Origin of the sequence: Methylacidiphilum kamchatkense Kam1, from assembly GCF_007475525.1 — a bacterium.
Taxonomy (GTDB): Bacteria; Verrucomicrobiota; Verrucomicrobiia; order Methylacidiphilales; family Methylacidiphilaceae; genus Methylacidiphilum; species Methylacidiphilum kamchatkense.
The window spans coordinates 519,045-576,715 of the sequence record NZ_CP037899.1 but is presented as its reverse complement, the minus strand read 5'-3'; the positions used below and the strand labels follow the sequence as shown (position 1 = coordinate 576,715).

Below are 57,671 nucleotides of genomic sequence, written 5' to 3'. Positions count from 1 at the left end.
CAAGCAACTACTTTAAAAATCCCAAAGATGCTCGAAGAGCCGACCGCTTCGTCCAGTTTGCAATGGCTGCAGCAAAGGAAGCCATTGAAAGCAGTGGCATCGATTTCGATAGAGAAGACCCTACAAGAATAGGGGTGATTGTGAGTTCTGGCATTGGTGGGTTGAAAACATTAGAGGATCAACACACCATTTTGCTGACCAAAGGACCTTCCCGATGCAGTCCGCTCATGATTCCAATGATGATTTCTAATATGGCCTCAGGCATGATAGCTATAGAATACAATTTAAAAGGTCCTAATTTTTCTATCGTAACAGCCTGTGCCTCTGCTGCTCATTCAATTGGTGAAGCATTTCGCATGATCCAGGTTAGTGATGCCGATATCATCGTTGCAGGTGGATCAGAAGCCTCGATCGTGCCATTAGGAGTTGCAGGATTTTCCAATATGAAAGCCCTCAGCCTACGAAACAACGAACCGCAAAAAGCTTCACGACCCTTTGATAGACACCGCGATGGGTTCGTATTAAGCGAAGGGGCAGGAGTGGTTGTTTTGGAAGAATTAGAGCATGCTAAAAAAAGAAATGCTCCTATTTATGCAGAAATCATCGGCTATGGCCTATCTGCCGATGCACATCATATTACTGCACCTGATCCCTCCGGAGAAGGGGCGACTCGAGCTATGGAGATGGCTATGAAAAAAGCAAGCCTCAACCCACAAGACATCGATTATATTAATGCCCATGCTACAAGCACCATTCCCGGAGATATTTGTGAAACAATGGCAATAAAAAAAGCCTTCGGCAAACATGCTTATTCCATCCCAATAAGCTCTACGAAGTCGATGACAGGCCATCTTTTAGGAGCTGCTGGAGCTGTGGAATTGATCGCATGTATTAAAACGATTCAAGAAGGGGTAATACCTCCAACAATCAATCTAGAAGAACCTGATCCACTCTGCGATCTCGATTATGTACCTAATGTAGCACGGAGACAAAAAGTGAATATTGCCATGAACAATTCCTTTGGCTTTGGCGGGCATAATGCCAGTCTGATTATAAAAAGATTTGATTGACTAACAAAAAAAGAATATTTTAATGTAAATGAAAAAAGGAATTCACCCAAATTATCAAGAAACAACGATTAGTTGTGCGTGTGGAGCAGTCTATACAACTAAATCCACAAAGCCTTCTATTAGAATAGGAATATGTGCTTCCTGTCATCCCCTGTTTACTGGTCAGCAAAAATTTGTCGATACCGCCGGAAGAGTAGAGAAATTTGCAAGACGTTTTGGAAAGGTTTCTTTTCTAGGTGATGTAGCAAATAGAAAGAAAAAGACTAAGTAGTTTTAGCCAATGACTTCTCGTTGATAGCACATTAAGCTTTTTCTTTCTTATTCTTTTTCCTCGTTCTTTCCAATTATAAAAAATTCACATGTATCTAGAGCGATATATTGAAAAAATTCAAAAAAAGTTCGACAAACTCCAGGCAGAACTTTCTAAGGAAGACCTCTATAGTAGCAATCCAGCCAAAACTATTGAAATGGCTAGAGAACACACTCGCTTAAAAGAAATACTGGATCTTTATGGTCAGTTAAAAACGCTTCAAGAAGCAAAGGCTTCTGTTGTTAGTCTGACAAAAGAAACAACTGACGTAGAACTCCAAGAATTAGCACAACACGAAATAGAAAAGCTGGACCAAAAAATACATGAACTTACAGTGGCTGTGCTTTCTTCGCTTTTCCCTTCGGAAGAAGAAAAAAGTTCGAAAAATCTGATTATTGAAATTCGAGCGGGAACAGGAGGAGAAGAAGCGGCCCTTTTTGCTTCTGATCTTTATAGAATGTATAGTAAATATGCCGAAAAAAAGGGTTGGAAACAAGAGTTACTCGATTTTCATCCTAGCGAATTAGGGGGGCTAAAAGAAATTATATTTTCGATCCAAGGAAAAGAGGCTTTCAAAAAATTGAAATATGAAAGTGGAGTGCATAGAGTCCAAAGAGTTCCCGCCACAGAATCTCAAGGAAGAATCCACACTTCAACAGCAACAGTGGCTGTCCTGTTGGAACCAGAAGAAATCGAATTAAATATAAAACCTGAAGATTTGCGGATTGAAGTCTGCAGAGCCGGAGGCCCCGGAGGGCAAGGAGTCAACACAACAGATTCGGCTGTTCAGATTTTTCATATTCCTTCAGGCATTATGGTGAGATGTCAAGATGAGAGGTCTCAAATAAAAAACAGAGAAAAAGCGCTCAAAATCCTTAAAGCAAGACTTCTTTCCAAAAAAGAAGAAGAAGAAGCTCAAAAACGTGCTATGGAAAGAAAAAGTATGGTTGGCAGTGGAGAGCGGACAGAAAAAATACGGACTTACAATTTCCCTCAAGGAAGAGTCACCGATCATAGAATTCCTATCACTCTTTACAATTTACAATCTTTTCTTGACGGAGATATTGATCCGATAATCGATCAGTTAATTCAAAAAGAAGTCGCTAGTAGGATCGCCCAAGAGCTAGCCGAAGAAAACATCCCTTTCAAGGCTACGGAAGATGATCGAAAGCCGTCAATTGTTTAAAAAAGCTCTAGCGTATTTAGAAGGGAAAAATATAGACTCCCCTAGGCTTTCTTGCGAATTGATTTTTTCCGATACTCTCCAAATCGATAGACTTGCACTGTATACAACCCCATCTTTCTCATTGGAATCAAAAACCGCCGATCTTATCTGGGAACGAGTGGAAAGAAGGGCAAGGGGGGAACCGGTTGCCTATATCCTCGGGTACAGTCTGTTTTATGGGGAAAAATTTTGCATTTCTCCTGCCGTTCTAATTCCAAGACCAGAGACGGAATTCGTTGTGGAGTCTGCCATGGAATTACTCCCTAGGCTTACAGGGCCTATCCTTGATATTGGAACAGGTAGTGGAGTCATTGCAGTGACGCTTGCTCAGGCTTATCCAAACTTGTCCTTTTACGGTACAGATATCTGTAGCAAGGCCCTTCAAATAGCTGAAAAAAATAAAAAGAATTTAAAAAATCTTTTCTTTTATCAGGATGACTTGTTGAATAAAGCTCCTTGTGATTTTTTTGAGCTAATGATTGCTAATCTTCCCTACCTTCCCTCGGAAATCATTCCTCAGCTTTCTCCTGAAATACAATTTGAGCCTCGTATTGCTCTAGATGGAGGGAAAGACGGTTTGGAGTTGATCAGAAAATTCATTCCTCAAGCAAAAAACAGGTGCCGTTATCTTATCCTAGAGATAGGAGATGGGCAGTTTCTTCAAGTCAAGCAACTTTTAGTAGATCATAGTTTTTCTGTTCTCCAAGTAAAAAAAGATCTTTCCCAAATGGAGCGAGTTGTTATAGGAAAATATCGTGGATAAATTTGTTATTAAAGGTGAAAATCCTCTCATTGGAAAAGTTACTATCAGTGGATCAAAAAATTCTGCTCTTCCTATCCTTGCGGCAACGCTCCTGACACCAGAAGAATGTATCATTCATCGGGTTCCCGATCTTAGTGATATACGGTATATGTTAGAAATTCTAAAATTTCTGGGTGCTCAGGTTCATTACGAAAAGGGAACGGTAAGAGTCAAGAATAAGATCATTAATTGGATAGCCCCCTATGACTTAGTCCGAAAAATGCGGGCCTCCATTTGCATTCTTGGCCCTCTCATCGCTCGATGTGGAAAAGCTAGGGTCTCTTTACCAGGAGGATGTGTGATTGGAGACAGGCCAATTGATCTTCACATTTCTGGACTCCAAAAGCTAGGAGCCAATATAGACATCATCAAAGGTGATGTTGTGGCTCAGGGCGGGCAACTGCGAGGCACTACTATCAATTTAAGAGGTCCTTACGGCTCCACAGTACTCGGAACAGATAATGTGATGATGGCTGCTTGCCGATCAGAAGGAACAACAATCATAGAGGGAGCTGCCTGTGAACCAGAAGTAGAAGATTTAGCCAAATTCCTTGTGTCAATGGGTGCTAAAATCAGCGGGATCGGTTCCCAACGCTTGATCATCGAAGGGGTAAAAGAACTTCATGGAAGTGAATATACAATTATTACAGATAGAATAGAAGCAGGGACATTCGCCGTTGGCGCTGCAATGACTAAAGGCGATTTATTCCTTGAACAGGCTCCTGTCAACCACATGACCAGCGTACTGGAAAAATTACGAGACTGCGGGGTAACCATTCAAGTCGAAGAAAACGGCTTACGGGTCTCGAGATCTGGCCCACTCAAAGCCTTTGAAATCGTTACTTCTTCTTATCCAGGATTCCCAACAGATATGCAGGCTCAATTTTGTGCCATGGCAACTATTGCCTGCGGAACGAGTAAAGTCGTTGAAAATGTATTTCCAAACCGGTTCATGCATATCAGTGAACTGAAGCGACTAGGAGCCAACATCGAACTATCGAAAAACGAAGTTCACATTTATGGAACAGAACGGTTAAGTGGGGCCCCTGTCATGGCTTCAGACCTCAGGGCTTCAGCAGCTCTCGTGCTTGCTGGGCTCGTAGCCGACAATACTACCGAAGTCCATCGAGTCTATCACATAGATAGAGGATATGAGAGGATTGATGAGAAACTCTTATCGGTAGGAGCAATGATCAAAAGAGTGTATTCAAAAACATGAAGAAAGTCCTTTATCCAGGAACCTTCGATCCAATTACCCTTGGACATGTTGACGTCATACTCAAAGCGGTGCGTTTGTTTGATGAAGTGATTATTGGCGTTTCAGGTCAAACACCTAAAGAAACTCTTTTTCAATTAGAAGAACGCATCTCCCTTGTTCAGTTAACAATAAAAGAGTTGTCCTTCCAAAATCTAAGGGCATCGTCTTATACCGGTCTCACCGTAGACTTTGCCAAACAATTAGGCTGTTGTGCCATTATCCGCGGACTTCGAGCAGTATCTGATTTTGAAAGTGAGTTTCAACTTGCTCTAATGAATCGCAGATTAGAACCTAAAATCGAAACCATTTTTCTTATGCCCGAAGATAACCATATTTATTTAAGCTCTTCTTTAGTAAAAGAAATCAGCAGGCTTGGAGGGGATATCTCTCCTTTTGTTCCCGTTGCCGTTGTAGAAGCTCTGAAACAAAAAATGTCCAAAAGAAATTCCCATTCGATTATTTCTCATCTCTCAGCACAATAACTACTTATTAATTAAATCCTCAAGGGCATCATCCACTCTTATATCAATAAGCTTCCACACTTTATCAGGCTTGTAATAGACAAATCGCCAGCGAAGAGGTTGCAGTTCAAGATTTAACAAATAAGTAACTACATATAGGCGGTTCCCAAAAGCCTTAGAATCATATATATCAAAAGAATCAGCTTTCCCGTAATAAGACATTGCTTGGCTGGTTTTATCCATAAGCATATTGATATTCTCGTTGCGGGAGGCCAATCTACTATTCACTAACAATTCTTGAAAAGCCCTTTGTATATCCCCTTGAAGCAATTGATTAAAAAATTTTTCTATTGGCACTTTTAATTCAGGAATCGGTTGAATGGGATTGGGCTCCCTAGTCATCCTCAATGGGGGTAAATCTTTTACTTGAGGCACAGGAGCGGTTTGAGCTAAAAGAGAAACAACAGGAAAAAAGAATAAAAAGTATAGAAAATTTTTCTGCGTCTTTGCTAGAACATAAAACAAAAAGTAAAATGGCTTCCTTGCCTCTCCAATTCTCTTCATTACAAAGATGACCAACAATAATTTTTTCCCATGGGTTATCATAGCTGGCTCTTAAGATTTTATTTCTTTGCTGCAGTGGTTATTCTTACCATTTATGGAAGGGCTGCACCTTCAAAGGAACAGCTACATCATATCATCATTATTTATCAGGAAAACCACAGTTTTGACAACTTGTTTGGTAGCATGGAAAAAGTAGATGGTATTGCGAATGCAAAACATGCCTTCCCACAAGAGGATAAACAAGGCATTCCATACAAAACTTTACCCCCAATTTATGACCCTGTGAATAAAACTATAGATAAAAGATTCTCTCAATCCTTGCCCAACGGTCCTTTTCTTTTAAACAATTTCGTAACTCTAAACAGCCCCATTCCCGATCCCATCCATAGTTTTTACAGGACTCAACTTCAGATAAATGATGGCAAATGCAACCGATTCGTAGCATGGAGTAATACTGGAGGCTTACCCATGGGCTATTATCAGAGCCAATCTCTACCCCTTTATGCTTATGCAAAGCAGTACACCATTCTTGACCATTTTTTTCAGGCAGCCTTTGGAGGTTCTTTTTTGAATCACATATGGCTTGTAGCAGCAAAGACTCCCTATTGGGGAGACGCTCCTGAGGAACTAAAATCTCAACTAGAATTCGACAATCAAGGAAGATGGATCGGGATTAAAAAGAAGGGCCATTGACCCCAGATGGGTATGTTGTAGGAACTGTACAGAGTGTCTACCAACCCCATGCTTCGACAGTAAAAAAATCCTATTTACTCCCTCCATTGACCATGCCAACAATTGGGGATAGACTGTCGGAAGCTGGAATTTCTTGGGCATGGTATGCAGGTGGCTGGAACGATGCCCTCCAAGGAAAGGCTGATCCTTCTTTTCAGTTTCATCATCAGCCTTTCGTATACTTTAAAAATTTCGGGGATTCTACAGAAGCAAAGAAAAAACACCTTAAAGACGAAACAGATTTTTTCCTCGATATTAAAAAAGGATCATTACCCCAAGTATGCTTTGTTAAACCCATCGGTAAATACAACGAGCACCCTGGATATTCAACCGTTGAAGCGGGAGAAAAACATGCTATTGAACTGATAGAAGCTTTGAAAAATTCTCCTTATTGGAACAACCTTCTTATTATACTAACTTACGATGAATTTGGTGGTTTTTGGGACCATGTCCCCCCACCCAAAAAAGATCGCTGGGGACCTGGCCCAAGAATCCCCGCACTGCTTATTTCTCCTTTCTGCGAAGGAGGCAAAGTCAATTCCGAATATTATGACACGACTTCTATTTTAAAGCTAATCGAGTGGAGATTTAACTTACCTCCCTTATCCTCTCGAGACAAGTCTGCAAGAAATCTCTTCGAAGCTCTTATAGAATGAAGACTTTCAAAAAATTTTTGTGGAATCTTTTCTTAATAAATATTCTTAATTAAATAATCTTTTAATAAGAAGCCTTCTACTAAAAAAAAAAATTCATGTTACTCTCTTCGTTGGATGAGAAAAATAACTAGAGCTGCAGGCTTTGTAATTTATAAAGAAGAAAAGGGCAAACCGCTTTATCTGCTTCTCAGAGCTTATAGAAACTGGGATTTCCCCAAGGGAACCATCCAAAGTGGAGAGTCCGATTTTGAGGCTGCCCTCCGAGAAACCGAAGAAGAGACTGCTTTAAATTGTTTTGAATTTCCTTTTAACCAAGAATCAAAAGAAACAGACTTCTATTCAAAGGGAAAAATCAGTAAATTTTTTATTGCAAAACTAAAAGAAGGAGAACCCGTACTTAGGCCAAGCCCGGAGCTCGGAAGAGCTGAACACCACGAGTGGCGGTGGGTGAATTTCGAAGAAGCATTAAAACTTTTACCCACTCATCTTATCCCAATCTTACAATGGGCAAATGCTCGAATTTGTTCGATAGAAACACAGAAAGAAGAAGCTTAAGGTTATCTTTTTGTCATGGATCAGAGCATGCAATTAATCTTCCGGATCATCTCCAAGTCTTTCCCCTCCAGGGACTTCGTTCGTCCATTTATCTTCTACAGCCAATGTAAACTGCAATTTTTGCGAAAAGGACATCTTTTCATAAAACTCTTTCCATCTTTGGTCTTCTTCTTCAAATAATTTCAACGCTTTATTAAAATCTTCATTAGAAATCATAATCTATAAATTATTCATTCCTATGGTTCAGAAGCAACACGCGAGTACCGCTTTTTTCAATTGGAATAAGTTTTGAAGCGTCTAGTTTAAAACGTTCTGCCCAGTAAGTCATAGAGACTTCTTCAGTGATTAGAAACACTTTTCGTTTTCCTTTCCAATAATTTTCAACATCCTTTTCAGTTAGATAATATTCACTACCTAGATGAAGGCTTCTCTGAGCAAATTCTGCCTTTGGATTCGCATGGACCCAGAAAATCGGCGAATGATTTAAGTAAAAAAACAAACCCGAAGCAAAATTGGGCTCGCTATCAGAAATAACAATATCATCCTGAGTAATAATATGGTTGATTTTTTTAGCTAGCTTCATCGAAGAAAAATAATCACTGAGCAAGCCAAATCCTTGACCGGCTTGATGAAGCGGATAAATCATCGTGAAGGCAAGGAATATCCCGGCCAGGTATCTTTCTTTCTTCAAAAATAACCAATAGGCAATCATTCCACCAATTAAAAAACTCAAAGATGCCCTATACAAAAGAGGTACAAAATTTTTCCATGTGCTAAAGGAAAACCCGAATATAGCAGACAAAAAGGTATCTCTTTTTTCCAAAGGCTTCGCCCATATAGGATGAATATCTGTACTGTGATCTATAAAAAGGGCTATTAAGATCCCACCAAGCCCTATCAGTACAATAAGAAGGGAGGGCAAGCTAAAATAAATAGGATTCTTCATTTCTTTTTGCTCTCGACAAAAAGGTACTGCTAGAATCAAAATCAACGCTCCCCAACAGCTCATCGCATAATAATCTTGCAAAGAGGAAAAGGTCACAGACAAAAAGGTGGTCAGGATCCAACTAATTAACAGAGAGCTTTCCCACTTAAAGAAAGGCTTGTTTTTTAGTTCCCATAAAGAACCCAAATAGAGGGTCCAAGGAAGCAGAAAAATGAAATGTTCAAGATAAAACTGCAAAATTGGTACTGTTCCTGCATCCGGAGGATTCCGATGATTGAGGGCATGTCCGAATTGTTCATTTAAAAAATGCTCACGGAGAAAGCCGGGCACTTTATATTCAATAGCCACATACCATGGCACAAACATAAGAAAAAAAAGGACAATGCCAGGCCACCAAAACAAGTTAAGCCATCTTTTTCTTAGTTTTGGGAAAAATAAAACTGAGAGTCCGCTACTGAGTAGCGGATACAAAACTGCATGTAGTCCCTTGGCTAGCGAACCAAGAGCCATGATAAACCAAGCAGCTAAGAAATATCGTTTTCGACCATCCCTTATCCCTAGATAAATAAAGAGTATAGCATAGGTCACTGCTGCAGATAAAAAAGGCTCAGGCATTAAAATGTGGGTAAAAATGAAAAATCCAAATGAACTTCCAAGCATTAGACAGGCTAAAAGTCCGAGTTTTTCTCCACCCATTGCGCTGCCAAGAAGATAGATGCCAATAATCCATAAGACTGTTGCAATGCCTTCAGGAAGCCGTGCTGCAAACTCATTGATTCCAAAAAGTTTGTAAGATATTAGAATGCACCAGTAGACTAAAGGAGGTTTTTGTAATCTTGGAATTCCATTAACAGTTGGTAAAATCCAATCCTTTCGTTGGATCATTTCTTTTGCAGCCCCAGCATATAGGCCTTCATTGTCATCAAAGATGACTGGCCCACGGCTTTCTTCAATATAGAAAAAGGATAGGACCAATAGGAAGAAAACAGAGGCTAGAGGAAAAGAAGGAAAGGCTGATAATTTTAAAAAGGGAAGAGTTCGTTGTTCTATTTCTTCTTCGTTAACTTTATTGAACTGAAAAAACCACATTAGTCGTTCCACTCCATAGTAGTCATTGAGCTTGGCTGAAGGACTTTCTTTCCTTACAGATTGTAGCAGTTTGGGTCAATACCATGAAAAATTTCTTTAAGAAATACAATGTTAAATTAGTGACTAAAAGAGAAAAATATTTTAATTTGATCACTTTTCATTGTGAGAGTGTATGTGATGCCCTTGGTTATTGATCAACCTCCTTTTTTGTATGCCCCTTTTTTTCATCTTTCTATGATTATGGGAAAGAGAATGCAAGCGAAATAGAGGCAAATAAAGAAGAAGTGAGAGGAAAACTATTTTTGTTTCTTCGTATTTTTAAGAATAAAGGCTAGAACCACTCCAACTCCAAAGCCAGTAAGAATTAGAGCAACAGACCAAAAGAAGCTTACATAAAATTTTCCAACTTCTACCGTTGGAACAACTGAGAAACCAGGACCAACCGTTTCGTCGCTAGCTAAGGGTTCATCAAAGAGGATCTTAACCGGTACTCTCTGGACCACTTTGACATAATTCCCTGTTGCATTTTCTGGTGGCAGAAGGCTAAACTGCGCGCCACTGCCTCTTTGAATACTATCTACATGGCCCTTATAGCGATGGTGAGGATAGGCATCGATTCGGATTTTAGCAGCTTGACCAGGACGCATAAAAGTAATCTGTGTTTCTTTATAATTAGCTACCACCCAAAGATCCGGAGGAACAATATCAAAAAGAATTTGTCCCACATCGACATATTGTCCCTTTTCGACCGATCTCATGGTTATTCTGCCATCTGCCGGGGCATAAATTCTGGTATACCCAAGTTGCAGTTCGTAGAGCTTTAAAAAGGCTTCGGTGGAAAGTTTAACAGCCCAAGCGGCATCAACTTGAAGTTGGGAAACAGCCGAAGACCTAAGGATTTCTTTCATTCTTTTCCACTCCGTTTCAGCCCATTCTTTATTGGCTTGAGCAATGGCTACTCGGGATTGATAATCTCTGGGATCAATCTCGATTAACAGTTGTCCTTTTTTGACATCCATATTGTCATCGATATAATAGCCCACAACATGGCCAGCAACTTTAGGAGCGATGCGAATGATATGTCCTGCGATAAAGGCATCGTCAGTGGTTTCGTAAGATGAGAAATATTCGAAAAGCACATAGGCAAGGAAAAAAATCAGACCAAAAATGACCCCGTAGAGGATCGACTTTATAAAGAAGGCATGCAAACCCTTATGATCTTCTATCTTTGAATCCTGAGGGACTGTAGTCAAAGATGGTTCTTGCTCGCTGGTAGAGGAGGAACCAAAAGCTTCCTGCTTAACTCGACTTTCTTTGCGATTTAAGAGTTTAAAGCCCATAAATTTTCTTTTCGAGACGAAAATTTAGATAAATTATAATAAAGGTTTGACGGAAATCAGTATGTGATTACTTACTTACCTAAATAGACTTGTCAATGGAGAAAGCTCGAGAAACCCCCTCTGGAAAACAAAAAATTCTTGGTGCAGCTAAAAAACTGTTCGCACAAAAAGGTTTTGCAGGCACCACCACCCGAAATATCGCTCAATATGCTAATGTTAACGAGGCCTTAATTTATAGGTATTATCCAACCAAAAAAGATCTTTATCTAGCTATCATTCGATCGAAAATTGACCAGCTCAATGCGCTGATGGAAAACTTAGAAAATCCTGAGCAGAACCGAGAGGGTGTTCCTGGATTTTTAAAACAAATAGCCACCCAATTCTTTACCTCTGTCAAAGAAGATCCCGATTTTCTCCGACTTCTTTATTTCAGCGCTCTTGAGCATCATGAGCTATCAAAAATGTTTTGCGAATGTTTCGTTGTAGAATTACGGAAGAAACTTCAAAATTATGTTTCCATGCTAATGGAAAGAAACATTTTCAAAGCATTGAACCCTTATTTGGTCTCTAACGCTTTTATTGGTATTATCACTCATTATCTAGTGGCAAATACTCTCTTTGAGCTAGACACCCCACAGATTTCAGAAACAGAAGTTATCGACAACTTTATTGAAATCTTCCTCAATGGCGCTTGTAAAAAAGACTAGCAAAAGTTTTACTTAAGTTTTTTTTTCTTCCAAAGATCTATCTTGCTATTCTTTAAGCTACGCTTATTGCTATATACATGGGGAAATCGTCAGAAGGAGTCATCAAATCACAACCTAAAAAAAAGAATCTTCTTTCCTACGTCTCTAACCATTTCAAAAAAAGTCATACCATCCTTCGAAAATTACCTGTATCTGCTCATTCCATAGCCCTTGGTTTTGCTATTGGCGTCTTTTATGGATTTACTCCTTTTTGGGGATTTAAAACGATTTTAGCTATTGTAACAGCTTGGCTGCTTCGGGTTAGTAAAGTTGCAGCAGCTGTTGGTGTTGCTGCCCATGATATTGCTTTGCCTTTCGTTCCTGGATTAATGTGGCTTGAATACAAAATTGGGTTAATTGTGCTTGGTCAAAATAGCCATCAATTTAATAAGACACTATCCAAACTCCAACATCTAGAACTCAAACAATTAATAAGTTGGCAGGAGATTTATAATTTAGGATGGCCAATGTTCATAGGCTCTTTGATCATAGGATTGCCTTTGGCAGCAATATCCTATATTTTAGTTTTTAAAAGCATAAAGAAATATCAAGAACTCCAAAAAGCTGAAGAAGAATCAACGCCTCCTTCCTGAGCATCAACCAGTTGTGTTCCTCACCCTTTGATTTATGTGTCTTATCATGAATAATATAGCCTAAGCCTATTTTGCTGCTTGAGGCATAGCTTGCTGTACCGTAGTTTTTGTATGTAATGGTTCTACCAGCCTCTTATAAACTGAATCCTCTAATTCGAAGGCAATCGGATTGCCTTCCAAGAGAGCATACCTGCCACCAGTCGGCGAAGCAACTCCAATAAGTACAACGTAGTTCTTTTTGGCATGGATTGTAATTTTGGTTTGGGGCTTGGAAAGTTCCATCCCTTGAGAAGGAGGCCCAACCCACCTCACCGCTTTTAGATGCGCTAACAACTCAAGGCAATCTTTGGCTTTCTCTTCATCCAGTCCAGATATGCCTGTGGTTATAAACTTCCCATCTTTTCTCTGTACCGTAAAAGATTGATTCCCAGAGATGACATCCCATTGAGATATTTCTTGGGGATCCAATTGGATAATCGATAGATCCTTCCAATCCCATGGATCTTTAGGGAGTGTTTTGATAAATGAATCTTTAATAGCATAAACAAAAGGTTCAATAGAGTTTTTGGCATAGATTAATCCATTTTCATCTTTCCCTAAATAAAGCTCTATCCGCTGAGATTTATCGGTGGTTAGTCCAGGATTAAATTCAATTTCTATATCCTCTTGGGGATTTTCCAAACCATAACCTTTTACCTCCATCTGTTCTTGTTTAATGTCTTTGGCTTCCAAATTACGCAATACATCGATAAACTCATTAACCTTATTTTTGTTGGCAAGTCCTTTCTCAGTTTCTTCATTTTGCCAATCACTGCCTTTTTTCACATAAACCAATTTGAGGTCTTTGTTCCGAAACCATATCTTTTCAACCTGCTCTTCTGAAAAAGCAGGAAACACATGCTTGTCACGAATATCTGAAAAATTCTGTACGATCTTATTGACTGCATCTGCTTGGATCGTAAAGACTGAATTACTCGAAGCCATTTTCGCATATAGCTCCTTTGGATCTGACGGCAAGGAATTACCAACCAAAAGTTTCTCTTCCTCCTTCTTATCTGACTGATCGATCCAAATTTGATATCTTGGACTATCTAATCCGTATTGATTAAGGTTGGACCCATCATCAGCGATAAACTTGTCGATACGAAGCGAATGCAATTCATTAAACCAATCCTCTAATTTGCTCCCATCAGCCCTTGCCATAACAGGTTTTTGAAGTTCCCACTGCTTTCCTTTCTTTAAAACTATATAATCAGAAAAGGAAGGACCATTGAGTTGTCTAATCCCGCATTTGTCGATCGAAAACTGATTAAAATGAAAAACAACCCGACTGCGCAAATCATCTAAACCTTTCTTTAAAGACTCTGCCATACTAGAACTAATTAAATAAATTGGGCCATTGGATCCTGTGGAGGTTTTCGCATAAACCAATTCGCTTACAGCTGTTTTCCGACCAACAATCAAACTGTGTGTTTCTTTTGAAGTTTTAAAATAGATTTCTAGAGATGGATTAGAAAATCCCCATTGTTTTAATATGTCGCCATTAGGAATCTCATTCTGGGGAATTTTCCTTCGCACTTCTAAATATTGAAGATCAATCAGATACCGATCGATTGTCCTTTCATCAGCATCAGCATGAATTGGAGAGGTTATCTTCCATTGGTTTTCTTTTTTCTCCAAGGTAACGGATTCACCAGGAGATTTAATCTGCAACCAGTTTATTTCACCTGCTTCAATATGAAAAAGTTCATTTTCTGTTCTTTGTCTTTCTTCTGTAGACTTCTTACCCTTGTCAAAAAATAAATATACCCAGTCAACAAAGCAACAATGATAGATAGGATGAGGGTTGAACGAAAATTTTTCATCTTCTTTCTCGTTGTCTTTGGTCATCTTCTTCTAGAAAAATACATCCCTACCCCAAGTACCAAAAATGCAAAAGGAATGGTAACCAAGCAAATCATAGCAACGGTCTGTCTTTGGGAAGCTGGAATGCTTAATCCAAATTCCTGAACAGATTTTGGAGCAATCCCTAGGGCCATTTCTTTCTGGAGCATCCAATTTAACAAGTTAATGAAAAAATCAACCCCATCAGGTTTTATATTCTGATTGGCAAGAAAGGAGGAAGATCCAACGGCTGCAATCCTTGTTCCGAAAACATGAATCCCTTCCTTGCCAGGAACTTCACCACCGTCATAAACAGCAGCTAAAATCAGAGGACCAGGAATATCAACCCCTGGGTCATATTTGGGTCTTTCTTCTTCTTTCCAATTCACCTCACCCCAAAATCCCTCTGGAGTTTTTACTAAGGCTGTGACTTTCTTGACATTAGGATTAGAAGAATCCGTCGACAAGGCAATGGAGCGGCAATCAGGCAGCTGAAGGGTATAGCCAATCATTGGCTTTACCGCAGGATGATCGGCAAAATGGGTCCCTGCTGCTTTATCGATCAGCATTTCTCCTCCAAGGCCTCCAACTAGCCTTCCAATTGCAACTACTTTATCATTTTGAAAGATTATTCCGTATTTTGACAGCAAGGGTTCTAAGCCTGAATTGGAGTTTGAGCCTTCAAGAACTATTAATTTGCCTTTGGAATCCAAGTAATGGGTTATGGCCTGGATTTCAGAAGGAGAGAGAGGATTTTTGGGTCCAGCAACGACCACAACTGCAGCATCTTCTGGAACAGCCCCACTTTCCAGCAAATTCAGGGTCAGTGGTTCCATATTTTCCTTACGAATTTGTGTTGCAATAATCCCATAGCCTCCCGGTTGATTGTAATTGTCTATATTTCTTTCCCCATGCCCTGTCAAAAAGTATACCTTAGACGGCTTCCCTTCTACTACAGATAAAATAGCTGCTGTAAATTGTTGTTCCCCTTTAAATGCTTTAATGGAAGGGGATTGGCCAAACATCGCTACCGAATTATCATACTCAACTAGTTGATTATCATTTACAAACTTATGAAAATTTTTGTATTCGAAAATAATAACATTTTCTTGTAAATCAAATTTAAGTCTTTTGGCTAGTGCTTCCGCTCTTTCAAGATTTAATGCCGGATCGATATGCTCTATAATGATTTTGTTGCCCCCATAATATTTATATTCCTTCAGGAGGTTGTCTATATCGGATTGAAGCTTTGAGTTTGTTAGACAAACGATAATTTTAACTGGCTCCGGTAAAGACTTCAAAACATTAATTGTTTTGGAAGAAAGCGTATACATACCCCCTTTGGAGAAGTCCTTGCGATAATAATATTTATATCCCAAATAATTGACTATCCAAACTATGGCAAACATCAATAAAATGGTCAGTATGTTATTGATCCTAAGCTGAAATCTCAAAGGATGAGACACCGTGACTCCTTTCATAGCTGCCTTCCCAAGCTTATTTTTCCATTTTTTTCCTTATCATTCTCTGAGCCTTCTCCATTCCAAAATTTTTTCTGTAAGAAAAAGGAAAAAGAAAGTAGCTGAACCCAATAAAACTACGGGTCTAGAATCGAAAATACCCCGCGAAAAAGTATCCATTTGATCCAAAAATGAAAGATAAGAAATCATTTCCCTTGTTTGCCCACCAATTCCCAAATAAATCAAAAAACTTAATGAGAAAATGAGGAAAATAAGGGCAAAAGAAAGAATGGCAGCAATAATCTGATTTTTCGTAAGGGATGAAACAAAAAGGCCAATCGATATGAAGAACATTCCAATAAGAAGGAGCATTAGGAAAGGAAGAACAATCATCCCTACACTCATCCCAAGGGGATGTCCATAAACTATCCGCAATACTGCTAAATACAATGCCATTGGCATCCAAAGAACAGCAAAGAAACAAACAGAGCCTAAAAACTTGGATAGCACTAATTCCCATTCCCTCACAGGGGCAGTTAGAATCATTTCAATGGTGCCCAATTTGTATTCTTCAGCAAAAGATCGCATCGTTAAAACGGGTACTTGAACAAGGAGCAAAAACCAGAAAAAAAAGGCGTTCATGCAAGCCTGCAAAAGAGTAAATTCTTTGATATTATTGATCGAAAGGTAGTTGAGCCAAAAAACAAAACTAGCTCCATTGATCAAAGAACAAGAAAATAGAAGGATATAAGCTACTGGAGAAACAAAGTAGCTTTTCATTTCTCTTTGAAATAATGTCAAAAGAGCCATAACGCTTCCTCATCCAAAAAAATATATTCAAAAAAGATTTTTTTTTATTCACTGTTTTTAGAACAACCACCTATTACCAAAACCTTTTCTACAGAAAGTTAGCTGTTTCAATCTTGTGTTAATTCGACAAAAATATCCTCCAAGGTTGCTCTTATTCTTGACATTTCTCTTATTTTCCAACCATTTTTCTGAATCACATTATAAACTCCATCTCTGATATCATTTCCAGGTTTAGGCCATATCTGTAGAATCACCCATCCTCCTGGATATTCTTCAACAATTTCTACTTCCTCAACCTCCTCCAACCGTTCGAATGCTTCCTTCCCCACAGAAGGCTTACAAAGGATTTCAAGTCGAATCGCTCCAATGCTTCCACCTCTAACAAGTTTTGAGAGATTCTCAGGAGTATCCGCAGCTTCTATTTTACCCTTATTTATAATTAAAACTCTGCTACATACGGCCTCGACTTCGCTCAAAATATGAGAGGATAAGATGATGGTATGATGTTGGCCCAAACTCCGAATTAATTCCCTGACAGATCTAATCTGATTGGGATCCAAGCCAATAGTTGGCTCATCTAAAATCAACAATTCTGGATCATGCACCAAGGCATCTGCAAGGCCTACTCTTTGTCGATACCCTTTGGATAAATTTCCAATCATGCTTGAAGCGACATCTTCAATATGGCAAAGTTTTAAAACAGATTGTACCCTTTCATTGAGCATTGAGCCCCTAATCCCCTTGAGTTTAGCTCTATACCTTAGATACTCATTTACTCTTAAATCCGTATATAGGGGAACATTTTCTGGCATGTACCCTACTCTTTTCTTAACCTCCAAAGGCTTCTGAAGAACATCAAAGCCGGCTACTTCTACTTTTCCACTTGTTGGAGGGAGGTAACAAGATAAAATACGCATGGTCGTCGTCTTCCCTGCCCCATTAGGACCAAGGAATCCGACAATTTCTCCCTTTTTTACTTCAAAACTAATTCCCTGAAGTGCCGTATAACCCGAATACGTTTTTACCAGATTTTCAACCTTGATCATGAAAAAGAAATTTTAATATTAAAACATTATAAAAAATGTCAAGTTAATCCATTTTCCTACATAAAGCAGATAAAGAAAAGACAAAGGAAATTAGCTAAAATTCAATTTTATTTTAGCTCAAATTCAACAAGAATGTTAGCTTAGTTTCTTTTATTAATAATAATTGAACAAATGGACAATGAAATTTATTTCGATTGCAAACCAAAAAGGAGGAGTAGGGAAAACTACAACAGCTATCAACCTTTCAGCTTGTTTAGCCGAAAAGGGATACTCGACGCTGCTAGTCGATGTAGACCCCCAATCCAATGCTACGAGTGGAGTAGGGTTTTCCCTTGATTCTGGAAAAAGCTTATTTCCTGTTTTAATTGGCGAACAACTTTTAAAAGACCAGATTATTTCTACTCCTTACATGAATTTGGACCTTATCCCAGCAAATTTAGAATTAGCCAACTGGGAAAATCAACAACATGACCCAATCGAATCTTTTTCTGTTTTTAGAAAAATCTTTAGAGAATCCCTTATTGGAACAACCTATCAGTATGTCATTCTTGATTGTCCCCCTGCCTTAGGATTACTTATGGTCAACTCGATGGTAGCTGCTGATTGGCTAATCATCCCTATTCAATGCGAATACTACGCTTTAGAAGGATTGGCAAAAATGTTTCAATTGCTTGATAACCTTAAAAAACTGGTTTCAGCAGCCCCCAATATTTTAGGAATACTGATGACCATGTATGATAGCAGAACAAACTTAAGTCAACAAGTTGTTGAAGATGTCCGCAAACATATTCCCAAGCTTGTATTTGATACAATTATTCCCAGAACAGTCCGACTAGCGGAAGCTCCAAGCTATGGAAAGCCCATTACTCTTTACGATCCCAATAGCATAGGCTGCATTAGCTATAGGAAATTCACAGAAGAATTTTTAAAAAAAATCAACTAATCCCATTCAATGAGTAAAAGTTTTGGGAAGTTTTTTTTTTTTCTTTCCTTTTCTATCAATTATATTTAGATGATAGGTATGCTTATAAGCCAAAAGATAGTTCCTTCTTTATATCAACAAATCGGCAGTGAATTTCAGGCTTTCGTTCTGTATCTTGCTATCGGTTCTTATTTCGAAATAGAAGCTCTTCCAGAACTTTCAGCTTTTTTTTTCAAACAAGCCGATGAGGAACGTCAACATGCTCTAAAATTTATAAAATTTTTAATTGATAATGATATTCCTGTCAGCATTCCAGCAATAGGAGCAGTAGATTCTTCTTTTAAAGATCCAGAATCTGCTATCAGCTTATCCCTAGAGAGAGAAATAGCCGTTACGAAAGAAATTCATGATCTAGTTCGATTAGCCAAAGAGGAAAGAGACTTTACGTCAGATAATTTTCTTCAATGGTTCGTTAAAGAACAACTCGAAGAAGTTACGGTCATGGATCAGCTTCTGAAAATGATTAAAAGAACCGGAAAAGATCAAATCATGCTTGTAGAAGATTATCTAGCAAGAAAAAACCGTTTAAGAGAAAAAAATTCAGAAGCTGAGTCTCCTATGGAGCATCCTAATAACTGAGCCAGGCTCTTTTTTCTCAAAGATTTTCCCTAGCGGCTGCTCCTTTCAAGAAATCAACGGCACCCGTAGCTCAACTGGATAGAGCGTCGGCCTCCGGAGCCGAAGGCTTTGGGTTCAAGTCCCGACGGGTGCAATAACCTTAAGTCATTAACGCCATAAGAGAAAGTAATAAAAGCCCCTGTTTCTTTTCTTTAATAACCAAAAACTGGCTCAAGATAATGGAGAAGAAAGGAAGGTCGCATAAACTTGCGTCGTTTCAACAAGATCCTCAAGAGAAGTTTTCTCATCTATCGCATGGATATCTTTACCATCGACTCCGTATCCAATTGCTTCGCAATTGTTGGCCTTTACAAAAAAATGCATATCAGTTGCTCCTCTGTTGACAGTAAAAGTTGCTTTGCCTCCTTTTATTTTTTCAACAGCCGATTTAAATGATTTCGTAAAGCTTGAATTATACCCAAGAGCGCAAGGTTCGGTTTTGTGGATAATTTCGATTTTTACCTTCGTTCCTCTTTTCTTTGCCCATTTTTCTATAGCTTCCCTAATCTCGCTCTCGACTCGATCCATCTTTTCCGATGGAGTCAATCTACGGTCAATTGTGAAAGTTGTCTCTGAAGAGACAATGTTAACTTTTGAGCCAGGACCAGAACTAACCACCCCTCCTATATTAACAATAGGCTTTAGTTTTTCTTTCGAAGGAGCCACATAGCCCCTTTTTGGATCTGCCAAAATTTTCTTAAAAAATCCTTCCAAAAATTCAACCAAATGGACCGTTTCTAAAAACGAATTAACTGCCTTTTGCTGATACGCCGTGTGCGTTGAAGTCCCTAAGACCCTTATATTCAGTTGAAGAATTCCATTATGTCCTATCCCTATTTTCTTTGCGGATCCTCCTTCACAAACGACCACAAAATCTGGTTCAACCAATTTATTTTTCACCACAAACCCAGAACCCAATTCTCCTCCAATTTCTTCATCAGCGACAAGAGCAAAATGAACATTATATAGCGGATCAATTTTTAAGGTTTTTAATGCCTCCACAGCAAAAATGCTTGCGGCAAGAGATCCTTTCATATCTGCAGAACCTCTTCCATAAATCCACTTATCGTCTATTTCTCCCCGAAAAGGATCATGCTTCCACTTTCCCGAAACAGGTACAACATCGTAATGGGAATTAAAAAGGACCGTTTTGGGCGCCTTAGCATTCCATCGGGCTATAAGATTATAGCGTGGAAAAGAAAGAAAGGCTTCTCCCAATTGCTTTTCTACCATTGCATCAGGTACTCTTACAATCTCTGTCTCTAATCCAATCTGCTGCAGTTTCCTCTCCAAGTACTCAACCATTTCTGCATATTGCTTACCAGGTGGATTAATTGTTGGGATTTGAATAAGGTGTTGTACAAATTGGAATAATTTTTCACGATTGTTGGAGATCCATTCGGTCACAGCATCATGCATAAAAGAATTATTCTAATCTTTCAAAAAACTATAAGTCAAGAACATCTTCTCTTTGCTAATTTCTTTTTTAAGTTGAATAGCCTGCCTATTACTCCTATATAAGAGGTGATTACATTGAACTGCGATAGAAGAAACTTTATCAAAGGATTGGCAGGAAGCTTGCTTTCCTTAAAAATGCCCACTGTTTTTTCTGGCACTCTTCCAGATGCTTTTTGGAGTTACGACCAGAGCCGGAGAATAGCTACAGTTGTTGCTGAATCAGCCCTCCATACAGCTAGACTCTATGGTTGTCAATTTTCTGATATACGCATCTGTTGGATCCTTAAAGAAAGAATTATTTCAAGAGAAAATAGAATCGAAGAACTGGGAGGCAGTTTTGAATCTGGAATGGGTATTAGAGTCCTTTTTGAAGGAACATGGGGTTTTGCTTCTTCGAATCTGCTTGATCCTAACGAAGCTGCGGATAAAACAAAGGAAGCCGTTGAATTAGCAAAACAAAGCCTCAAATTGAATTCAAGACGTGTTGAATTAGAAAAATTGCCACAAATCCAAGGACAATGGCATCAAGATGTTTTAATGGATCCTTTTGAGGTGCCTCTAGAAGAAAAAACATCGTTTTTACTCGACCTCAATGACAAGGCAATCAAAGCTGGGGCTGATTTTTGTCGATCCTTCTTCTTATTTCACAAAGAACTTAGAATATATGCCTCCTCTGTTGGTTCCTGGATTGAACAAACATTCCTTAGAACATATCCAAAGTTTATCGTTACTGTTGTTGATAAAAAGGAAGGGAAATTTGAAAGCAGATCAAGTTTTGAGCCTCCGAAATCTGGAGGCCTAGAAATTATTGAGAAAAAAGCCCTTGAGAGTGAAGTAGTCGAAGCAACCCATCAGGCCAAAGAAAAATTGCATGCAAAACCTGTTGTACCTGGAATAAAAGACCTTGTCCTCCATCCCACCAATCTTTGGTTAACCATCCACGAAACCATAGGTCATTCTACCGAATTAGATAGGGTTATGGGACTTGAATCCAACTATGCTGGGACTTCTTTTCTAAAAGTTGACCAATTGGGCAATTTTGATTTTGCCAGCCCCATTGTTACCATTAGAGCCGATCGCAATCAGCCAGGTGGACTGGCTTCCGTTGGATATGATGACGACGGGATTCCTTCTAGCTGGTCAAATTTCCTTATCATAGAAAATGGTATTCTTAAAAACTTTCAAATGGCTATTGGACAAGCACATTGGATCGGCAAAGAAAAATCCAACGGCTGCAGTTACGCCCAAAGCTATAATTTTTTTCCCATCCAGCGGATGCCCAATATTTCCCTTGTCCCCAGTGAAAAAAAGGAGCAACTTAAGGATCTCATTTCAGGAGTGGAAGATGGGATATATATAATGGGGGATGGAAGTTGGAGCATCGATCAACAAAGATATAATTTCCAATTTGGTGGGCAACTCTTTTATGAGATTAAAAATGGAGAGATCCGACAAATGCTTCGAGACGTTATCTACCAAGGAAACACCCAGTCTTTTTGGAAATCCTGTGATGGAATTTGTGGCAAAGATGAATATAAACTGTGCGGGACTCTTTTTTGTGGGAAAGGAGAGCCTTCTCAATCTGCACCAGTTTCTCATGGAGCTGTTCCTGCTAGATTTAGAAATATCACAATACTAAATAGCCGTTTACATACATGATACTTTCCGAATCTGAAGCAAGAAATTTTCAAAAATCTATCCTTTCTTTATCCAAAGCCAACAGCTTATCAGTAGAGATAAAAGGCGGCCAAGTTGTAAACATCCGCTTAGGGAAGAATGCTTTAAATACTAACGGCATTGAAAATTCTCTTAAAATTACCTTAAACTCTACCTTTGAGAACAGAACAGCCAGTTACACAATCGATCAGCTTGAAATGGCTGTCATTGAACGGGGGTTAAGACGCTGTGAAAAGCTTGCACAGATTTCTCCTCCCGATCCAGAGTTTTTACCGCCTCTTGGTCCACAACACTATACCAGCAGTTTCTCCTATTCTGAAAGCATGGGGAACCTATCCATAGAAAACATTGTTGAAATGGCTGCCAGAATACTGGATGTAGTAACTCAAAATAAAAGCGAGCAAATTGAACTAAGCAGTTTTATAAAATTCCAGAAATACTTTATCTGCATTGCCAATAGCAATGGGCTTTTTGGATATCAAAAATTTGCCAATTTACAATTGACAGCCACGGCAAGAACAAATGATGGTCTTGGTTCGGGCTGGTCAGGAGCGTTCGTTTTTAATATTGAGGAAATCGATCCAGAAAAACTAATTGAAACTGCTATTCAGAAGGCAATTTTAAGCAAAGAGAGACTTTCTATGGCTCCTGGCCATTATCCAGTTCTTCTTGAACCTACGGCCGCTGTCGATCTTATTGGTCTTATGTTATTTTCTATGGATGGACGGGCAGCTGATGAAGGAAGAAGTGCTTTTTCGAAGCCAGGTGGGGGGAATAGAATTGGAGAGCATATGTTTCCATCCAATATAACAATCTACTCTGATCCTTCTAACAGGCGGGCTCCAGGACAAGTCTTTTCCAATGACGGAGTACCTTGTCGAAACACTCCATGGATTCAAAATGGGATCCTCTCGAACCTTATTTATTCGAGATATTGGGCAAAAAAAAATCACAAAGAGCCTATCCCTGAGCCATCAAATATTTTGATGTCAGGATCGGATATCACTCTTGATAAGATGATCCAAGAGATAGACAAAGCCATTCTAGTTACAAGACTGTGGTATATTAGAGAGGTCGATCCTCAATCCCTTATCTTTACAGGGCTTACGCGAGATGGCACATTTTTAATTGAAAAAGGAAAAATCTCTAAAGCGGTTAATAATTTTAGATTTAACCAAAGCCCCTTGACTATGCTTCAAAGCGTTCAACAGATCGGCAGAGCGGTTAATTGTATAGGATCTGAAATTGACGATGTCCCAGCGTTAATTCCTCCGCTTTTAATAAAGGACTTCTATTTTACATCGACATCGGAAGCCATCTAAGCTAATTCAATAGACGCTTATTGGCTATTTAATTTTTTACTAGGACAAAATTAAGAAGCTTTTCTGGCACATAAATAACTTTTGAAATAGTAGCCTTTTCAAGCCATTTCCCAATTGCCTCAGTTTCCTTTGCTTTTCTTATAGCTTCTTCTTTTTCGATCCCTTTTTTGACCATAATCCGGCCACGCACTTTTCCGTCGATTTGCACGATAAGTTCAATGTCTTCATCGATTAAATACTTTGGATCATATTTTGGCCAAGGTTCGTAGGCTAATGAATCCTTATGTCCCATTTTTTGCCATAATTCTTCGCAAATATGTGGAGCAAAAGGAGACAGAAGCAAAAGAAGATCTTCGAGTACTTTTTTCCATCGTTTTTTTTCTTTTGTTAGCTCATTGACAAAAGTCATCAGCTTGGCAATAGCCGTATGAAATTGAAAATTTTCAATGTCTTCCGTAACTCCTGCAATTGTCTGATGCCGTAATCTTTGAATATGAGAGGGAGCCTCTTCATCAAGAATATCTTTTCTTAGAATCCACAACCCTTCTCCATCTTCATCCATAAACAGTCTCCATACTCTAGCCAGAAAGCGATGAGGCCCTTCCAATCCCTTAGAAGACCAAGGCTTGCTTTGTTGTAAAGGGCCAAGAAACATTTCGAAAAGACGCAACGTATCCGCTCCATATTCTTGAACAATAGCATCCGGATTAACAATGTTGCCTCTAGATTTTGACATTTTTTGATTATCTTCTCCTAATATCACTCCCTGGTTCACTAATTTATAAAAAGGTTCCGGAGTCGATACAAGACCGATATCATAAAGAACCTTATGCCAGAACCTGGCATAAAGCAGATGAAGAACAGCATGTTCAGCTCCACCTATATACAAATCAACTCCGTGAGGGCACATCCAGTATCTTTCTTTTTCAGCTGCAAAAGGTGCTTCTTTATTGGATGGATCGCAATACCTTAAATAATACCAACACGAACCTGCCCATTGAGGCATTGTGTTCACCTCTCTCTTTAGACCATTCCCCAATTCTACCCAGTCTTTTTTCCGAGCTAAAGGTGCTATGCCTTCATCTGTAGGAGTGAAATCCTCAAGGTCCGGTAACAACACCGGTAGCTCTTCATCCGGAACTGGAATCGGTGTATTTTCTTTCCATATTATAGGGAAAGGTTCTCCCCAATATCTCTGACGGGAAAAAAGCCAATCTCTTAGTTTATATTGCACCATTCTTTTCCCAAGTTTTTTCTCCTCCAGCCATTGAATGATTTTTTCCTTAGCCTCCTTTGTTGTAAGCCCGGATATAAATCCAGAATGAACCGTTATACCTTCCCCAGTATAACATTCTGTATCCTCCTCAATCCTTTCAGCTGTAACGACTTTTTTTATTGGCAGACAAAAAGTTTTGGCAAAGTCATAATCTCTCCGATCATGGGCAGGAACAGCCATGATAGCGCCTGTTCCATACGTCATCAGCACATAGTCAGAAACCCAAATCGGTAATTTTTCATTTGTAATCGGATGAATAGCAAAGCTCCCAGTCCAAACTCCAGTTTTGTTTTTAGATAACTCCGTTCTTTCTAAATCAGTCTTTAAAGAAGCAGAGGCACAGTATTGTTCCACCAACTCTTTGAACCCGCTCTCTGTCAATTTAGTGACTAATGGATTTTCTGGAGCCAAGACCAAAAAGGTTACCCCAAAAAGCGTATCGGGTCTTGTGGTAAAGACTTCAATTTCTATATCTTTTCCTTCAACAGAAAATTTGACTACTGCCCCTTCGCTTTTGCCTATCCAATGGCGTTGCATCTCTTTAATTGATTCCGGCCATTCTACTAATTCTAAACCTTCAAGCAGCTTTTCAGCATAGGCTGTTATTTTTAAAAACCATTGTCTAAAAGGTTTTTTAATAACAGGATGATTCCCTCTTTCAGACCGTGGACCTTCGGGAGTATGAACAATTTCCTCATTAGCAAGAACTGTTTTAAGCTTTGGACAATACCACACAGGAGCTTCAGCCACATAAGCCAACCCTTTTTCGAAAAGCCTTTTAAAAATCCACTGCGTCCATTTATAATAAGAGGGATCAGTTGTGTTGATTTCCCTTCTCCAGTCGTATGAAAATCCCATGGACTGAATCTGTCGACGAAAATTATCAATATTTTGTTTGGTTGTTAGGGCTGGATGAGTCCCGGTTAGAATGGCATGCTGTTCTGCTGGCAATCCAAAAGCATCCCAACCCATAGGATGCAGCACATTAAATCCCTTCATTCTTTTATAACGGGCAACGATGTCTGAGGCAGTATAACCTTCAAGATGGCCAACATGAAGACCGCTACCAGAAGGATATGGAAACATATCAAGGACATAAAACTTGGGTTTCTCTGAACCCATTTCTCCAGGATCTGCAGATCGGAAAAGCTCCCTCTCTAACCAGTAGTGTTGCCATTTTGGCTCAATAACATCAAAAGGATAAGCTTTTCTTACAGGCATAGAAAAATGTTTAAAATTTAAAAAATATTAAGAGAAAAAAACAGAAATTAAACCTGAAAAGAAGACCCACACCCACAGGTCGATTTAGCTTGAGGATTGATGATCCTAAAACCACCTTGGGTTAGACCCTCTTTATAATCAATGGTTGAACCGGCTAATAAATGACTACTTTCTGGATCGATAGCCACAACAACATCTTCTATTTTTAACCGAATATCCTTTTCCTTGGGTATGGCTAGTTCTAGTAGATATTCGTTGCCAGCACATCCACCTTTTGTTACCGAAAGCCTTAACATATATCCAGGATGAGAATCAGTTAGTTTTTTAATCTTTGAAAGAGCCATTGGGGTAAGGTTAATATTCAACTGTAAAGGAAAAGTGCTGTTCATAATATAGTTCCTTATATTTCTAAATTATAAATAAGCGTAAGTATTACCTTGGTCAACTTTCTGCGAATCTTAGGTAAAGTAGAAACAAACTGAAAAAAAGGGATTGTTTCTTTAGGATGACTTACAAGATAACGAATAAGAGAGAAGGGTTTGGATTTCCCTTTTTCTGAATCCCAAGAAGACATTATTGCTCCCACTGGTAGCCTATCTCCATACTCATCACTAATAACTCGAATCGAACAAAAAGCCACTCCATGTGCCTGGACGGTATTATAGACTGCTTCCGTTTCCATATCGACAATTTGGGAAGCGGAAAGTTGCGCCATTTTTGATCTGCTTTCCGGGTCTGCAACAATAACATCAGAACAGACAGTCTTGTAGAGAGGCAATCCTTGCCCTAAAAGAATAGGACGTAGTTCTTCGGAGAGGTAATTTTCTACAGCGCATACTTCTCCTTTAAGGATTCCAGGAACCAAGGCACCAGAATAGCCAGCTAGAATAAATAGGGAGGGTGAAAAATTCCTTAATAAGAGTTCGGCACTTCGGGCAGACTTTCTTTTTCCCATCCCCAATACCATACCACAGATAGCCTTGCGAGCATATTCTCCTAAATAAAAAACATGTCCTTCTACTTCCTTTTTTTCTTTAAGAACATGGTCCAATATCTCCTTCCCTTCATGTTCGACAGCAAATCCAATGGCTATCATACAGCTGAAAGCCTCTTTTCCATGCACCCAAGAGTCGCATCTACCCAATAGGTAGCTCGCTCTTTAGCTTGTTGATATTGCCTATAATACTCCCCAATGACAAGTAGAGGCCATGCATTTCTGTACATATCGTATTTTAAGTAAAAAACGCCAGGGAATCCGGTACCAGTTAAGAATTCCTCAGCCCAAGATCCATCGGAAAGTTGTCGTTCACATAAATACTTAATTCCCCGTGTAACGCTCGGCCGGAAAATGTCGCCACATGCCATAATGCCACTTACAGCCCAAGCAGTTTGAGAAGCCGTACTTGGTCCTTTTCCTTTGAGCTGAGGATTATCATAAGAGGCTGGAGTTTCTCCCCATCCACCATCTTCATTCTGACAAGACTCTAGCCAATCCCTAGCCCTTAAAATCCATTCCTGAGTCATGTCTTCTCCAATCGCTTGCAATCCTCTTAAGGCCTGCCATGTCCCATAGATATAATTAACTCCCCACCTCCCCATCCAAGAGCCATCACTTTCTTGAGTTTCTTTTAGATAACGAATCGCTTTTTGTACAAACTTTTCATTTTTTCTAATCCCCATTTTGCCGAATAATTCTAATGCCCTTGCAGTTATATCCGAACAAGGAGGATCAAGTATCGCATTATGATCAGCAAAAGGAACATCTTCTAACCATTTCTTATAAACGTTTTTATCAAAAGCAGCCCACCCTCCATTCTTACATTGAAAACTGATGACCCATCGTAAAGCTCTCTGAATTACTTCTTCTTTCTTTATCTTATCATCTATATCAATCAGTCGCAGGGCCAAAAGTACCATGAGCGTATCATCCACATCTGGATAATACATGTTGTTGTACTCGAAAGCCCAACCACTAGCTTCAGGATGGGGATTTCTAACATGCCAATCCCCTTTGATTCTTATTTCTCTGTTTATTATCCAATGAGCAGCTTTCTTCAGCTGCGGAGCATTTCTTTCATAACCTGATTCAGCCAAAGCCACAAGGCCAACGGCTGTATCCCAAAGTGGAGAAAAACAGGGTTGTATTCTTAAATCATCGTTTTTCTGATCGTCTACTTCTAACGCCTCAAAATCAGCAATAGCCTTTTTTAGGATTGGATTGTCTTCGGTATATCCTAAAGCAATCAAAGCCATGATCGCATAATGCATGGCTGGGAAAATAGCTCCCAGGCCATCGGATCCAGCAGCTATACGCTCTAACATCCATTTTTCAGCTTTTTCTATCGCCATTTTCCTAAACGGCTTCAATGAAGTCTTATCCCAATATTGTAAAAATTTATCACAAGCTAAAAATAAACCTTCTTTAGACAAATATTTTGCCCCTTTCTTTAGCCAAGAAAACTTCCCACGTTCCGTTCCATAGGGGAAGAGCTCATGCAACTGCAATTTTTCAGGGAGAACTCTTGTCGGCTTAAAATGATGGATAATAGATAGGGGAACAAGCATGGTCCGGCTCCAGGCCGATATTTCATAGAGATTGAAAGGAAACCAATTCGGGAAAAGGATAATTTCTGGGGGGATAACAGGAAGGCGGTCCCATGGATAAACCCCTAAAAGGGCTAGCCCCAGCTTTGTATAAGTCATGCACTTAGGGATTCCTCCAAGCCTAAGAATAGTTGAGCGGGCTTTAGCCATTAAAGGTTCATCTGGAGAGAAACCAGCTAATTTAAGGGCGAAATAGGCTTTGACTGTGGCATTGACTTCACTAGGACCTCCAGGATAAATATTCCATCCGCCATCAGGAAGCTGCCTGTCCAGTATATGCTTTACCAATCGTTTCTGTTTTTTGTAGTCAATCTTTCCTCTCCAATGCATCAAGTGAATGCAATCGCAAGCGAGCGTCACATCCACAAACAATTCCCCTACCCAATGCCCATCTTCTTTTTGTATAGAAAGAAGATATCTTTGGGCTTTTTTAATCGTCTCTGCCACTTTTTGTGGAAAGTTTAAGGTTTCCTCAACTAAAGAAAGAGGGACAGAACGAAGCTTTTTATTGTCCCCAATCTCATTTTCCTTTTTTAAAAAAAGCCTTCCTGAATGCATGGAATGTTGGATAACTGTTCTTTTTGTTCGGGTCAATACGAAAAATTTGTACTAGATAACAAAAACCATTGTGACTAGGCAAACATCGATGCATTTAAAATAAACAGTTTGGCATTCCTTTGGCTTGCCTATGAAAGTGTATTTTAAAATCCAAACAGACAGGAGTCCTCAGAGTCATTCATAGTTCTTACACCAGATATAGGAAAGCCTCTTTTCTTGTCTATCCCAATTTTCTGATAGCTTTATGAATTACGAATGGGAAAAAATCCCTATTAAAGGATCCCAAAGAATAGGAAATCAGTTTGAATGCTTGTCAAGCTTTATGTCTTCCAGATGGAAAGCAGAATAACAATGGCAGTCATTGCCACAACCAGTTCCTGAGCCAAGAGGGATATTGGCTATTTATTTAAAGTAGCAATTCCAGAAAGAAGAAGCCCTCAGGTGCTTACCTGAGTTTTTTTTTGATACCTCTCCATTACTCTTTGCTATGAATAATCCTATCCAGGAATCCTGTCTCTTTTTTAATGGCATTAAACTCTTTTTCTAAAAAATTGATTGAAATATTCCACGCTGCTTCGGCAGTGGTAGGATCGTAATTTGTACTTGCAGGATCTGCAAAGCCGTGTTGAGCTTCAAAACTGTAAAATGTGAGTGGTTTTTTTTCTTCTTCTAATGCGTTGACAAAATGAATTATTTTTTCTTTCGAAATCGTCTGATCCTTTTCAGCATAAAAGTAGCACACTGGAACTCGAAGTTTGGAAAGTTTTCTTTTTTCAAGATTCACTTCTCCGTAGTAAATGACTACAGCGTTGATACCTTTTACATTGATCGCAGCTTCTAATGTGTATTCTCCACCGATGTCCCATCCAACTACTCCTACCTTGGTCGTGTGAAATCTAGGACTTTCATGAAGAAACCGGACAGCAGCTGCTATAACATTCAAAGCAGATTCTTCTCTAACAAATCTTCTCAAATCAGCAGCAGAAGAGCTATCCTTCGGAACGATACCGTTAAAAAGATCCACAGCTAAAGCCACATATCCATCTTTTGAAAAATGGTCTGCAAGGAATTTTATGCCTTGACTTAACCCCCAAATCCCTGGGACAAGAACCACACCACCTTTTGGCTCTTGATCTGGAATCGAAAGATAGCCCACATCATCAGATCCAAAATCCGTTAGTTTGACCATTGCACCCCGCAACACAGGCTCGGCAGGTTGGGATACGGAAGCTTCCACTCCCCCAGAATTCCTTATATAATTATTCGCCGACTGGGTCTTATCTTCGTGATTTAGAGCCTCTTGGCTTACTCCCTGTTGCATTGCCAACAAAGAAAAAAACAAAAAACAAAACAAAGCATGGATCATCTTGTTTGTTTTCAAAACATTCAATCGATCCATATACGAAAGAGCAGCAAAAGAAAAGTGTAGCATCGAAAATTAGAAGTGGTATGACAATTCTTTCAATCGCCTATTTCAAAAACAGTTAGAATTCCCAATATGATTGAGTCTAAGGGAAAACCCCACGCATCTCTTTAGCTTCAGCTACTTTTTTAATGCCTAGGGATAGAGCTGCCATTCTTGTGGAGACTTTTCTTTCCTGAGAAAATTTCATAATAGAATGTAACGTTGCAGAGAGAATTCGATAGAGAGCATCAAAAACTTCTCTTTCCGACCAAAAATAGCTTTGCATATCTTGCACCCATTCAAAATAACTCACAATTACACCTCCTGAATTGCATAAAATATCAGGTATGACAAAAATATCCTTTCTTTCCTCTAATATTTTATCAGCTTCTGGTGTTGTCGGACCATTTGCTCCTTCAGCTAAAATACGGCATTGTAATTTTCCTGCATTTTTTTTAGTTATCACTCTTTCTTTGGCTGCTGGGATTAACACATCACAGCGTTGGCAAAGCAAATCGAAACCATCAATTGGATCTGCTTCCGGAAATCCTGCCAACATGCCTGTTTTTTCTTTATAGGCACACAGATGGGCACAATTTATTCCTTTAGGATTATAAAGCGCCCCACTTAAATCAGAAACACCAATGAGGACTGCCCCTTGCTCGACAAGTTGTCTAACAGTAACGGATCCTACATTGCCAAAACCTTGGACAATGATCCGAAGAGGATTCGACATTTTTAAAATTTCGCTCACTTTTTTGACAAGAAAAGCCACGCCTCTTCCTGTAGCTTCTCTTCGTCCAAGGGACCCACCGATTGTCACCGGTTTGCCAGTAACAACCCCAGGCGCTGTATATCCTACCTGCATGGAATATGTATCCATCATCCATGCCATTATTTGTTCATTCGTCCCAATGTCCGGTGCGGGAATATCTTTCTGAGGACCAATAAAAGGAATCAACTCTTGAGTGTATCTCCTTGTCAACCCTTCAAGTTCTTTTTTACTCATTTCGCTTGGTTTACAGGCTACTCCGCCTTTGGCTCCACCAAAGGGCAAACCGACTAAGGCGCATTTCCAGCTCATCCACATTGCTAAAGCCGATATTTCTCCTAACGTGACGTCGGGATCAAACCGTATGCCTCCTTTTGTTGGGCCTAAAGCTAGATGATGTTGCACCCTATAGCCCACAAACATGCGAATAGTTCCATTGTCCATTTTAACTGGAAAGCTAACAGTAAGAGATCTTTGAGGCCACTTGATGATTTCTTTTGTCTTTTCTGATAACCCTAAAAAACTGGCTACTCTATGGAACTGCTCACAGGCCATTGCAAAAGTAGGATCGGAAAGAAGAAATTCCATGGTATTTCTAAGATTAAAATGAAAAATTAAAAAATATGTTGTTTTCTAATGGATAAAAAGTTTTTTAAAATTCTTTTTCCTTCTCTTGTCAAAATGGATTCTGGATGAAATTGAACCCCAAATACAGGATATTTTTGATGAGATAAGCCCATCACTTCGTCATCTTCTGTCCAAGCAGTAATGTGAAGACAAGAAGGGATACTCTCTTTTTCTACAATCAATGAATGGTATCGGGTGGCTTCAAATGGATTCGGTAAACCCCAAAAAAGCCCCTCTCCGTTATGATGAATGAAAGAGGTTTTCCCATGCATTAGTCTTTTAGCCCTTACTACTTTTGCGCCATACACATGTCCTATGCATTGATGGCCCAGACAAACCCCAAGAATTGGAATACATGGACCTAATCGATCAATGATCTCACACGATACTCCCGCATCGGCAGGACCTTTAGGACCTGGCGATATGACAATAAAATCGGGAGAAAGAGCAGCAACGGCTTCAACACTGATCTGATCATTTCTATACACTGTCGGCTCGATCCCAAGCTCTCCAAAATACTGTACCAGATTGTAAGTAAAAGAATCGTAGTTATCGATGACAAGAAGCATAAAATCCAAGGCTTCTAAAGACATCCTATCCTACAGGAAAGACTCTACTAAAGCAAGGGCTTTCATACCTGCTTTAGCTTTATTCGAAGATTCAAGGTATTCCCCAATAGGAGTACTATCCGCAACCAGACCGCCTCCAGCTTGAAGATACGCATACCCATTTTTTATCAAAATGGTTCTGATGGCTATACAGCTGTCCAAATAGCCAGAAAAGCTCAAACATCCTACAATGCCTGCATAAGGTCCTCTGCAAGTAGGTTCTAATTGAGATATGATTTGCATAGCCCTGACTTTAGGTGCTCCCGTTACGGTCCCTGCAGGGAAAGTCGCTTCTAAAACATCAAAAGGAGAGATGCCTTCACGAGCTATCCCCTCAACAGAAGAAACCATATGGATCACATGACTGTATTTTTCAATAACCATAAGTTCTTTGACAATAATCGAATTAAAAGCACAGACCCTTCCAATATCATTCCGAGCTAAATCAACAAGCATAATATGCTCGGCTTTCTCCTTCGGGTCATTTATGAGCTCCTCAACAATTTTTGCTTCTTCTTCCGGAGAATTTTGTCCCCTAGGCCTTGTTCCGGCAATAGGTCTGACATAGACTTTCCGCTTGTCGAACCGAACATGGACTTCAGGAGAGGAACCTACTAAAGAAAAATCTTTAAATTTTAAGCAAAACATATAAGGAGAAGGATTAATTAACCTTAAGGCTCTATAAACATCTATAGGATCCTTTTTGCATGGGGTATGCCATCTTTGGGAAGGAACAACCTGAAAAATATCTCCAGCCCTAATATATTCCTGCATTTTTTCCGTCATCGAAATGTATTCTTCCTTTGTCATATTGACTGCTAGCGGCAGTTCATGTCCACAGTCCGGGTTCCTCAAAAAAAGAGGGTGATACAACGGTTTGGAGAGAGCCTCTTGGAGATCGTCTAATTTTCTCTTTGCTTTTTCATAGGCCTCTAAGGCATTGTTTTCAATTATGGCATTGGCGATAAGAAACATTTTTCTTTCTTGATGATCAAAAATGATTAATGTGTCGGCTAGAAGAAAACAAAGATCAGGAACTTCTAAGTCGTCTTTTCGAGCCCTTGGAACTGATGGCTCGAAAAAGTGAACCATTTCGTATCCCAAATAACCCACTATTCCCCCAAAAAATCTGGCAGTTGAGGAACAGGGAATGCCTTGTAAGCATCCATGATTTTTTTTAGTTCGTTTAGTGGATTGGAATCAGTCCAAAAATCTACTTTTTTCCCGTCCCGATATTCTATTGTGATCTTTCTGCCATGAGCACTAATGATAAAATAGGGATCAGCGCCAAGATAGGAATAACGTCCAAATTTTCCACGGTCAGCAGATTCAAAAAGGAAAGAGTATCGAGAAGCATAAGAAATTTTAAGATAAGCCGAAACTGGGGTGTCCAGATCAGCTATGATTTCTCTTACTAATGGGATTACATTGGCAGTAGTAGCAATCTGAAGAAACTCCTTGAGGGTTGGGAAATCCATATACAGGATACTTTGGTTGAAAAGTCGGATAAGACAACCATAAAAACAATTTTTTGAAAACCTAAATGCTGTATTTGCTAGAGAAAAAAGCAAATAGCCTTTTAGGAAGTAAGAAGGAATGCAAGCAGAAAGAGGATTTTTTTATTCTAAAAGAATTCTTTCCATCAATTAATCTTGAAACGGATAGGGACATCTACATCTACATCAATAGGGAGTCCAAGCATCGTGGGTGGTTTAAATCTCCAGAATTTTTTTACTGTATTTTCTGCTGCCTGGTCTAATTCTGGATAACCAGAAGATTTACCAATTGTTACAGAAGTCGGATAACCAGAAGAGGAAACATGCACTCGTAAAATGACCAATCCCTGATGCCCTGCGGCTTTTGCCGCTGCGGGATAGGGGGGTGCTGGATTCCTAAGATATCCAGGCATCGTCATTTTGCCTGCTGGTGTTTTAGTGGCTTGAGGGATACCCTTTGGCTTTTGTACCGCTTTTGGCTTCGGAGGAGGTTGAACCACAGGTTTGGGCGCTTCCTGAGGCTGCGCCATCTCTTCTGGAATCGGAGTGGGAACCGGTTCTGGAGGAATAGGCGTTTCTGGGACATTTATAAGATCAACATCCACAGTGCTTTCACCAGCAGTAATGCCATATTCCACTTTTTGAATAAAAAAATACCCTACAACAAAAAGAAGGGTCGCATGGATCAACAAAGAAAAGAAATATCCAATATAATCGTTACGTTCCATTGGCTAATCCGTTTTTTTGAGTTTGAGGTTGAGGTTTGGTTGTCTGAATGGCTATCTTATTGATCCCAATTTTTCTAGCCTCATCAATGATCTTGACCACTAGTTCAAAAGAAGCGTTAGGCTCTCCTGTAACGAATATTTTGGGATCTGGATTAGAAGCTTTAATCTGATTCAACTTCGATGTTAATTCTTGAGAAAGCACTTTTTCTTTATCGAAAAGAAAATTGCCCTCTTCGAGCACCTTAACAGTTACCTGATCAGGTGGGGGTTGAGAAACAGCCGTGGTGCTTTTGGGAAGTTTAATCTGGATAGTCTCGTTTTTGACCATCGTCAAAGAAACGATCATAAAGGTTGCTAACAGGAAAAACATCACATCAATAAAAGGGATAATTTCTAACCTAGGTCGATGTTTTTCAGTCTGGATACGAATTTTCATCTCGCTATACTCCTTTAATTTGCCATTTTTTTTGGCTCCTCCTGCCCCCTTTCTATCGAACCATTTCCATATCCAACCTTTGATTGTTCACTTTAAGCGACTTTTTGAGTATCATTTCTAACCGCGTACAATAGCCTTCTATTTCTCTTCTGACTTTTTCAGTGCGCGCATTGAAAAAATTCAATGGAATAATGGCAATAATTGCAATGGCCAAACCAAAGCTCACCGCGATGAGAGATTCGGCTACGCCTCCGGTGATTGCCGCTTGTTTACCTGCTATTTCTCCAGTGCCAACAATACTAAAAGCATGCATCATCCCCGTTACCGTCCCCAGCAGTCCTAAAAGAGGCCCAAGGGTTACAGCCGTATCAAGAATCACAAGCCCACGAGAATACTTTTCTATCTGAGCACTAGCCGCTTCTATCATTGCATCCACTGGCATGCTATTTCTATGCCTTAAGCCTTCAACCAGAACTTGAGCCACAACAAATTTTGATTTTTCCCCTATCGCGATAGCTTCTTCGTACTTTCCCTTTTCAGTCAGTTCAAAGATCTTTTGCACAAGCTTTGGATTCCTTACGCTCTGTTCGGAAAGATAGAAAAAAACCCTTTCCAATAGCGCTGCTAAAGTCACTAGTCCAAGGATTAATATCGGCCACATCACTGGGCCACCCTTGAAAAAAAACTCAATCATATAAATACCTTTTCTAAATAGTTCTTTATTAAAAATATACTACCCAAAATCCTTTTATTCGCTCTATTTGACTAAGAGTAAGCAAGATTTTGAATAATCGTTCAGCAAGTTTAATGAAAAATAACACAAAATCATGAAACTTTATGTGAATTTATTATGGCAAATATATGGAGAGATTGTTACGGAAATGATATGTATAATTTATTTGTTATTAAAAAGTTATTAAATGACTCACAAAAAATAAAAAAAATTATATAAGAAAATGCTTTTTAAAATCTATTTCATAGATTTTTTGATTTTTTTAATAAATCATTTTTCTAGATTTACTCCTGTAAAGCTAATGTCAATCTAAATTCTAACGAATGCACTGCCTTCCTGTTTCTGCCAGCTTATCCGTATCCGTCGGTGCAGATTGACATCGCAATATCAAGAGCAACCTAGATGACCAGCCCATGAGAAAGCAAAAGCAACAAAAAGCTACAAAAGTTCTACTAACTAAAAACGTTGGATGAAATCTGGACTAAAGCAAAGCTTTCTTCCTACTCCATTTCTAGCGGTTATTTTTCTTAAAAAAACTCTTCTTTACCTTCTATCTACAAGCCGCTCAAGGCATTTACACTCTAAAAACAAGTGAATTTCTTTGAAACTTTTTTTAAACATAGCAAAATACTATGCAAACTACTCTGCTATTTTTTTGGCAAAAATACCTATGAATTAGGGATGGACACTTGGGGTGAACAACAATCAACCACATAAAGAAAGGACAGTGTGAGGACTCCATTTCTTTTTTGTACCGATTTCGATGGCACGCTCCTTTCTGTTGGAGAGGAAAGAAAAATTGCCACAGAGTTTTATGAATTACTCCAAAAGAAAAAAAAACAGGACACTTTTGTATGGGTAATTAATACAGGAAGAAGCTGGGAAAGTCTTTTTGAAGAATTGAACAGGCTCCAAATCCCCTTTTTACCAGATTGGGTTGTTCTTTACGAAAAAGAAATATTTAAAGTCCAAGGCCTCCAGATTTTTCCTCACCAAGAGTGGAATCTCAAATGCAGAAACTACCATAAAATTTTATTTGATTCCATAGGGTTTTTCTTTGAAGAACTTGCCAACTACTTAATTCTTCATACAAAGGCTACAATTCATAGTTCCTCGTGGTCGCCTATTGAAGTTGAAGCTTCCAGTAACCAGGAGGCTGATCAGATCTCTTTGTATATAGATCAAAAACTGCAAAATTTGCCTTTTTTAACTTACCACCGTAATTTTGTTTACTTTCGCTTTGCCCACAAAGACTTTCATAAGGGATCGGCTTTAAAGCAGATCCAGCAGCTTCTAGGAATAAGTCCTAAAAATTCCATGGCCTGCGGTGACCATTTCAATGATTTACCCATGCTTGAAATACAATTAGCTTCGCATCTGGCCTGTCCTGCAAATGCCGTGAAGGAAGTAAAAGACAAGGTTATTAAGCAAGGTGGATATGTAGCCAAAAAAGAAGCTTCTTTAGGAATTACCGAAGCCTTATTGAGGCTAGAAGAAAATTTTGATTTTAATCAATGCTCAATCCAACGCTCCTGATGATCCAATTGGATTGCTGAACAAGTTTTTTTTCTTTTAAAACTAAAGAATAAATACGTAGAGTTGCTTCTACAACTTTTTGCCAATCGTGCTGTTTTGCTGTTTCGCGAGCACTATGACCCATTTTTTTTCTTATCAACGGATCAGAAAGTTTGCTATAAGCCATCGCTATTTCCTGTGGATCTTCTGTATTGACAATCTTCAGAGCATTGACCCCTTCCATCGCAACATCCCATGCTCCAATCTCAGCTGACAAAATAACTGGCAGGCCCGAAGCCATAGCTTCTAAGACCACCATCCCAAAACTCTCAAATCGAGAAAGAAGAATAAGAAAATCCGCAGCTTTATAAAAATTTTCGATTTCCTCAGAGACTAAGCCTATGAAACCTACCTGATTGGCAATTCCTTTCGATCTCAAAAAAGAGCCCATCGCTTCATGATCCCCTTTTCCTACGACTAGAAGATTGATTATCAGCCCTCTTTTTTTCGCTTCCGCTATGCCAAGACAGATTTGAGGCAATCCTTTAAGTTTCCAGTTATTTCCAACAAATAGCCCAAGAAGATGCTGCCTGTGCCATCCAAATCTATTCAATATTTTCTCTCTCTGTTCAGTTTTATCTTTATCCTGACAAAACCGATCGAACTCCACTCCAGGGCTTATAACTTGTACCTTTGAGAGAAGATCGGGATAATACTGAGCAAATGCAGTTTTGGCACGCTGAGAATTAGGTAAAATCCAAGAAAGGTTCTTAGAATAGAGTGTTTTTTTTTCAAGCCGTCGAATCAAATGGTTATAGGGAGAAAGCATATTTTTTTTCTGAATTTCTTTTACCCAGAACAAATGTGGAACTCCAAAAGTAATGACATCACAGTTAGCGACCAAATCATGGCAATGAACAAGGTCATATTTTCCATTCTGAACCATTTGATGCGCATTCCAACAGAAAGACAACCGAGTAGCGCATCGACTGATTTTCAAAATAGGCACTTTATGACAAATAATCCTGGGATTAGTTTCTTTCCATCGAGCAGCAAAAAGATTTACTTCCATAAAAGGAAGACGGCTGATTCGTTCTGTGACCTGCCATACAAATCGCTCGGCGCCTCCCTCATAGCCATATTCCATTGTAACGATTGCTATTCGCAAGGGGCTCATCTTTACTTTATCTCTCATAAAGCTTCCTACCCGTAGCAATAACCGTTCGCCCAAGCATTAAGTCGAGAGAATTGACAAGAGTGACATAGGGGAGGTTCTCTTTTTGAATAGTCCGGTATTTAGCTTGTTCTTTAAAAAAAGAAATAGCTCCAAAGAATTTAATCGGTAGATAAAAGAAGGAAAGAGCAATCATCGATGACCTTTGGTATTTATCTACGGAAATTTCTATCTTGGAAAACCCAGCTTCATGGAGGCCATGAACAAGATAGAAAAAGTGGACCGGGTTTATATGCCCATCGGTATCTTCCCTTTGGACATGATCGAATGGCAAAGGGCCAAAGAGATTCCAAAAACCAAATGAAAAAAAACGCATCCGTGATTTGAGATTCAATAAATTTGGTGTAGAAATCACTACTAATCCTTGTGGCTTTAATACTCTGTACATTTCTTGGAGAAGTTTCCGGTAATTGTTGAGATGTTCCACCACCTCTGTACAAGTGATGATATCAAAAGAATTATCAGAATAAGGTAAGGGATCTGTATTGAGATCTACGACCTCGACTTTTTGATTTTTTACTTCCATCCATTTATCCGTGTAATCACAAGCAAATGTCGACAAATCCCATTTTTCTTTGACCAATCGTATTAACTCTCCTTTGCCACTCCCAATATCCAAAAGCTTTTTCTTTGAAGAGAGATCTATCCTCTGCTCTATTTTCCTAATTACAGAATGGTATATTGAATAGGTACTCATATTTCATTCATAAAGAGTTTTTTAGAAACACTAATCAAGCTGCTCCCTCCAAACATAACTGGGAATGACTCATTATCGTCCATGCAATACTTCTTTCTTCTAGTTGCTGGTTGCAGTCTGCCATAAAGCCAAATAAGGAGTCCTAAAGGCCAAAGAAAAAGGATCTGCCTCCATTTGATCTTGTCTTTTTCCAGAAAAAGCGGTTTTAACCCATTCCATTCAAGAATCTGTTTCATTTCGACCCAAGTCATAAGATTTTGGTGGTCAAAACCACTCCCTTTTTCTTTGAATTCATTTGGCGAAATGAACCGATAAAAACTTCCACGGAGGAGGTAATTAAGTCTTTCTTCAAGATTGCAAATATTGGGAGTGGAAAGAATGAAATAGCCTCCCTGACGAAGCACCCGTGAAATTTCACGAATAAACTGAAATGGATTTTCAAGGTGCTCGATTCCCTCTAAAGAAACGACCAGATCGAAAAATTCATCTTCAAAAGGAATCGAATTGTTCAAATCAGCCTTTTTACGGATAACATAGGATTGGACCGATTCAGATTGTGCTAAATCGATATCCACTCCAAAAACCTGATATCCATTCTGAAATAAAATAACACTTAAGGCTCCTGGTCCCATTGGCACATCGAGTACTTTCGACCCTTTCGCCAGATTCAATTTTCCAATCAACGAAATGACCGCTTGATGAATTTCTTCCCTCGCTCTTGGCTTTGGAAGCATCGGATTAGTAGACAGCGGATTATCCATAAACGCCTTATCTTAGTTCTATTAAAACAGTTCTAAAACAACTAAAAATGATATTTTTACTTCTTTTTCTCTGTTGTTTCACAGCTTCCCATAGACTCTTGAGGATTCCAGTGGTTGACATAATCAAGTCGGTATTTGGGCAAGCTTTGAGGAAAAGTTTGTTGTAGATAGGCGATCATTTTTTCTCGAACCAAGCAACGGAGATCCCAAAGTTTTGAAGAATTTTCGGCGCTCAAAAGAATCCGCACTTCCATGGCTTTGTCCGTTGCCTGAGTGACTTGGATAGTCGCGACTTTTTGATCCCATAGAGGACAGGAAGAAAGAATTTCTTGGAGTTGTTTTCGTAACGAATCGACGGGAATGGAATAATCCACATAAATATACACTGTGCCCATGATTTCTGATGAATGCCGAGTCCAATTCTCGAAGAAATTCGAAGTAAAGTAGCTGATGGGAAGGACGAGCCTACGATGATCCCATACATGGACTACGACATAAGTAAGAGTAATTTCTTCAATGGTTCCCCAATATCCCTGGACTACGACAATGTCCCCAAGCCTAATCGGTTGGGTGATCGCTAATTGAATGCCTGCAAAAATGTTCGAAAAAATGTGTTGGGCAGCAAATCCAACGACAATACCTATAACACCGGCTGAAGCCAGCATACTTGTCCCTATATGCCTGACTTCTGGGAATAACATCAAAATGGAAGAAACGGCAAAGAGAATGATTAAAAAATACAGAATTCTTTCAATAACTTTGACCTGGGTATAAACTTTTCTCTTTGTAAAATCATTTTCTGCTTTTTTCCACCTATGAATAATAAATTCCCCACCAATAGCCACTGACTCAAAAAAAAAGTAAGCTAAAAGAAAAATGAGTAAAATTTCAACGATCTTGTTTAAGATTACTCTAATTTCTGAACGAAAAGGATAGATTTCAAAGACCCCTGATATGCCAATAACAGGAATCACAATGTAGAGCATGCGAGCAAGTCGAGTCGCCAAGATATTTCTAAATTGTTCTCTATTGCTAAACCTCTGTTTGACGATTTCCAGATTGGTTTTAGCCAGACGAAACAAAAACCACCAGAAAGCAAAATACCAAACGAAAGACAATCCCCAGAAAAGGCCAATAAAAGAAATTGTGATTGAAAAGCGTTCTTCTACGTAGATGGTTGCGAAAATCGCCACCACAATGGAGACCGTAAAAAGAATAGCTATCCAAAGAGGAAGCCATAAACTTTGAAGAAAGACTTTAAGATAACTAAGGTGTCTTTGAAAGGAATCGATTGTCAGTTTTTTTTCTATCAAATGCCGTATTGGCCTACTTAGTAAATAGAAAAGAATTGTTGCCAATGCGACAAAGCCAAACTGCCCCAACGGATACAGTAGGGAAAAATCAAAACTGAACATTGGTTTTATTTCTCCTTTTTTTTAGTTCTGGGGAATACCAAAATGAAATTCGACTAAAATGTTGAAAACGCCCGTGTCTTATTTGTAGACATAGCATTAATCGCAATGAATGACAATAACCCAATTTTACCACCAGTATGCTCCCGGTCCCCAACCCCACGCATGTAGATTGCCTTCTGGCTGATCATACCAGTTAGTGGAATTTTTTCCATAAGTCATCGGTTCTTTCCAGGGAGAGATCCGTTTTGTGCGAATAAGAGGAAACAAGGATCCTTCTTCAGGGATGATTCCCTGAGCAGCACCTTCTACAATACCGGTTAAAGTAACTACTGTTCCAACAGAAAATAAAGTAGGATCGATTTCTTGAGAAACTTCGGCTATAAATCTACCTTCTGATGGCAAATCGACTGCTGGTTTGCCGCTATCATCCAATGGAAGTTCTATAATCTCTAAGTAGGTTTTTTTGCCACTTTTCTTAAAGGCTGCCACCGTTCCTCCAAGGAAAACTTCTTTGCCTTTATATCTTTTAGGTCGAGCAGTGAGATTTATAAAAGAAGGCTGCCTTTTCAAACGTTCCATTTTGACATTTGTAAAAGGCGCGCAGCCTGAAAGGAAACAGACAATGCTGCTAAAAATAAGTAAGAAAAAGACTTTTATAATTTTATACAAACAAAATTCTAGTTTTAGCCGAAATTATATTGTTAGACAAACAAAATTCAATCTATGAACATAAGATTTTTTGCTTTATTTCTTTTATTTCTTTATAAATAAGAAACGAAAAAACGCGTTCTTAAAACTATATGTGGCTTGTAAAACTATCCCTAAAGAAGCCTTATACCATTGGGGTCATGGCCATTCTTATTTTTTTCCTTGGTTTTTTTACGATAAAAACGACCCCTACCGATATATTCCCTGAAATTAATATTCCTGTTGTTGTAGTCACTTGGCAATATCTGGGACTAGTTCCTACCGATATGACTAATTATATCACTACATTCAGCGACTATCAGATCGCCAATTACGTTGATGGGGTCAAACGTATCGATTCTAATGTTTATTTTGGTTTTTCTGTCAGCAAAATTTACTTTCAGCCCTATGTCGATATCTCCATGGCGGTAGCAGAAATTACGGCGGTCCTACAGCCCATTATTAAAAGAATGCCGCCTGGTACGACTCCACCTCTTATCTTTCGGTTTAATGCTTCATCGGTTCCCGTGCTTCAAATTGCCGTCTCTAGTTCTTCTCTTTCCGAATCAGCTCTGTATGATTATACTATTTGGCAGCTTCGCAGGGATCTGTTATCTGTAAAAGGAACGATGTTTCCTCCTCCATGGGGAGGTAAGGTCAGATGGATGACAGTGGATTTAGATACCAATCAGCTTATTGCTAGAGGTGTCTCCGCTCAAGATGCTTTAGATGCCTTGGTTGGACAAGTTCTTAATTATCCTTCCGGGGATGTAAAAATAGGGGATAGGGACTATTTTGTCACATTAAATAATGTCCCCAAAAACCTTTTTGAAATAAATGATTTCCCAATCAAGCGCGTCTATGATCCCAATGTTGCCTATGTTCGGAAAAATATTAACGATCGAATTATTTATTTTCGAGATGTTGGGACAGTTCATGATGGAGGAGTGCCTCAAGTTAACCTCGTCAGATTAAATGGTGTTCATGGGATCCTCATGACCACACTCAAAACCATGGGAGCTTCGACTATCCAAATAGTCGATCAAATAAAATCTCTTCTACCGGAAATCCGTAAAGCTAATCCTGACAAAAGAATTCAAGAACTATTCGACCAATCTGTATTTGTGCGTGCTGCTATAAAAGGAGTGGTCTTTGAAGCATCCTCAGCCGCTCTACTCACAGGTCTTATGATATTGCTTTTCCTACGCAGTCCCCGGAGTACTTTTGTGGTTTTAACTTCGATTCCACTCTGTATTTTTACTGCTTTGTTCTTGCTCAAACTCTTTGGCTACACTCTAAACTTAATGACGCTTGGGGGATTGGCTTTATCTGTGGGCATACTCGTAGACGATGCCACAGTCGCTGTCGAAAATATTCATAGAAACAAAGAATTGGGGAAGCCTCCATTACAATCGATCATGGACGGCTCCCAACAAATAGCTCTTCCTGCATTTGTAGCCACGTTGTCTATCTCTATCGTATTTACCTCAGTAATCTTTTTGGAAGGTCCTCCTCGATTCCTTTTCATTCCAATGGCCTTAGCAGTAGTTCTTTCCCTTCTTTTTTCCTATGTCCTTTCACGTTCTCTTGTCACAACCATGATACTTTTGCTAGAATCCAAGCCTGATGAAGGAAGGAAAACCGATCAATTTTTTTCCTTTTTTTATAAAATACAAAGTTCTTTCTATAACAACTTTGAAAGGGCCCGAGCTGCCTATTCAAAAGCCCTTAGAGCCGTCTTAACGAATAGAAAGAAATTTTATTTTGGGGTTTCCTTTTTCATTATTTCAAGCTTGCTAACCTTCCCCTTTATTGGCCGAGATTTCTTTCCCACAGTTGATGCAGGAATCATGCGGCTCCATGTCTACACTCCAACAGGAACCCGTCTTGAAAAGACTGAAGAATACTTCTCAAGGATAGAAGCAACAATAAAAAAAATCATCCCTCCGACTGAATTGGAAACGATCGTCGATAATATAGGAATACCAATCTATTTTATGGCGACTCTAGCCATGTCTGATTCGATGAATCAGGGCTCTTTCGATGGGGAAATCATGATCAATCTAAAAGAAAAACACCGACCTACAGCATTCTATGTGAAGAAACTCAGGAAAACGCTAAGAAAAGAATTTCCAGATTGTGTTTTCTTTTTCCAGCCTGCAGATATGGTCAATCAAGTGCTCAATTTTGGAACACCTGCTCCAATTGATGTTCAAGTTATTGGAACCGATGAGAAGCTTACTGCTGAATTTGCCGTCAAATCTCTTTCAGCCATTAGAAAAATTCCAGGCATTGCTGATGCTCACATTCACCAACGGTTCGATTACCCGACTCTTCATCTTGAAGTGGATAAAGTAAGGGCTATAGAAATGGGTTTGTTTCAAGTCCATATCGCTAACAACGTTCTTAACCAATTATCAAGTAGTTATATGGTTAGGCCTACTTACTGGCCGGATCCCAAAACAACCATAAATTATCCCCTCTTAACTTTTAGTCCACAATTAAAATTTAACTCTATCAATGACTTGTTAAACATCCCACTTACTTCCATTACAACGCCGTTTTTGGTTGGTAGCTCACCTTCAGTCGAATCAACACAAACACTTCTTGGCAATGTTTTGAATCCCGAACTCTTGGCAAACGTTGTTAGCCTAACCCACACACTAGAACCTGCAATGATAAGCCACTCCACAATGAAACCAGTCTTTGACATCTTATGCAATGTCCAAGACAGGGATTTAGGCTCTGTAGCTGCCGCCATTGAAAAAAAACTTGAACCATTAAGAAAAAAACTGCCCCCACTCTATCGGATCAATGTTAGTGGACAAGTTACTAGCATGAATAGTGCCTTTCAGCAATTGGGATTTGGGATAGTTTTTGCTATCATTCTAGTCTATCTTTTGATGGTGATCAATTTTCAGTCATGGCGAGAACCCTTCATAATCCTAACAGGATTACCCATTGCTGCCTGTGGGGTTTTATGGATGCTTTTCCTTACTCGCACAACATTTAATGTTCCTTCTCTTATGGGCATTTTAATGGCTATAGGAGTTACAAGTTCCAACAGCATTCTTTTAATTACTTTCGCAAATCAAAGGCTCAGGGAAGGATTAGGTCCTCTTGAAGCATCGATTGAAGCCGGAACCATTCGATTTAGACCCATATTGATGACCGCTACAGCCATGATTATTGGCATGCTGCCTATGTCCCTGGGATTGACTGAAGGTGGGGAACAATACATGCCGTTAGGCAGGGCCGTGATTGGTGGACTGCTGATAGGAACATTGGGAACTCTCTTTTTTGTTCCTTCCATGTTTACAACTATCCGGCAAGGGAAAAAATAAGGAGTAAGAGCCAATGGGTATTATTAAGGTAAAAAAAACCTTAGGAATGACGATAAGGAAGTGCTTCCTGCCCAAAACAAGAAAAGTTCTTTTTTTTCTTCCGTAGCCTTCTTTTTAAAAGAAAAAGGAGCAAGGGTTTTAAGAGCCTCGAAAAAGAAAAATCCCCTTTTTATTTTAGGAGGAGTCCTTTTTTACTCCTAATTCTTTCTTTGATTCAAAGAATTTTAAACTGGTTTGAACTCCAATCGGCTCTACATGAATCCCAACTCATCTATGTGCAGGTAGTTCAGCCTGAAAAAACTAAACCTTTTATATCGTTGACATTACCTGGCACAACTCAAGGATTTTATGAAACTCCGATTTGGGCAAGAGTCAACGGGTACATTAAAAAATGGTATGTAGATATCGGAGATAAAGTCAAAACTGGACAGCTTCTTTGTGAAATCGATGCTCCTGAAGTAGATAAGGAGGTGGAACATGCTCGAGCTAAAGCCGAAATCGCCAGAATTAGTTATGAAAGATGGAAAAACCTTGCGAAAAGCAGAGCTGTATCCGCTCAAGAATATGACGAACAGAGAACTGGATATGAAGCAGCCCTTGCAGAGCTGGACAAGCTTTTGCAATGGCAGAGTTTTGAAAAAGTTACCGCTCCTTTTGATGGAGTAATCACCGCAAGGAACATCGATATTGGAACGCTTGTTGCTGGACAAAATGAGGCAGTTCAAGGCGCCCATAAACAGCTCTATCGAATTGCTCAAATCGACGTTTTAAGGATATATATTGCTGTTCCCCAAACCTACTCTTTTTCTATAAATGAAGGGATGACGGCAGAAGTTATTGTTCCAGAACAAGCAGGAAAAATCTATCTAGGAAAAGTTGTTAGAACCTCTTATGGCCTAGAAACAGCTTCACGCACCCTTCTGACAGAAGTCGATGTGGAAAACCCAGAGATGAAATTACTTCCTGGGCTCTATGTAATTGTTTCGATAAAAGTCCCAAGCGTTGCCCCTTGGACCATCCCGGTTAATTCTCTATTTATTAAGGATGGCCAACACTATGTGACAGTCATAGACGAAAATAACATCTGTCGTTTGAAAAAAGTCGAAGTCGGGAATAACGATGGTTATAAAGCTGAAATTTTAAAAGGAGTCGATCCCAAAGATCGAATCGTTTTAAATCCACCTGATGAAGCAAAAATCGAGGGCACAAAGGTTGTTGTAGTTCGCTCAAAATAAAACAATTCTACTTTTTTTCTTCACCTTAATTTTTTAATATATTTTTATATTTTAAGAACTTCATAAAATATAAATTACCAAGCTAAAGACTATTAAACCCACATTTCATAAGCATGCAAAAGACTCTTCTCCAGCTCTATTTGGAACACAAGGAGAAAGTAGCTCATAAATGGAGTTCTTATCTTAAATTTTACGATACCATTTTTTCTAACTATAAGCAGTTGCCAATCAACATATTGGAAATTGGAATACAAAATGGAGGTTCGCTTGAAATTTGGCCTAAATATTTTGAAAATGCGATCAGAATTGTAGGTTGCGATATCAACCCTAATTGCAAAAACTTACACTTTTCCGATCCCCGAATCCGGGTTGTCATTGGTGATTCTACCGAAGAAATGACAAAAAATAGAATTCTCGAGGAAGCTTCCCCTTATCATCTCGTCATTGATGATGGATCTCATAAAACTTCTGATATCATTAAGAATTTTGCACTGTATTTTCCACAGCTTGCACCCAATGGGCTTTATTTAATTGAAGACTTGCATTGTAGCTACTGGCAAGAATTTGAAGGGGGTCTATTTTATCCTTACGCCTCTATTGGGTTTTTTAAGAAGCTTATCGATATTATCAATTATCAACACTGGAAAGTCAAAATAGCCAGAAATGTATTGCTGAAAGGATTCGAAAAGCTCTATGGCATTCGATTTGAAAATGAGATACTCGGTCAAATTCATAAGATCGAATTTGTCAATTCTCTTTGCGTCATAACCAAAGCTAATGAACATGAAAATGAACTTGGAGAACCCGTTGTTGCTGGAATTGAAGCTACAGTTATTCCTGAAGTGAAGGCTTTGGGTGGGGTGGTCTCTTTTCCAGACCAAAAAGAAAATTTTTGGTCCAATGAACCTAATGAAGAACTCATAGAAGAAAAATTGGCACAAAAGCTAGTGGAAAAAGAAAAAGAAATCGAAAGAATCAAAAATTCATTGAGTTGGAAAATAACAAAGCCTATTCGTTTGTTTCAAAAGCTTTTCGACAACTCGATGAGAGAAGATCAATAAGTATTATAATGGATAATATCAAATTTAGATCGAATATGATAAATGGTGATTATCTGTGAGGAACATTCGACAGGTCCTCCATAACCCATTCCAAAGCCCGGGTACATCATGGGTCCCCAAAATGGATCCCCAAAGCCGAATGGATAGCCAAACATCCCATAACCAAACCCGCCTCCCATAGAATCATAATAGGTTTCTCGTCTTTTCTCAGTCAAAACTTTCGAATAAACTCGAATGACTCCATCAGCATGTTTGTCTCTAGCCTTATCTACGGCTTTTTTTATAGCCTCCCATTTTTCCTTTTTTACTTTTGTCCAATTATCCGTCGTTCTTTCATCCTGCAGCACACCCTTGATCCAATACCGCATGGCTGGACTACCACTTAGCCACACATCTACTTTCTTTATCCTTATTACTCTTCCTCCTGAGCCTTTTTTCATTTCTGGAGGATCAATAGGGAGGTATTCGGTGGAAGCTTTTGCGGCGTAGAAAGAAACAAAAGGAAGAAGAATGAGAACATATTTGGTGATTCTAAGAAAAATTTTCATAAGTCAATCGATCCATGGATTCATTATCAAAGAAAATCAAACTATTGAAACCGACTTGCAAAGAAAAAGTTCCTAATGAATAAAGGAGAAAATCTTTTAATAAAGAGTCATTTAATAAATTTTTGATTAGCTCCTATCCATTAATTTCTTTCGATTGGAAGAGAAACAAATATTAGATTAATTTTCCTGTAAAGACCATGGATCCGCCTTTGCATACTCCCAATAATTCCCTTTCTATAGAAGCCTATTATTCTTCGATGGCCGCTTATTGGAATCCTGTCTGTCCTTCTACTTTATTAGTTGAAAATCCGTTGGGAATCGAATTGTTAGGGAAACGTATTGTGCTAGCTCGACTAAATGGAAAAGTTGTTGCCTTCGATGACTTATGTCGTCATTTGGGGGCAGCACTTTCTCTAGGAAGAATAGAAGAGAGTCGATTCTTAAGGTGTCCCTATCATGGCTGGTTGTATAATGAGGAAGGTCGCTGTATAGAGATTCCCTCTAGACGAGGCGCACCAATTCCGAAGGCTGCTTGCGTCCATAGATATCCAGCCAAAGAATTTCTAGAAATGATCTGGGTCTGTCTTATGCCCACGGCTAAATATGAGCTGCCACATTTTACTGAGTTCGAAGATAGCTCATTTTACCAGCTCGATAACGGCAAATGGAAAGAATGTCTTTGGAAAGCTAGTCCACAGCGCATTATTTTAGGCCAACTTGATGATACCCATTTTGCATGGGTTCATCCTACTACCATTGGCCATCCAGCACAAACGGCGTCTCCTGATCACAAGGTGATAAAGGAAAAGGGGTATATCCTCTCCACTTTTAGCGTTTCTCAAAGAAAAAAAGCTCCATCTTCAGGATTCAGCACATCTTTGACTGCAAAAGAAGAGGAATTAAGCACTGTTCATTATACAGTTTCTGCTGGGCCTAATTGGGTTCACTTACGCAAAGATAACGGGAAAGGAGAAATTTGGGCTTTAATCCAACTCCTATCTCCCATCGCCTATAATAAAAGCCTTATGTTTTGGAAAATCGCTCGCAATTACGATAAGGATCCTACACATGATCCTATCTACGAAAAAATTCAATTACAAATCATGGAAGAAGACAAACGCGTCATTGAAAGCCAAAGGCCTTGGCTTCTACCTCCTATTTCTTCCAGCTTGTCTCTTTATCTTCGACCCAGTGATCTCCCTCTCATTGAATATCATAAATGGATGGAAGAAGAAAAAGTGCCTCCATTTTAAACGAAAGAAGATGTTCTTGAGCTTAAACAGCTAAGAAGATCAATGGTTGGTAGAAACTAAAATGGCACCATTTTTAGGATAAGACAACTCTCTATCTCTAGGTAAAGGCATAGATCTCTTATAATTTCTTTGTACTTCTCGAAGCGGAGCTAATGTTTTTTCAAGATCCTCAAGTAGCTGTTGCTGAATTTTCATCATTTCTCTTTCTTCATCCAAAAGAAAGGCTTCGAGTCTAGAAAAATCCCTCCAAAGAGTATCCTGCCAGTTATCAAATGCCGCCATTTCCTCTTCAAGCCTCCTTAATCCCTCTTGAACCTGAGGATCTGTAGGATTCAATGCTTTTCCATTGACAATTATTACAATCTTTTTCTTATCGCAATCACAATGAGTTCTTTGGGCAATTAGAGAGAAAGGAAATAAAAACAACAAGAGGAAAACCAAAACCTGGGCACGTTTCATTGGACTCCCCTCTTTTACCTTAGTAGAAAGTGTATTCGTTTTTCATAGATTTTCAAAAACTGAATCATCAAGAAAAATGTCGGAAAATATTCAAACCTTCCAATTGATCAAATACTGATTGATACCAGTTTTTAATCCTTTGTCTTAATAGAAGAGGGATTGATTTATCCTCTATTGCAGCAGAAGGCCTTAAAGCGGTTTTTACCAATTGCTGCATCGCTTCCTGCAAAAGCGTAGAGATTTTAATTTCATACGGAAAGAAGCTTTTTCTAAATAACTGTCCCGCTTTAGAGTCATAATAATCACTAAAATTTTGAATTTTTGCATGCATCATGTTTTTAGCAATTAAATACTTACAACTATCTTTAAGCACAGCCGACCAATCAAAAATGCCACCTGTTGAACCCGGATATGGAGTAATTGAACCTACTGCAATTACGTCCACCTTGAGTTCAACAAGAACTTCAGGAGTGATTACTTCTTTCCACCATTGCTTAATTTCTGCCCCACTATTAGCGGGCAAGTCGATAATAGTATATTCATTTTCTGCAGCTGCCTCCATCACCATATCACATTCTCTAGGGCTTCGGATATCAAGCTTCAGGCAATCGTTAAACCAGTGGCTAATGCCTCCCGCTTTCCCTGAATTTTCAAGATCCGCTTCAATCACTTGCACACGTTTTCCATTGAGTAACAACCAATCAGCAATAAGCAGCATTGCAGTGGTCTTACCTGTTCCACCTTTCGAACCCATTGACATGAAAAGATAACTTTTAAGCATGATGATTGACCAACACTGGAATCTAGCTTCTTTCCTTCAGCCAACGTAGTAATACCACAACCAACTGTCCACCCTATATATCGTCTACCGAAGTCTTATGAAAGAGACTGGCTCATAGCTCCAAAATAATGACTCCTTCATCTTATATCTTAATTCGTATTAAGAATCATTAAGCAGGACTCTCTAGCCTCCCTATCTCAAACTTGCTTATATTCTCCCCCCCTTCCACCAATACTAGCTTTTAGAAGTTGGCCTGATTTAAAGTCCAATCAATGCTTATCTGATGCTAAAGCAGGCAGATTCTACCTCCACTCTTGAGTCGCAATGCTATACTGACAGCACTCTATATAAATTGCAGGTACTTTCCAATTTATTACAAAGACAGGCCATTTAGCTTCTCCATTACTCTATAAAAAAGAAATAAATGAAGTCAACAGCTTAGGAAAAATTTAACATTTGTAACAAACCTTTTACAAGATGTTCTCTATTAAAGGGATAATCTAATAATTGTATAGTATATATAGTGTTACTTTTGAGAACCATTATCTTCTACATCACTGATAGCCTTAAGAATATTTTTTTTGAGAGAAATGGGAGGTGTTATTTTTTCAATGGATAGCTTAATAATTTGATCTAAGGGGTCTTGCTTTTCAGGAAGAAAAAACATTTTCTTTGGATTAACAGGCACACAACTTCTTTCTATCCTTTGGATTTTCTCTTTTTCCTTTCCTTAAAACCAATCTTTTTCAAATGGAATTCCTTATTACACTGAAACCTTTTTGCTATTTTGAACTTTTCTTTTTTTCTTTTCAAGGATTAAATCTCTAAGCAGTTTTTTCCCGCGGAATATTCTGGACATTACGGTGCCAAGAGGAACATTTAATATTGCCGCAATATCCAGATACGAAAGTTCATCCATGTAATATAACCAAAGGGCAATCCTATAAGGTTCGTCAATTTTCATAAGACAGTCCTTAACAAACTCACTATCTACGGCTATTTCGCCTTTATGTTCGACCACAAGAAAATTTTCCATCTCTTCTATTTCCATATACTGATAGCGTTCTTCCCTTTTTTTTGATCGAAGAAAAAGCCTATAAAGAGTTGTAAAAAGCCAATTTTTGATTCTTGAAGCATCTTTAATTCTATTTTTGTTCGTATAGAGCAAAACAAAAGTCTGTTGAGTTAGATCACACGCTTTATCTACCTGTCTGCATAGAGATAAGGCAAACCGATAAATGTCTACATAATGTGCTTCTACATATTCTTCAAATTCATTTTTACTCATATCTACCACCCTTTTTTCTAGAATATGTTGTTTGACCAAAGTCTGACGAACTAGATAGCTACTACACTCTAGGTTTTATTATTTAATAGAAGGAGAGCCTATGGCTTTTATAAAAAAGACCGAACCCCTCTCTCTGTGCCACAACCAATGGAAAGCTCTAAAATGAAGAGCGTTTTTTAAGCACCTGTTTAACACTCTTCTTCTTTTAAGAAAGAGACTTGGGTGGTGGATTAATAGGAGAATAAGAAAGAATTATTGGATTTTCTTTGATTTGATAAAGAGTTTGTAGAAGCAAATTATTTCTTTCCACAACAATAGGCAAAGAAGGAGTAATCATGGGGGAAGCCTTTTTCAAAGACTTAGACCATGCCATTTTTTTTGCTTCCTTGAATTGCTCTTTTGAGACTTTTTTACAAATAGAACAAGGATGTTTACCATCAAAAGTCATTGCCACTCCATTCTCAACCCCATAGCTAGAAGTATATTGAGAGATCATTTTCCCATAAGCAAAAAAAAGAATAAGAATCCAATGGGCACCCATAATACCGAACAAAGCCACAAGGGAGAGAACAGACCCAATTTTTTTCACTTCTTTGCTTGGATCTTCGATTTTTTTATTTTTCAAGTCAAGGCTATATTTTTCAAATTCTAACTTAAAATGACATTCTAATATTTTTATTCTAGGTTTGACTACACTCTCCTAGGACAGAATGAGCGTATTAAAATTGCTTCTCTCTTTTTGCCTAACGGTCATTACTTACTTAGTTTCCTCACAACCGTAATCCTCTCTTCCTTTTATCTAGAGGATTTTCCCAGTAAAATAGATACATGACAAAACCAATAAAAAGCCAGCCTACGAAAGCCATAAGGACAATCTTGTTCAAATGAGCAATTAAAAAAAAGCAGCTGACAATGGAAAGAATGCCAGTCCATGGCATTCCAGGGGCTCTAAAAGGGGCTACCAGCTCAGGGTATTTCTTTCTCATTACCAAAACAGATACCGAAACCATTATAAATGCTGTTAGAGCCCCAACATTCGTAAGTTCGGCGACTGTCTGAATTGGCGTAAAACCAGAAAGTAAAGCCATAATCAAACCTGAACCAAGTATAATTCGGTAAGGAGTATTGAACTTAGGATGAAGCTTTTCTAGGAATGAAGGCAAAAACCGATCACGAGACATGGCAAAAAAAATCCTGCTCTGTCCATACATATTAACAAGAAGAGCCGAAGTGATACCACCTAAAGCTCCCACACTGACAATAGATGCTGCCAGATGCTCTCCTACCTGCATTAAAGCAAAAGCGACTGGATCTTTTACATCCAGCTTCCTATAAGAAACAACTCCAGTAAGCAATAGACCCACGAGGATATAAAGAAAAGTGCAAAATACAAGAGAACCAATGATCCCTATTGGTAAATCTCTTCCAGGATTTTTAGCTTCCTCTGCTGTCGTTGAGACCGCATCGAACCCTAAATAAGCAAAAAAAATGAATGCAGCTCCTCCCATCACTCCTTTCCATCCAAAAGGCATAAAAGGGATCCAATTAGAAGGATCAATATGTCTGGAAGCAACAAAGATAAACAAAAGAATAACCAATAACTTTACACCCACAATCAAATGATTAAACCAAGCACTTTCTTTTGCTCCCTTCGAAAGTAAAAGGGACATCAAAAAGACAATTCCCATTGCAGGAACATTCATGAGCCCTCCTTCCGATGGAGCATGAGCAAATTTGGATGGAAAAGGAATTCCAAGAGCATGAAGCAGATCCACCATATATGCCGACCATCCAATCGAAACGACTGCACCTGTCAAAAGATAGGCTAAAATTAAACACCAGCCCGTAATCCATCCAGCAAACCTTCCAATCATCTTGTAGGCGTAGGTATAAGCGCTACCAGCTGAATGAATGACCGAAGAAAATTCAGCATATGAAAATGCAGTAAAAAGACAGACTATGCCTGCAAAGACAAAAGAAATGCTCAATGCTGGGCCTGCTTCCCTTGCTGCTGCTACTCCTGTCAATACAAATATTCCTGATCCAATGATCGCTCCAACCCCGAGCAAAAAAAGATCAAAGGCATTTAGCGACTTTACTAGCTTCTGTTTCTCAGCAGGTTTCGAAAGATCCATCGTTAACTTATATTTATTTCTATGCCATTGGCACAAAAAGAGTCCATTAGCAATTGATCAAATTTCAAAAGTCCTATTCTATCCCTTTAACCTTTTAAAGGATATAGTAATTGTAGAAATTTTTAGATTTTTTTTTTCCTATGTCCAATGAAGTTGTCATCAGGGAAGCAACAGATGAGGATTGTTTAAAACTCTATCTTCTTTTTAAATCCGTTGTTGAAGAACAAACTGCTTATCCTTTTTCACTTCCTTTTTCCTATGCCGATTTCCTTAATTTTTGGAATGTTCCTCCGCCAGTTTGGAGATATTGTTCCTGCCTTAACGGTATCATTGTGGGCGGTTATCTACTTAAACCAAACTTTATTGGACTTGGAAATCATATTGCCAATGCTTCCTTTTTTGTTGCCAAACCTTACCGCAAACAGGGCATTGGAGAGGCCATGGGGAAGCATGCGATAGAAAATGCAAGAAAACTAAACTTTCTAGCGATACAATTTAATTATGTCGTTAGTACCAATTATCCAGCAATCAATCTATGGTTAAAACTGGGATTTAAAATTGTAGGGACAATTCCAAAAGCTTTCCGTCATCCTATCTTTGGATGTGTCGATGTGTATGTGATGTTTAGGGAGCTTATTTAGGAAAAATTACTTTGAGAATGGATTATTTGTAGAGGCACTTTCTGTCGTTTTCTTTTCTTCAGGAGATTCCGACTTAAATGGTTGTTTTTGGATATTTTTCCACACAATTTTCCACACTTGTTGCAATATATAATAAAATAGACCCACTCGGGTAGCTTTGGAGAGCATCCATCGGAGAGAATAAAGCACAAGACCAGTCACTATTCCAATGAAGAGGCTTATAAAAAGCGTGTTTTCTTTTGAAAGATTATCGCTTACTTTTTGTAAAGAATCCAGGAATCGTATCCTAGCTTCATTCCGCCTTATTTTAACATTCTGTTTGCTATTTCTTTTATCATCCATAGAAAAAATCCCGCAAGCACAACCATAAAGGATGCACAGAGGAATGCACCTCCTATCTTTCCAACCACTGCGCTAAAAAGAAGATAAAGTCCCCATATACAATAAAGAAAACCGATAAAAAGGGAAAGAACAGAAAAGGTAAGAAGGATTAGACTTAAAAGAAGGAGAAAAATTAAGGACCAAGCCCTGTACCGGAGATAATCTATTTCTGCTTCTAAAAGCTCTATCAGTCGAACAACAAGTTCTCCTATTCCCCAAAAAGGCTCTTTTTTCCCCGTAGTTTCATCTGTTTTCTTTTCCATCAATACTTTAATGAATTACCTAATGAAATGGATACCAAGAAAAAAATGAAACTAAAAGCCCCTTTTTGAAATAAATTTTGCAAACTCTCTCTACCGTTCCTTCAGACCAATGCAAATGCGGTCATTACTCAGCAAATCCATTGGTGAGTCAGTCCTCTCTGAGAGACTAACTTCTTCAACAGAAGAGGTTAATGTTAAGATCCTCCTACAAAGTCAAATCCATCAGATTTGTTGAGAAATAAACAGGCTTTCGAGGGGCTCGTTCAAGAAATCCTCAATCTAGGCATTCAAGAAATTGCAGTTTCGTATACTATTTATACTATTTCCAGGCTGTTTTCAAGACACCATTCTTACAATTAAGGAGTGATTTACTGGGGCATTGTTTGTCCTTGAGGCGGGAACTGTCGAACTGGCTGACTTACCAGCCAATATGTTTGGAGTTCATGTATCATATCGGTCCATAAAGGAGAAATGTGAGACAAAACATCAATTTCGCCGAAAGAATTCCTTGGAAAGTCTTGGCTCATGTCAAAATGGCCACAAAAACCACTAATAGTCCTGCCTTCTGGTGTCTTAGTCAGAACGTTCACCGATGTTCTCCATTGGACTGCCACCCCACAGGGATAAACTCGGCTAGGAACCATCGTAAGGACAGTAATCTTAACAAAAGGCCTTTGCTCTAATCTTTCAGCAAAAAACTGTTTATCCCTTTCGGTAACCTGACAAATCTGTTCTTTTTTCCCACAAGAGACGAAACAGACACCAAAGAACCCTAACAAAAGAATCCCAAAAAATTTTCCTACCGTTTTGCCCATTTTATACGCTTTTTATACAAAAAGCAATTGATTCCAAAGTCATCATACATAGCAAGGAGATTTGTAGCACAATGTTGCTTTCTTTTTTCATAATTTGAGGGAAAATTTTTGTCGAATTAAGGCGTTGTTGTTGATAAATTACTGATCAAAAAAGTCAGCATTCATGGCTTCTAAAACACTAAGTAGAAAAACAGCAATCGTCACGGGGGCTTCGAGCGGTATTGGATATGCAACAGCTCTAGCCCTTGCCAGCGCTGGAGCTAATCTTGTTGTGGGAGCCCGCAGAATGGAAAGGTTAAACAGCCTCGTAGAGAAGATCGAAGCGATGGGAGCATCAGCTATAGCAATACGAACCAATGTCAGGGAACTGAGCGATGTGGATAGCTTAGTTTTAGGGGCAAAAAAGAAGTTTGGTGGTGTCGATATATTTGTCAATAGTGCAGGCATCATGCCTCTTTCATTATTAAGAAAAATGAGAGTAGCCGAATGGCTGAATATGATCGATATAAATTTTAAAGGGGCTGTTCATGTGCTATCAGCCATTTTACCGACCTTTCTAGAGCAAAAATATGGTCATTTGGTCTTTGTCTCCTCTATTGCTTCGAAAAAAATTATCCCAGGGTCTGCGATATACTCAGCTTGTTCATCAGCTATAAGAACTCTTGCCGAAGGAATAAGAATGGAACTCTCTCCATTTGATCAAATCAAAATCACCCTTGTCGAAACTGGCTATGTTCAAACCGAGCTTTTTGATTCCATCGAAGATGAAGAAATCAAACGTTCCATTACCGCTGAATTAGGTACAATATCTCCACTAAAAGCTGAGGAGGTTGCTTCGGCCATTCTTTACGCCCTTTGCCAACCTTCTCATGTGGACATAAATGAAATTGTGATGAGGCCAACAATGCAGGCATTATAAGCAGTAAAAAAAACCTTTTTTTAATGGTGCCTTACTTTTCAGCAGATTCGACTTGGTCAAATTCTTCCATAAGATCCTCACTTGAATTCTTGAGGGAGTTTTTCGTACAATTTTTTCAATTCGTGGATCTTATCCTTATGACAAACAAGAATAGCCTGTTCAGATTCGATG

Annotated in this window: 56 protein-coding genes, 1 tRNA gene and 1 pseudogene (2 of these 58 cut by a window edge); 23 read left to right on the top strand and 35 right to left on the bottom strand. The window is 38.9% G+C overall.

Annotation, left to right across the window (positions count from 1 at the left end; translation table 11 throughout):
- From fabF to coaD, 6 genes are all read left to right on the top strand, one after another.
- Nucleotides 1-1,070 carry the 3' portion of a beta-ketoacyl-ACP synthase II gene (gene fabF / locus kam1_RS02715; RefSeq protein ID WP_143958222.1) on the top strand. The gene continues 175 nt to the left of window position 1, outside the view, so 1,070 of the gene's 1,245 nt are visible here — the last part of the coding sequence; the start codon falls outside the window, past its left edge; the stop codon is at nucleotides 1,068-1,070.
- Nucleotides 1,071-1,098: 28 nt separating this feature from the next.
- Nucleotides 1,099-1,341, top strand: coding sequence for a 50S ribosomal protein L31 (rpmE, locus tag kam1_RS02710; RefSeq protein WP_039721219.1), 243 nt, complete (start codon nucleotides 1,099-1,101; stop codon nucleotides 1,339-1,341).
- A gap of 88 nt (nucleotides 1,342-1,429) precedes the next feature.
- A complete protein-coding gene (prfA, locus tag kam1_RS02705) occupies nucleotides 1,430-2,566 on the top strand; it encodes a peptide chain release factor 1 (RefSeq protein WP_039721220.1) in 1,137 nt (378 codons plus the stop codon).
- Nucleotides 2,541-3,368 (top strand): peptide chain release factor N(5)-glutamine methyltransferase, encoded by an 828-nt coding sequence (gene prmC / locus kam1_RS02700; RefSeq protein ID WP_039721221.1) that lies wholly within the window; start codon nucleotides 2,541-2,543, stop codon nucleotides 3,366-3,368. The genes prfA and prmC overlap by 26 nt, the downstream gene beginning before the upstream one ends.
- Complete coding sequence (gene murA / locus kam1_RS02695; RefSeq protein WP_143958221.1) at nucleotides 3,361-4,626, top strand: UDP-N-acetylglucosamine 1-carboxyvinyltransferase; 1,266 nt, start codon at nucleotides 3,361-3,363, stop codon at nucleotides 4,624-4,626. The genes prmC and murA overlap by 8 nt, the downstream gene beginning before the upstream one ends.
- Entirely contained in the window at nucleotides 4,623-5,147 is a 525-nt protein-coding gene (coaD, locus tag kam1_RS02690) for a pantetheine-phosphate adenylyltransferase (protein ID WP_039721223.1), read from the top strand. Before murA ends, coaD begins: the two co-directional genes overlap by 4 nt.
- On the opposite strand, the gene kam1_RS02685 is transcribed toward coaD, so the two are convergent.
- Nucleotides 5,148-5,732: a hypothetical protein gene (locus kam1_RS02685; RefSeq protein WP_039721224.1), complete on the bottom strand. Its 585-nt coding sequence runs from the start codon at nucleotides 5,730-5,732 to the stop codon at nucleotides 5,148-5,150.
- Between kam1_RS02685 and kam1_RS10210 the strand changes: the two genes are divergently transcribed.
- The 3 genes from kam1_RS10210 (at nucleotide 5,721) to kam1_RS02675 (ending at nucleotide 7,633) form a co-directional block, all read left to right on the top strand.
- A complete protein-coding gene (locus kam1_RS10210; RefSeq protein ID WP_216363794.1) occupies nucleotides 5,721-6,383 on the top strand; it encodes an alkaline phosphatase family protein in 663 nt (220 codons plus the stop codon). The genes kam1_RS02685 and kam1_RS10210 overlap by 12 nt on opposite strands.
- Nucleotides 6,380-7,078, top strand: a complete 699-nt coding sequence (locus kam1_RS10205; protein ID WP_216363793.1) for an alkaline phosphatase family protein — start codon at nucleotides 6,380-6,382, stop codon at nucleotides 7,076-7,078. The genes kam1_RS10210 and kam1_RS10205 overlap by 4 nt, the downstream gene beginning before the upstream one ends.
- A gap of 114 nt (nucleotides 7,079-7,192) precedes the next feature.
- The gene (locus kam1_RS02675) at nucleotides 7,193-7,633 is read left to right on the top strand and encodes an NUDIX domain-containing protein (RefSeq protein ID WP_039721226.1); all 441 of its coding nucleotides are present in this window, start codon (nucleotides 7,193-7,195) and stop codon (nucleotides 7,631-7,633) included.
- A 33-nt stretch (nucleotides 7,634-7,666) separates the two neighbouring features.
- Here the strand turns inward: kam1_RS02675 and kam1_RS02670 are convergent, their stop codons facing one another.
- The 3 genes from kam1_RS02670 to kam1_RS02660 form a co-directional block, all read right to left on the bottom strand.
- Nucleotides 7,667-7,849, bottom strand: a complete 183-nt coding sequence (locus tag kam1_RS02670) for a hypothetical protein (protein ID WP_039721227.1) — start codon at nucleotides 7,847-7,849, stop codon at nucleotides 7,667-7,669.
- Between the two features lie 10 nt (nucleotides 7,850-7,859).
- Nucleotides 7,860-9,680 (bottom strand): ArnT family glycosyltransferase, encoded by a 1,821-nt coding sequence (locus kam1_RS02665; protein WP_235277061.1) that lies wholly within the window; start codon nucleotides 9,678-9,680, stop codon nucleotides 7,860-7,862.
- Between the two features lie 284 nt (nucleotides 9,681-9,964).
- Nucleotides 9,965-11,008, bottom strand: coding sequence for an HlyD family secretion protein (locus tag kam1_RS02660; protein WP_039721228.1), 1,044 nt, complete (start codon nucleotides 11,006-11,008; stop codon nucleotides 9,965-9,967).
- 95 nt (nucleotides 11,009-11,103) lie between these two features.
- Between kam1_RS02660 and kam1_RS02655 the strand changes: the two genes are divergently transcribed.
- Both kam1_RS02655 and kam1_RS02650 read left to right on the top strand, forming a co-directional pair.
- Nucleotides 11,104-11,715 (top strand): TetR/AcrR family transcriptional regulator, encoded by a 612-nt coding sequence (locus tag kam1_RS02655; RefSeq protein WP_039721229.1) that lies wholly within the window; start codon nucleotides 11,104-11,106, stop codon nucleotides 11,713-11,715.
- Nucleotides 11,716-11,792: 77 nt separating this feature from the next.
- A complete protein-coding gene (locus kam1_RS02650) occupies nucleotides 11,793-12,347 on the top strand; it encodes a DUF2062 domain-containing protein (protein WP_039721230.1) in 555 nt (184 codons plus the stop codon).
- Nucleotides 12,348-12,413: 66 nt separating this feature from the next.
- On the opposite strand, the gene kam1_RS02645 is transcribed toward kam1_RS02650, so the two are convergent.
- From kam1_RS02645 to kam1_RS02630, 4 genes are all read right to left on the bottom strand, one after another.
- On the bottom strand, nucleotides 12,414-14,237 hold the full coding sequence (locus tag kam1_RS02645; RefSeq protein WP_244946138.1) for a DUF4340 domain-containing protein: 1,824 nt from the start codon (nucleotides 14,235-14,237) through the stop codon (nucleotides 12,414-12,416).
- Nucleotides 14,234-15,712, bottom strand: a complete 1,479-nt coding sequence (locus kam1_RS02640; protein ID WP_039721232.1) for a GldG family protein — start codon at nucleotides 15,710-15,712, stop codon at nucleotides 14,234-14,236. Before kam1_RS02640 ends, kam1_RS02645 begins: the two co-directional genes overlap by 4 nt.
- A gap of 39 nt (nucleotides 15,713-15,751) precedes the next feature.
- Nucleotides 15,752-16,471, bottom strand: coding sequence for an ABC transporter permease (locus kam1_RS02635; protein WP_235277063.1), 720 nt, complete (start codon nucleotides 16,469-16,471; stop codon nucleotides 15,752-15,754).
- Between the two features lie 137 nt (nucleotides 16,472-16,608).
- Nucleotides 16,609-17,547 carry an ABC transporter ATP-binding protein gene (locus kam1_RS02630; RefSeq protein WP_039721234.1) on the bottom strand — a complete coding sequence of 313 codons (939 nt, stop codon included), beginning with the start codon at nucleotides 17,545-17,547 and terminating at the stop codon, nucleotides 16,609-16,611.
- A 178-nt stretch (nucleotides 17,548-17,725) separates the two neighbouring features.
- Between kam1_RS02630 and kam1_RS02625 the strand changes: the two genes are divergently transcribed.
- The 3 genes from kam1_RS02625 to kam1_RS02615 all read left to right on the top strand — a co-directional run bounded on the left by kam1_RS02625 (nucleotide 17,726) and on the right by kam1_RS02615 (nucleotide 19,241).
- Entirely contained in the window at nucleotides 17,726-18,490 is a 765-nt protein-coding gene (locus tag kam1_RS02625) for a ParA family protein (RefSeq protein ID WP_039721235.1), read from the top strand.
- Between the two features lie 78 nt (nucleotides 18,491-18,568).
- Complete coding sequence (locus kam1_RS02620) at nucleotides 18,569-19,108, top strand: ferritin (RefSeq protein WP_235277066.1); 540 nt, start codon at nucleotides 18,569-18,571, stop codon at nucleotides 19,106-19,108.
- 59 nt (nucleotides 19,109-19,167) lie between these two features.
- A tRNA-Arg gene (locus kam1_RS02615) sits at nucleotides 19,168-19,241 on the top strand.
- Nucleotides 19,242-19,318: 77 nt separating this feature from the next.
- Here kam1_RS02615 and kam1_RS02610 read toward each other — a convergent pair.
- Nucleotides 19,319-20,566 carry a M20 family metallopeptidase gene (locus kam1_RS02610; protein ID WP_143958220.1) on the bottom strand — a complete coding sequence of 416 codons (1,248 nt, stop codon included), beginning with the start codon at nucleotides 20,564-20,566 and terminating at the stop codon, nucleotides 19,319-19,321.
- A 114-nt stretch (nucleotides 20,567-20,680) separates the two neighbouring features.
- Between kam1_RS02610 and kam1_RS02605 the strand changes: the two genes are divergently transcribed.
- Nucleotides 20,681-22,264, top strand: coding sequence for a TldD/PmbA family protein (locus kam1_RS02605; protein WP_244946137.1), 1,584 nt, complete (start codon nucleotides 20,681-20,683; stop codon nucleotides 22,262-22,264).
- On the top strand, nucleotides 22,261-23,604 hold the full coding sequence (locus kam1_RS02600) for a TldD/PmbA family protein (RefSeq protein ID WP_039721236.1): 1,344 nt from the start codon (nucleotides 22,261-22,263) through the stop codon (nucleotides 23,602-23,604). The genes kam1_RS02605 and kam1_RS02600 overlap by 4 nt, the downstream gene beginning before the upstream one ends.
- A gap of 28 nt (nucleotides 23,605-23,632) precedes the next feature.
- Here the strand turns inward: kam1_RS02600 and leuS are convergent, their stop codons facing one another.
- The 12 genes and pseudogenes from leuS to kam1_RS02545 form a co-directional block, all read right to left on the bottom strand.
- On the bottom strand, nucleotides 23,633-26,101 hold the full coding sequence (leuS, locus tag kam1_RS02595) for a leucine--tRNA ligase (RefSeq protein ID WP_143958219.1): 2,469 nt from the start codon (nucleotides 26,099-26,101) through the stop codon (nucleotides 23,633-23,635).
- Nucleotides 26,102-26,148: 47 nt separating this feature from the next.
- Nucleotides 26,149-26,490 carry a HesB/IscA family protein gene (locus tag kam1_RS02590; RefSeq protein WP_039721237.1) on the bottom strand — a complete coding sequence of 114 codons (342 nt, stop codon included), beginning with the start codon at nucleotides 26,488-26,490 and terminating at the stop codon, nucleotides 26,149-26,151.
- A gap of 11 nt (nucleotides 26,491-26,501) precedes the next feature.
- On the bottom strand, nucleotides 26,502-27,197 hold the full coding sequence (locus tag kam1_RS02585; RefSeq protein ID WP_039721238.1) for a phosphorylase family protein: 696 nt from the start codon (nucleotides 27,195-27,197) through the stop codon (nucleotides 26,502-26,504).
- The gene (gene shc / locus kam1_RS02580; RefSeq protein ID WP_039721239.1) at nucleotides 27,194-29,263 is read right to left on the bottom strand and encodes a squalene--hopene cyclase; all 2,070 of its coding nucleotides are present in this window, start codon (nucleotides 29,261-29,263) and stop codon (nucleotides 27,194-27,196) included. The genes kam1_RS02585 and shc overlap by 4 nt, the downstream gene beginning before the upstream one ends.
- A gap of 475 nt (nucleotides 29,264-29,738) precedes the next feature.
- Nucleotides 29,739-30,629, bottom strand: a complete 891-nt coding sequence (locus tag kam1_RS02575) for a dienelactone hydrolase family protein (protein ID WP_244946136.1) — start codon at nucleotides 30,627-30,629, stop codon at nucleotides 29,739-29,741.
- A 142-nt stretch (nucleotides 30,630-30,771) separates the two neighbouring features.
- Nucleotides 30,772-32,028, bottom strand: coding sequence for a Glu/Leu/Phe/Val family dehydrogenase (locus kam1_RS02570; protein WP_039721240.1), 1,257 nt, complete (start codon nucleotides 32,026-32,028; stop codon nucleotides 30,772-30,774).
- A 26-nt stretch (nucleotides 32,029-32,054) separates the two neighbouring features.
- Complete coding sequence (locus kam1_RS02565; RefSeq protein WP_039721377.1) at nucleotides 32,055-32,636, bottom strand: anthranilate synthase component II; 582 nt, start codon at nucleotides 32,634-32,636, stop codon at nucleotides 32,055-32,057.
- 30 nt (nucleotides 32,637-32,666) lie between these two features.
- On the bottom strand, nucleotides 32,667-33,449 hold the full coding sequence (locus kam1_RS10445; RefSeq protein WP_244946185.1) for an anthranilate synthase component I family protein: 783 nt from the start codon (nucleotides 33,447-33,449) through the stop codon (nucleotides 32,667-32,669).
- A gap of 252 nt (nucleotides 33,450-33,701) precedes the next feature.
- Nucleotides 33,702-34,153, bottom strand: a pseudogene (locus kam1_RS10440) (anthranilate synthase component I); the annotation flags it as partial.
- Between the two features lie 164 nt (nucleotides 34,154-34,317).
- Nucleotides 34,318-34,899 carry an energy transducer TonB family protein gene (locus kam1_RS02555; RefSeq protein WP_039721241.1) on the bottom strand — a complete coding sequence of 194 codons (582 nt, stop codon included), beginning with the start codon at nucleotides 34,897-34,899 and terminating at the stop codon, nucleotides 34,318-34,320.
- Entirely contained in the window at nucleotides 34,889-35,335 is a 447-nt protein-coding gene (locus kam1_RS02550; RefSeq protein ID WP_039721242.1) for an ExbD/TolR family protein, read from the bottom strand. The genes kam1_RS02555 and kam1_RS02550 overlap by 11 nt, the downstream gene beginning before the upstream one ends.
- Nucleotides 35,336-35,387: 52 nt before the next feature.
- Nucleotides 35,388-36,029, bottom strand: a complete 642-nt coding sequence (locus kam1_RS02545) for a MotA/TolQ/ExbB proton channel family protein (RefSeq protein WP_039721243.1) — start codon at nucleotides 36,027-36,029, stop codon at nucleotides 35,388-35,390.
- A gap of 768 nt (nucleotides 36,030-36,797) precedes the next feature.
- On the opposite strand from kam1_RS02545, the gene kam1_RS02540 reads away from it, so the two are divergent.
- Entirely contained in the window at nucleotides 36,798-37,604 is an 807-nt protein-coding gene (locus kam1_RS02540; protein ID WP_039721244.1) for an HAD family hydrolase, read from the top strand.
- Here the strand turns inward: kam1_RS02540 and kam1_RS02535 are convergent.
- The 5 genes from kam1_RS02535 to kam1_RS02515 form a co-directional block, all read right to left on the bottom strand.
- Complete coding sequence (locus tag kam1_RS02535) at nucleotides 37,576-38,760, bottom strand: glycosyltransferase family 4 protein (protein WP_235277095.1); 1,185 nt, start codon at nucleotides 38,758-38,760, stop codon at nucleotides 37,576-37,578. The genes kam1_RS02540 and kam1_RS02535 overlap by 29 nt on opposite strands.
- A gap of 7 nt (nucleotides 38,761-38,767) precedes the next feature.
- Complete coding sequence (locus kam1_RS02530) at nucleotides 38,768-39,514, bottom strand: class I SAM-dependent methyltransferase (protein ID WP_039721246.1); 747 nt, start codon at nucleotides 39,512-39,514, stop codon at nucleotides 38,768-38,770.
- Nucleotides 39,511-40,275 carry a class I SAM-dependent methyltransferase gene (locus kam1_RS02525; RefSeq protein WP_039721247.1) on the bottom strand — a complete coding sequence of 255 codons (765 nt, stop codon included), beginning with the start codon at nucleotides 40,273-40,275 and terminating at the stop codon, nucleotides 39,511-39,513. Before kam1_RS02525 ends, kam1_RS02530 begins: the two co-directional genes overlap by 4 nt.
- Before the next feature lie 56 nt (nucleotides 40,276-40,331).
- Nucleotides 40,332-41,690, bottom strand: coding sequence for a mechanosensitive ion channel family protein (locus tag kam1_RS02520; RefSeq protein WP_039721248.1), 1,359 nt, complete (start codon nucleotides 41,688-41,690; stop codon nucleotides 40,332-40,334).
- Nucleotides 41,691-41,816: 126 nt separating this feature from the next.
- Entirely contained in the window at nucleotides 41,817-42,359 is a 543-nt protein-coding gene (locus kam1_RS02515) for a Slp family lipoprotein (RefSeq protein WP_079254243.1), read from the bottom strand.
- 131 nt (nucleotides 42,360-42,490) lie between these two features.
- Here kam1_RS02515 and kam1_RS02510 point away from each other — a divergent pair, with 131 nt between their 5' ends.
- The 3 genes from kam1_RS02510 (at nucleotide 42,491) to kam1_RS02500 (ending at nucleotide 48,017) form a co-directional block, all read left to right on the top strand.
- Nucleotides 42,491-45,721, top strand: a complete 3,231-nt coding sequence (locus tag kam1_RS02510; protein WP_143958217.1) for an efflux RND transporter permease subunit — start codon at nucleotides 42,491-42,493, stop codon at nucleotides 45,719-45,721.
- 209 nt (nucleotides 45,722-45,930) lie between these two features.
- The gene (locus kam1_RS02505; RefSeq protein ID WP_244946135.1) at nucleotides 45,931-46,956 is read left to right on the top strand and encodes an efflux RND transporter periplasmic adaptor subunit; all 1,026 of its coding nucleotides are present in this window, start codon (nucleotides 45,931-45,933) and stop codon (nucleotides 46,954-46,956) included.
- Between the two features lie 113 nt (nucleotides 46,957-47,069).
- The gene (locus tag kam1_RS02500; RefSeq protein ID WP_039721249.1) at nucleotides 47,070-48,017 is read left to right on the top strand and encodes a class I SAM-dependent methyltransferase; all 948 of its coding nucleotides are present in this window, start codon (nucleotides 47,070-47,072) and stop codon (nucleotides 48,015-48,017) included.
- On the opposite strand, the gene kam1_RS02495 is transcribed toward kam1_RS02500, so the two are convergent.
- Nucleotides 48,011-48,565, bottom strand: a complete 555-nt coding sequence (locus kam1_RS02495) for a hypothetical protein (RefSeq protein ID WP_039721250.1) — start codon at nucleotides 48,563-48,565, stop codon at nucleotides 48,011-48,013. The two genes, kam1_RS02500 and kam1_RS02495, sit on opposite strands and share 7 nt — an antisense overlap.
- Before the next feature lie 197 nt (nucleotides 48,566-48,762).
- On the opposite strand from kam1_RS02495, the gene kam1_RS02490 reads away from it, so the two are divergent.
- Nucleotides 48,763-49,818, top strand: coding sequence for an aromatic ring-hydroxylating oxygenase subunit alpha (locus tag kam1_RS02490; RefSeq protein ID WP_039721251.1), 1,056 nt, complete (start codon nucleotides 48,763-48,765; stop codon nucleotides 49,816-49,818).
- 39 nt (nucleotides 49,819-49,857) lie between these two features.
- Here kam1_RS02490 and kam1_RS02485 read toward each other — a convergent pair whose 3' ends face one another.
- The 5 genes from kam1_RS02485 to kam1_RS02465 all read right to left on the bottom strand — a co-directional run bounded on the left by kam1_RS02485 (nucleotide 49,858) and on the right by kam1_RS02465 (nucleotide 54,481).
- Nucleotides 49,858-50,277, bottom strand: a complete 420-nt coding sequence (locus tag kam1_RS02485) for a hypothetical protein (protein ID WP_039721252.1) — start codon at nucleotides 50,275-50,277, stop codon at nucleotides 49,858-49,860.
- A 67-nt stretch (nucleotides 50,278-50,344) separates the two neighbouring features.
- Nucleotides 50,345-51,037, bottom strand: coding sequence for a nucleotide-binding protein (locus kam1_RS02480; RefSeq protein WP_244946134.1), 693 nt, complete (start codon nucleotides 51,035-51,037; stop codon nucleotides 50,345-50,347).
- Nucleotides 51,038-51,821: 784 nt separating this feature from the next.
- Nucleotides 51,822-52,346 carry an RNA polymerase sigma factor gene (locus tag kam1_RS02475; RefSeq protein ID WP_079254248.1) on the bottom strand — a complete coding sequence of 175 codons (525 nt, stop codon included), beginning with the start codon at nucleotides 52,344-52,346 and terminating at the stop codon, nucleotides 51,822-51,824.
- Between the two features lie 205 nt (nucleotides 52,347-52,551).
- Nucleotides 52,552-52,971, bottom strand: a complete 420-nt coding sequence (locus tag kam1_RS02470; RefSeq protein WP_039721255.1) for a hypothetical protein — start codon at nucleotides 52,969-52,971, stop codon at nucleotides 52,552-52,554.
- A 145-nt stretch (nucleotides 52,972-53,116) separates the two neighbouring features.
- Nucleotides 53,117-54,481 carry an amino acid permease gene (locus kam1_RS02465; protein ID WP_039721256.1) on the bottom strand — a complete coding sequence of 455 codons (1,365 nt, stop codon included), beginning with the start codon at nucleotides 54,479-54,481 and terminating at the stop codon, nucleotides 53,117-53,119.
- A gap of 140 nt (nucleotides 54,482-54,621) precedes the next feature.
- Here kam1_RS02465 and kam1_RS02460 point away from each other — a divergent pair, with 140 nt between their 5' ends.
- Nucleotides 54,622-55,122, top strand: coding sequence for a GNAT family N-acetyltransferase (locus tag kam1_RS02460; protein WP_052250461.1), 501 nt, complete (start codon nucleotides 54,622-54,624; stop codon nucleotides 55,120-55,122).
- Between the two features lie 302 nt (nucleotides 55,123-55,424).
- On the opposite strand, the gene kam1_RS02450 is transcribed toward kam1_RS02460, so the two are convergent.
- Entirely contained in the window at nucleotides 55,425-55,766 is a 342-nt protein-coding gene (locus kam1_RS02450) for a hypothetical protein (protein WP_039721258.1), read from the bottom strand.
- 368 nt (nucleotides 55,767-56,134) lie between these two features.
- A complete protein-coding gene (locus tag kam1_RS02445) occupies nucleotides 56,135-56,581 on the bottom strand; it encodes a hypothetical protein (RefSeq protein ID WP_039721259.1) in 447 nt (148 codons plus the stop codon).
- Between the two features lie 163 nt (nucleotides 56,582-56,744).
- Between kam1_RS02445 and kam1_RS02440 the strand changes: the two genes are divergently transcribed.
- The gene (locus tag kam1_RS02440) at nucleotides 56,745-57,500 is read left to right on the top strand and encodes an SDR family oxidoreductase (RefSeq protein ID WP_039721260.1); all 756 of its coding nucleotides are present in this window, start codon (nucleotides 56,745-56,747) and stop codon (nucleotides 57,498-57,500) included.
- 77 nt (nucleotides 57,501-57,577) lie between these two features.
- Here the strand turns inward: kam1_RS02440 and kam1_RS02435 are convergent, their stop codons facing one another.
- A protein-coding gene (locus kam1_RS02435; RefSeq protein WP_039721261.1) for a mannose-1-phosphate guanylyltransferase crosses the window boundary here: on the bottom strand, nucleotides 57,578-57,671 show its end. The gene runs 959 nt beyond the window's last position; only the last 94 of its 1,053 coding nucleotides appear in the window; the start codon falls outside the window, past its right edge; its stop codon occupies nucleotides 57,578-57,580.

Bases quoted from the DNA above. Each gene is read 5' to 3' on its own strand.
- kam1_RS02545 (WP_039721243.1), bottom strand. From the start codon at position 36,029: ATGATTGAGTTTTTTTTCAAGGGTGGCCCAGTGATGTGGCCGATATTA.
- kam1_RS02645 (WP_244946138.1), bottom strand. From the start codon at position 14,237: ATGACCAAAGACAACGAGAAAGAAGATGAAAAATTTTCGTTCAACCCT.
- kam1_RS02585 (WP_039721238.1), bottom strand. From the start codon at position 27,197: ATGATAGCCATTGGATTTGCTGTCGAACATGAAGGGAAGGAGATATTG.
- kam1_RS02575 (WP_244946136.1), bottom strand. From the start codon at position 30,629: ATGATCCATGCTTTGTTTTGTTTTTTGTTTTTTTCTTTGTTGGCAATG.
- kam1_RS10445 (WP_244946185.1), bottom strand. From the start codon at position 33,449: ATGCAGGAATATATTAGGGCTGGAGATATTTTTCAGGTTGTTCCTTCC.
- kam1_RS02490 (WP_039721251.1), top strand. From the start codon at position 48,763: ATGGATCCGCCTTTGCATACTCCCAATAATTCCCTTTCTATAGAAGCC.
- kam1_RS02485 (WP_039721252.1), bottom strand. From the start codon at position 50,277: ATGAAACGTGCCCAGGTTTTGGTTTTCCTCTTGTTGTTTTTATTTCCT.
- kam1_RS02535 (WP_235277095.1), bottom strand. From the start codon at position 38,760: ATGAGCCCCTTGCGAATAGCAATCGTTACAATGGAATATGGCTATGAG.
- kam1_RS02450 (WP_039721258.1), bottom strand. From the start codon at position 55,766: ATGGAAAAGAAAACAGATGAAACTACGGGGAAAAAAGAGCCTTTTTGG.
- kam1_RS02480 (WP_244946134.1), bottom strand. From the start codon at position 51,037: ATGTCAATGGGTTCGAAAGGTGGAACAGGTAAGACCACTGCAATGCTG.
- kam1_RS02525 (WP_039721247.1), bottom strand. From the start codon at position 40,275: ATGGATAATCCGCTGTCTACTAATCCGATGCTTCCAAAGCCAAGAGCG.
- prfA (WP_039721220.1), top strand. From the start codon at position 1,430: ATGTATCTAGAGCGATATATTGAAAAAATTCAAAAAAAGTTCGACAAA.
- kam1_RS02670 (WP_039721227.1), bottom strand. From the start codon at position 7,849: ATGATTTCTAATGAAGATTTTAATAAAGCGTTGAAATTATTTGAAGAA.
- kam1_RS02685 (WP_039721224.1), bottom strand. From the start codon at position 5,732: ATGATAACCCATGGGAAAAAATTATTGTTGGTCATCTTTGTAATGAAG.
- kam1_RS02630 (WP_039721234.1), bottom strand. From the start codon at position 17,547: ATGATCAAGGTTGAAAATCTGGTAAAAACGTATTCGGGTTATACGGCA.
- kam1_RS02590 (WP_039721237.1), bottom strand. From the start codon at position 26,490: ATGAACAGCACTTTTCCTTTACAGTTGAATATTAACCTTACCCCAATG.
- kam1_RS02565 (WP_039721377.1), bottom strand. From the start codon at position 32,636: ATGCTTCTTGTCATCGATAACTACGATTCTTTTACTTACAATCTGGTA.
- kam1_RS02635 (WP_235277063.1), bottom strand. From the start codon at position 16,471: ATGAAAAGCTACTTTGTTTCTCCAGTAGCTTATATCCTTCTATTTTCT.
- leuS (WP_143958219.1), bottom strand. From the start codon at position 26,101: ATGCCTGTAAGAAAAGCTTATCCTTTTGATGTTATTGAGCCAAAATGG.
- kam1_RS02555 (WP_039721241.1), bottom strand. From the start codon at position 34,899: ATGGAACGTAACGATTATATTGGATATTTCTTTTCTTTGTTGATCCAT.
- rpmE (WP_039721219.1), top strand. From the start codon at position 1,099: ATGAAAAAAGGAATTCACCCAAATTATCAAGAAACAACGATTAGTTGT.
- kam1_RS02550 (WP_039721242.1), bottom strand. From the start codon at position 35,335: ATGAAAATTCGTATCCAGACTGAAAAACATCGACCTAGGTTAGAAATT.
- kam1_RS02655 (WP_039721229.1), top strand. From the start codon at position 11,104: ATGGAGAAAGCTCGAGAAACCCCCTCTGGAAAACAAAAAATTCTTGGT.
- kam1_RS02520 (WP_039721248.1), bottom strand. From the start codon at position 41,690: ATGTTCAGTTTTGATTTTTCCCTACTGTATCCGTTGGGGCAGTTTGGC.
- kam1_RS02475 (WP_079254248.1), bottom strand. From the start codon at position 52,346: ATGAGTAAAAATGAATTTGAAGAATATGTAGAAGCACATTATGTAGAC.
- kam1_RS02660 (WP_039721228.1), bottom strand. From the start codon at position 11,008: ATGGGCTTTAAACTCTTAAATCGCAAAGAAAGTCGAGTTAAGCAGGAA.
- kam1_RS02640 (WP_039721232.1), bottom strand. From the start codon at position 15,712: ATGAAAGGAGTCACGGTGTCTCATCCTTTGAGATTTCAGCTTAGGATC.
- kam1_RS02500 (WP_039721249.1), top strand. From the start codon at position 47,070: ATGCAAAAGACTCTTCTCCAGCTCTATTTGGAACACAAGGAGAAAGTA.
- kam1_RS02530 (WP_039721246.1), bottom strand. From the start codon at position 39,514: ATGAGTACCTATTCAATATACCATTCTGTAATTAGGAAAATAGAGCAG.
- kam1_RS02510 (WP_143958217.1), top strand. From the start codon at position 42,491: ATGTGGCTTGTAAAACTATCCCTAAAGAAGCCTTATACCATTGGGGTC.
- kam1_RS02675 (WP_039721226.1), top strand. From the start codon at position 7,193: ATGAGAAAAATAACTAGAGCTGCAGGCTTTGTAATTTATAAAGAAGAA.
- kam1_RS02570 (WP_039721240.1), bottom strand. From the start codon at position 32,028: ATGGAATTTCTTCTTTCCGATCCTACTTTTGCAATGGCCTGTGAGCAG.
- kam1_RS02495 (WP_039721250.1), bottom strand. From the start codon at position 48,565: ATGAAAATTTTTCTTAGAATCACCAAATATGTTCTCATTCTTCTTCCT.
- kam1_RS10210 (WP_216363794.1), top strand. From the start codon at position 5,721: ATGGGTTATCATAGCTGGCTCTTAAGATTTTATTTCTTTGCTGCAGTG.
- kam1_RS02445 (WP_039721259.1), bottom strand. From the start codon at position 56,581: ATGGGCAAAACGGTAGGAAAATTTTTTGGGATTCTTTTGTTAGGGTTC.
- kam1_RS02610 (WP_143958220.1), bottom strand. From the start codon at position 20,566: ATGCATGATGCTGTGACCGAATGGATCTCCAACAATCGTGAAAAATTA.
- prmC (WP_039721221.1), top strand. From the start codon at position 2,541: ATGATCGAAAGCCGTCAATTGTTTAAAAAAGCTCTAGCGTATTTAGAA.
- kam1_RS02620 (WP_235277066.1), top strand. From the start codon at position 18,569: ATGCTTATAAGCCAAAAGATAGTTCCTTCTTTATATCAACAAATCGGC.
- kam1_RS02625 (WP_039721235.1), top strand. From the start codon at position 17,726: ATGAAATTTATTTCGATTGCAAACCAAAAAGGAGGAGTAGGGAAAACT.
- kam1_RS02460 (WP_052250461.1), top strand. From the start codon at position 54,622: ATGTCCAATGAAGTTGTCATCAGGGAAGCAACAGATGAGGATTGTTTA.
- kam1_RS02440 (WP_039721260.1), top strand. From the start codon at position 56,745: ATGGCTTCTAAAACACTAAGTAGAAAAACAGCAATCGTCACGGGGGCT.
- kam1_RS02465 (WP_039721256.1), bottom strand. From the start codon at position 54,481: ATGGATCTTTCGAAACCTGCTGAGAAACAGAAGCTAGTAAAGTCGCTA.
- coaD (WP_039721223.1), top strand. From the start codon at position 4,623: ATGAAGAAAGTCCTTTATCCAGGAACCTTCGATCCAATTACCCTTGGA.
- kam1_RS02650 (WP_039721230.1), top strand. From the start codon at position 11,793: ATGGGGAAATCGTCAGAAGGAGTCATCAAATCACAACCTAAAAAAAAG.
- kam1_RS02600 (WP_039721236.1), top strand. From the start codon at position 22,261: ATGATACTTTCCGAATCTGAAGCAAGAAATTTTCAAAAATCTATCCTT.
- shc (WP_039721239.1), bottom strand. From the start codon at position 29,263: ATGCATTCAGGAAGGCTTTTTTTAAAAAAGGAAAATGAGATTGGGGAC.